Source organism: Bacteroides sp. CAG:189 (assembly GCF_000432295.1).
In the GTDB taxonomy this organism is placed as follows: Bacteria; Bacteroidota; Bacteroidia; order Bacteroidales; family Bacteroidaceae; genus Bacteroides; species Bacteroides salyersiae.
The window spans coordinates 57,672-115,342 of sequence record NZ_HF991121.1 but is presented as its reverse complement, the minus strand read 5'-3'; the positions used below and the strand labels follow the sequence as shown (position 1 = coordinate 115,342).

General features: G+C 42.6%; 39 protein-coding genes and 1 tRNA gene (2 of these 40 cut by a window edge). 26 read left to right on the top strand and 14 right to left on the bottom strand.

Annotated features, from left to right (window positions below):
• Positions 1–588 carry the 5' portion of a 5'/3'-nucleotidase SurE gene (gene surE, locus QVP90_RS17670; RefSeq protein WP_021937160.1) on the bottom strand. 180 nt of this gene lie to the left of the window's left edge, so only the first 588 of its 768 coding nucleotides appear in the window; its start codon is at positions 586–588; its stop codon lies beyond the left edge, outside the window.
• 312 nt (positions 589–900) lie between these two features.
• Here surE and QVP90_RS17665 point away from each other — a divergent pair, with 312 nt between their 5' ends.
• The 5 genes from QVP90_RS17665 (at position 901) to QVP90_RS17645 (ending at position 7,088) form a co-directional block, all read left to right on the top strand.
• Entirely contained in the window at positions 901–1,668 is a 768-nt protein-coding gene (locus QVP90_RS17665) for a ParA family protein (RefSeq protein WP_005925803.1), read from the top strand.
• A 10-nt stretch (positions 1,669–1,678) separates the two neighbouring features.
• Positions 1,679–2,569 (top strand): ParB/RepB/Spo0J family partition protein, encoded by an 891-nt coding sequence (locus QVP90_RS17660; RefSeq protein WP_005925806.1) that lies wholly within the window; start codon positions 1,679–1,681, stop codon positions 2,567–2,569.
• Positions 2,570–3,445, top strand: a complete 876-nt coding sequence (locus QVP90_RS17655; protein WP_007478734.1) for a DUF5683 domain-containing protein — start codon at positions 2,570–2,572, stop codon at positions 3,443–3,445.
• 29 nt (positions 3,446–3,474) lie between these two features.
• The gene (locus QVP90_RS17650) at positions 3,475–4,770 is read left to right on the top strand and encodes a lytic transglycosylase domain-containing protein (RefSeq protein ID WP_264380767.1); all 1,296 of its coding nucleotides are present in this window, start codon (positions 3,475–3,477) and stop codon (positions 4,768–4,770) included.
• A 68-nt stretch (positions 4,771–4,838) separates the two neighbouring features.
• Positions 4,839–7,088: a RelA/SpoT family protein gene (locus QVP90_RS17645; protein WP_021937158.1), complete on the top strand. Its 2,250-nt coding sequence runs from the start codon at positions 4,839–4,841 to the stop codon at positions 7,086–7,088.
• Positions 7,089–7,126: 38 nt separating this feature from the next.
• Here the strand turns inward: QVP90_RS17645 and QVP90_RS17640 are convergent, their stop codons facing one another.
• Complete coding sequence (locus tag QVP90_RS17640; RefSeq protein ID WP_005925825.1) at positions 7,127–7,471, bottom strand: MerR family transcriptional regulator; 345 nt, start codon at positions 7,469–7,471, stop codon at positions 7,127–7,129.
• A gap of 2 nt (positions 7,472–7,473) precedes the next feature.
• Positions 7,474–8,442, bottom strand: a complete 969-nt coding sequence (locus tag QVP90_RS17635; RefSeq protein ID WP_005925827.1) for a M23 family metallopeptidase — start codon at positions 8,440–8,442, stop codon at positions 7,474–7,476.
• A gap of 105 nt (positions 8,443–8,547) precedes the next feature.
• Between QVP90_RS17635 and alaS the strand changes: the two genes are divergently transcribed.
• From alaS to QVP90_RS17590, 9 genes are all read left to right on the top strand, one after another.
• Positions 8,548–11,166, top strand: coding sequence for an alanine--tRNA ligase (gene alaS / locus QVP90_RS17630; protein WP_021937157.1), 2,619 nt, complete (start codon positions 8,548–8,550; stop codon positions 11,164–11,166).
• Positions 11,167–11,367: 201 nt separating this feature from the next.
• On the top strand, positions 11,368–13,587 hold the full coding sequence (locus QVP90_RS17625) for a GH92 family glycosyl hydrolase (protein ID WP_021937156.1): 2,220 nt from the start codon (positions 11,368–11,370) through the stop codon (positions 13,585–13,587).
• A gap of 16 nt (positions 13,588–13,603) precedes the next feature.
• Positions 13,604–14,158: an RNA polymerase sigma-70 factor gene (locus QVP90_RS17620; RefSeq protein WP_005925836.1), complete on the top strand. Its 555-nt coding sequence runs from the start codon at positions 13,604–13,606 to the stop codon at positions 14,156–14,158.
• A 50-nt stretch (positions 14,159–14,208) separates the two neighbouring features.
• The gene (locus tag QVP90_RS17615; RefSeq protein ID WP_021937155.1) at positions 14,209–15,210 is read left to right on the top strand and encodes a FecR family protein; all 1,002 of its coding nucleotides are present in this window, start codon (positions 14,209–14,211) and stop codon (positions 15,208–15,210) included.
• 46 nt (positions 15,211–15,256) lie between these two features.
• Positions 15,257–17,536 carry a GH92 family glycosyl hydrolase gene (locus QVP90_RS17610; RefSeq protein ID WP_264380765.1) on the top strand — a complete coding sequence of 760 codons (2,280 nt, stop codon included), beginning with the start codon at positions 15,257–15,259 and terminating at the stop codon, positions 17,534–17,536.
• A 718-nt stretch (positions 17,537–18,254) separates the two neighbouring features.
• Complete coding sequence (locus tag QVP90_RS17605; protein WP_021937153.1) at positions 18,255–21,803, top strand: SusC/RagA family TonB-linked outer membrane protein; 3,549 nt, start codon at positions 18,255–18,257, stop codon at positions 21,801–21,803.
• 16 nt (positions 21,804–21,819) lie between these two features.
• Positions 21,820–23,700 carry a SusD/RagB family nutrient-binding outer membrane lipoprotein gene (locus QVP90_RS17600; protein ID WP_021937152.1) on the top strand — a complete coding sequence of 627 codons (1,881 nt, stop codon included), beginning with the start codon at positions 21,820–21,822 and terminating at the stop codon, positions 23,698–23,700.
• A 29-nt stretch (positions 23,701–23,729) separates the two neighbouring features.
• Positions 23,730–28,061, top strand: a complete 4,332-nt coding sequence (locus tag QVP90_RS17595; protein ID WP_021937151.1) for an endo-beta-N-acetylglucosaminidase — start codon at positions 23,730–23,732, stop codon at positions 28,059–28,061.
• A 199-nt stretch (positions 28,062–28,260) separates the two neighbouring features.
• Positions 28,261–30,279 carry a glycoside hydrolase family 97 protein gene (locus tag QVP90_RS17590; protein WP_021937150.1) on the top strand — a complete coding sequence of 673 codons (2,019 nt, stop codon included), beginning with the start codon at positions 28,261–28,263 and terminating at the stop codon, positions 30,277–30,279.
• A gap of 130 nt (positions 30,280–30,409) precedes the next feature.
• Here the strand turns inward: QVP90_RS17590 and QVP90_RS17585 are convergent, their stop codons facing one another.
• Positions 30,410–31,828, bottom strand: coding sequence for an ATP-dependent DNA helicase (locus QVP90_RS17585; RefSeq protein WP_021937149.1), 1,419 nt, complete (start codon positions 31,826–31,828; stop codon positions 30,410–30,412).
• A gap of 96 nt (positions 31,829–31,924) precedes the next feature.
• Between QVP90_RS17585 and QVP90_RS17580 the strand changes: the two genes are divergently transcribed.
• Genes QVP90_RS17580 through rsmD form a run of 3 tightly spaced genes read left to right on the top strand, consistent with a single transcriptional unit; the run spans position 31,925 to position 33,907 of the window.
• Positions 31,925–32,611: a hypothetical protein gene (locus tag QVP90_RS17580; RefSeq protein ID WP_021937148.1), complete on the top strand. Its 687-nt coding sequence runs from the start codon at positions 31,925–31,927 to the stop codon at positions 32,609–32,611.
• On the top strand, positions 32,592–33,383 hold the full coding sequence (locus tag QVP90_RS17575) for a DUF3822 family protein (RefSeq protein WP_021937147.1): 792 nt from the start codon (positions 32,592–32,594) through the stop codon (positions 33,381–33,383). The genes QVP90_RS17580 and QVP90_RS17575 overlap by 20 nt, the downstream gene beginning before the upstream one ends.
• A complete protein-coding gene (gene rsmD, locus QVP90_RS17570; RefSeq protein ID WP_021937146.1) occupies positions 33,374–33,907 on the top strand; it encodes a 16S rRNA (guanine(966)-N(2))-methyltransferase RsmD in 534 nt (177 codons plus the stop codon). The genes QVP90_RS17575 and rsmD overlap by 10 nt, the downstream gene beginning before the upstream one ends.
• Before the next feature lie 38 nt (positions 33,908–33,945).
• On the opposite strand, the gene cls is transcribed toward rsmD, so the two are convergent.
• The 3 genes from cls to QVP90_RS17555 all read right to left on the bottom strand — a co-directional run bounded on the left by cls (position 33,946) and on the right by QVP90_RS17555 (position 38,867).
• Complete coding sequence (cls, locus tag QVP90_RS17565) at positions 33,946–35,385, bottom strand: cardiolipin synthase (RefSeq protein WP_264381136.1); 1,440 nt, start codon at positions 35,383–35,385, stop codon at positions 33,946–33,948.
• A 186-nt stretch (positions 35,386–35,571) separates the two neighbouring features.
• A complete protein-coding gene (locus tag QVP90_RS17560) occupies positions 35,572–38,388 on the bottom strand; it encodes a TonB-dependent receptor (RefSeq protein ID WP_264380763.1) in 2,817 nt (938 codons plus the stop codon).
• A gap of 74 nt (positions 38,389–38,462) precedes the next feature.
• Positions 38,463–38,867 (bottom strand): hypothetical protein, encoded by a 405-nt coding sequence (locus QVP90_RS17555; protein ID WP_021937143.1) that lies wholly within the window; start codon positions 38,865–38,867, stop codon positions 38,463–38,465.
• Positions 38,868–38,948: 81 nt separating this feature from the next.
• Here QVP90_RS17555 and aroB point away from each other — a divergent pair, with 81 nt between their 5' ends.
• Positions 38,949–40,010 (top strand): 3-dehydroquinate synthase, encoded by a 1,062-nt coding sequence (gene aroB / locus QVP90_RS17550; RefSeq protein WP_021937142.1) that lies wholly within the window; start codon positions 38,949–38,951, stop codon positions 40,008–40,010.
• Between the two features lie 17 nt (positions 40,011–40,027).
• Here aroB and QVP90_RS17545 read toward each other — a convergent pair whose 3' ends face one another.
• Positions 40,028–42,742, bottom strand: a complete 2,715-nt coding sequence (locus QVP90_RS17545) for a sensor histidine kinase (RefSeq protein ID WP_021937141.1) — start codon at positions 42,740–42,742, stop codon at positions 40,028–40,030.
• A gap of 15 nt (positions 42,743–42,757) precedes the next feature.
• Positions 42,758–43,624 (bottom strand): helix-turn-helix domain-containing protein, encoded by an 867-nt coding sequence (locus QVP90_RS17540; protein ID WP_021937140.1) that lies wholly within the window; start codon positions 43,622–43,624, stop codon positions 42,758–42,760.
• Between the two features lie 345 nt (positions 43,625–43,969).
• Here QVP90_RS17540 and QVP90_RS17535 point away from each other — a divergent pair.
• Positions 43,970–44,043: transfer RNA gene (locus tag QVP90_RS17535), tRNA-Pro, on the top strand.
• A 116-nt stretch (positions 44,044–44,159) separates the two neighbouring features.
• Here QVP90_RS17535 and QVP90_RS17530 read toward each other — a convergent pair.
• The 3 genes from QVP90_RS17530 to QVP90_RS17520 are packed head-to-tail and all read right to left on the bottom strand — an operon-like array spanning position 44,160 to position 47,163.
• On the bottom strand, positions 44,160–44,633 hold the full coding sequence (locus tag QVP90_RS17530) for a DUF4625 domain-containing protein (protein ID WP_021937139.1): 474 nt from the start codon (positions 44,631–44,633) through the stop codon (positions 44,160–44,162).
• Complete coding sequence (locus QVP90_RS17525; protein ID WP_264381135.1) at positions 44,630–46,786, bottom strand: TonB-dependent receptor; 2,157 nt, start codon at positions 46,784–46,786, stop codon at positions 44,630–44,632. The genes QVP90_RS17530 and QVP90_RS17525 overlap by 4 nt, the downstream gene beginning before the upstream one ends.
• A gap of 47 nt (positions 46,787–46,833) precedes the next feature.
• Positions 46,834–47,163: a hypothetical protein gene (locus QVP90_RS17520; protein ID WP_025818967.1), complete on the bottom strand. Its 330-nt coding sequence runs from the start codon at positions 47,161–47,163 to the stop codon at positions 46,834–46,836.
• A gap of 207 nt (positions 47,164–47,370) precedes the next feature.
• Between QVP90_RS17520 and QVP90_RS17515 the strand changes: the two genes are divergently transcribed.
• From QVP90_RS17515 to QVP90_RS17485, 7 genes are all read left to right on the top strand, one after another.
• Positions 47,371–48,603 (top strand): 3-phosphoshikimate 1-carboxyvinyltransferase, encoded by a 1,233-nt coding sequence (locus QVP90_RS17515; protein WP_005925894.1) that lies wholly within the window; start codon positions 47,371–47,373, stop codon positions 48,601–48,603.
• A 102-nt stretch (positions 48,604–48,705) separates the two neighbouring features.
• Positions 48,706–49,128, top strand: coding sequence for a hypothetical protein (locus QVP90_RS17510; protein WP_005925897.1), 423 nt, complete (start codon positions 48,706–48,708; stop codon positions 49,126–49,128).
• 58 nt (positions 49,129–49,186) lie between these two features.
• A complete protein-coding gene (locus tag QVP90_RS17505; protein ID WP_005925900.1) occupies positions 49,187–49,978 on the top strand; it encodes a metal ABC transporter permease in 792 nt (263 codons plus the stop codon).
• Positions 49,979–50,028: 50 nt separating this feature from the next.
• Positions 50,029–53,085, top strand: coding sequence for a type IX secretion system periplasmic lipoprotein PorW/SprE (gene porW, locus QVP90_RS17500; protein WP_441293878.1), 3,057 nt, complete (start codon positions 50,029–50,031; stop codon positions 53,083–53,085).
• A gap of 76 nt (positions 53,086–53,161) precedes the next feature.
• On the top strand, positions 53,162–54,736 hold the full coding sequence (locus QVP90_RS17495; RefSeq protein ID WP_021937136.1) for a bifunctional response regulator/alkaline phosphatase family protein: 1,575 nt from the start codon (positions 53,162–53,164) through the stop codon (positions 54,734–54,736).
• Between the two features lie 141 nt (positions 54,737–54,877).
• Positions 54,878–55,291 (top strand): tRNA (adenosine(37)-N6)-threonylcarbamoyltransferase complex ATPase subunit type 1 TsaE, encoded by a 414-nt coding sequence (tsaE, locus tag QVP90_RS17490; protein ID WP_021937135.1) that lies wholly within the window; start codon positions 54,878–54,880, stop codon positions 55,289–55,291.
• Positions 55,292–55,297: 6 nt separating this feature from the next.
• Positions 55,298–55,525 carry an immunity 17 family protein gene (locus QVP90_RS17485; protein WP_005925912.1) on the top strand — a complete coding sequence of 76 codons (228 nt, stop codon included), beginning with the start codon at positions 55,298–55,300 and terminating at the stop codon, positions 55,523–55,525.
• Between the two features lie 426 nt (positions 55,526–55,951).
• Here QVP90_RS17485 and QVP90_RS17480 read toward each other — a convergent pair whose 3' ends face one another.
• Positions 55,952–57,262, bottom strand: a complete 1,311-nt coding sequence (locus QVP90_RS17480) for a DUF58 domain-containing protein (protein ID WP_021937134.1) — start codon at positions 57,260–57,262, stop codon at positions 55,952–55,954.
• A gap of 317 nt (positions 57,263–57,579) precedes the next feature.
• A protein-coding gene (locus QVP90_RS17475; protein ID WP_085930784.1) for an AAA family ATPase crosses the window boundary here: on the bottom strand, positions 57,580–57,671 show its 3' end. The gene runs 919 nt beyond the window's last position; only the last 92 of its 1,011 coding nucleotides appear in the window; the start codon falls outside the window, past its right edge; its stop codon occupies positions 57,580–57,582.

The following is a 57,671-nucleotide window of genomic DNA, read 5'->3' as shown; positions in this document are numbered from 1 at the left end:
AGGCTCCCATTCATTCGTCCATCTCCCCTTTGCCTGCTCGCAAATCTTAATACCTTTAAGTTCTGCCACATCGGGGAAATTCACATTAAGACAAGTTAACGGAGGCAACCCTTTTTCCAGTACCATAGCAGCTATCTGACGAATATATGGACCGGCAGGTTCAAAGTTTGCACCGGGATCATGACTGCAAAGAGAAAAGCCAATAGACGGAATACCATTCAGACATCCTTCGATAACTACTCCCATCGTACCGGAATAATGAACATTCGTAGCCGAATTATCGCCATGGTTAATGCCACCGACAACAAGATCCGGTTTTCGTTCGAGTACCGTGTTCCAAGCCAGTTTTATACAATCGGACGGTGTACCGGAACATTTATATACAGTCAATCCCACATCTTTACGAAGCAACTGATAATGTACCGGTTGCGTTACAGTAATCGCACATCCGCTTCCGGAACGGGGCGCATCAGGCGCCATTACTACAATTTCCCCCAATGGACGGAGAAATTTTATCAGTTCACTAATACCTTTTGCCATGATGCCGTCATCATTAGAGATGAGAATCAATGGCCGTCTATTTTCCATAATGACCTCCTTAGTCTATATAATTCAGCACAAAAGTAAGAAAAAGAACGTTTACCGCCAACTTAGCCCGATTCAATCTGACATCCGCTTCACGCGTTTACAAATCTTAATCTTCTGCAAGTGAGTAAAAAAGCACTCTGTTATTTAATATAAATATGTATATTTGCACGCTAAGAAGAGAATACCCAGCAGTTTCGTCATCCAGTTATTAACAAAACAGATGACTTATCAACAGTTTTTGCAAAGTTTCTCTTTTTTCGTAGGCGCTCTGAGTTATTATCACTTATTTCGCTGCCGATAAAATTAGATAATATGGGAAAAATAATTGCTTTGGCCAATCAAAAAGGCGGTGTAGGTAAAACAACAACAACGATTAACCTCGCAGCCTCGCTTGCTACTCTCGAAAAAAAAGTACTGGTGGTTGATGCAGACCCACAGGCTAATGCCTCTTCCGGCCTGGGAGTCGACATCAAACAGTCTGAATGTACTATCTACGAATGTATTATAGACAGAGCCAACGTAGAAGATGCTATCCATGACACTGAGATAGAATCACTGAAAGTCATCTCTTCACATATCAATCTGGTAGGAGCGGAAATAGAAATGCTGAATCTCAAAAATCGGGAGAAAATATTAAAAGAGGTACTGACTCCATTGAAAAAAGAATACGATTATATCTTAATAGACTGTTCTCCGTCGCTGGGTCTTATTACCATCAACGCATTAACAGCAGCCGACTCGGTAATTATCCCCGTACAGGCAGAATATTTTGCTCTTGAAGGAATCAGTAAGCTACTGAATACCATCAAAATCATCAAATCCAAGTTGAATCCGTCATTAGAGATCGAAGGTTTCCTGTTGACCATGTACGATTCACGACTACGCCAAGCCAACCAGATATATGACGAAGTAAAACGCCATTTTCAAGAATTGGTGTTTAAAACCGTTATTCAACGTAATGTGAAGCTAAGTGAAGCTCCCAGTTACGGCATACCGACTATTCTTTATGATGCCGAATCGACCGGAGCAAAAAATCATATGGCATTAGCTCAGGAAATTATCAACAGAAATAGTAAATAAACGAAGATATATGGCAACACAAAGAAGAAATGCATTAGGTCGCGGACTGGACGCTCTGCTTTCAATGGATGAAGTGAAAACCGAAGGGTCTTCGTCTATCAATGAAATAGAGCTTTCCAAAATCTCCGTTAATCCTAACCAACCACGCCGTGAGTTCGATGAAACAGCATTGCAGGAATTGGCAGATTCTATCTCCGAAATCGGCATTATCCAACCGATCACGTTGCGCAAACTTAACGATGACGCCTATCAGATTATAGCGGGAGAACGCCGATATCGTGCATCATTGAAAGCCGGATTGGAAACAATACCTGCCTACATCCGCACAGCCGATGATGAAAACGTAATGGAGATGGCATTAATCGAGAACATCCAGCGTGAAGACTTAAACGCAGTAGAAATTGCTCTTGCTTATCAACACCTGATAGAACAATACGAACTGACCCAAGAACGTCTCAGCGAACGTGTAGGAAAGAAACGTACTACAATTGCCAACTATCTGCGTTTGCTCAAATTACCCGCTCCCATACAAATGGCGCTACAAAACAAACAGATCGATATGGGGCATGCCCGCGCATTGATAACTTTGGGAGACCCTAAATTACAGGTGAAAATATTCGAAGAAATATTGGAACACGGCTATTCCGTACGTAAAGTGGAAGAAATCGTAAAATCACTCAGTGAAGGTGAAAGTATAAAAAGCGGTACCCGGAAAATTACACCGAAACGCTCTAAGCTACCGGAAGAATTCAATATGCTCAAACAGCATCTTTCCGGATTTTTCAATACCAAGGTACAACTGACCTGTTCAGAAAAAGGAAAAGGTAAGATCAGTATTCCTTTCAGTAATGAGGAAGAGCTGGAACGTATCATGGAAATCTTCGACACTTTAAAGAAGTAAATGACAAGGATATATAAGATATATAAACCATACTTAACCACCCTGCTTCTCTGTTTTTTACAGGTAGCAGGGATTGATGTGTATGCACAAGAGCCCATCAAAACTACAGTACAGGATTCCATCGGCATCCGCGAAGCTCCTAAAGCCCGTGCACGCCGTCATCGTGATACAAACCGACAGGAAACAGCCGATTCTCTTAAAACTGCCCGCCTGTCTCTTAACCAAGACAGTATCACAGTACTGAAAACAGATAGCATCCTTATGCAAGTAACAGCCCCTGTAGTAGCTGACAGCCTGGATAAAATCAACAAAAAGAATCTTGAACAGATAGAAACAACATTTACACCACCCCAACCGATAGACACTGTTCCTCCGAGTATCCCACAAACCGTATGGATGCCCAATCCTACCAAAGCGACTTGGCTGGCTGTTGTTTTCCCCGGCGGAGGACAAATTTATAATCGAAAATACTGGAAGCTTCCCATTATTTATGGTGGATTCGCCGGATGTGCCTACGCATTGAGCTGGAACGGAAAAATGTATAAAGATTATGCCAAGGCCTATCTGGACATCATGGACAATGACCCGAACACCAACAGCCATCTCGATATACGTGGTCTTAGCAATTATCCGGAAAACCAACAAAAAGAATTGTTACGCAAACGCAAGGATATGTTCCGCCGCTATCGGGACCTCAGTATATTTGCCTTTATCGGAGTGTATCTGATTTCCGTAATAGATGCCTATGTAGATGCCGAATTATCAAACTTTGACATCACTCCGGATCTGAGTATGCGTGTCGAACCAGCTATTATCAACGACCAATTCCACTCAAGAAATAAATCGGTGGGCGTGCAATGTAGCTTTAGATTTTAAAAATACAATTGAAGATGCAACAACTAAGAATGAAGAAACTAAAAAACTATTATTCCCTTATTCTCTTTTTCCTGTTGGTAAACACACAGGTTAAAGCACAAAGTGTAGATGTAATTATCAAAGAAAACGGAAATGAACGCCAAGAGAGTATCGACCTTCCGGTGAGCATGACATACCCGCTCGACAGCCTGCTTAATGACTGGAAAGCTAAAAACTATATTGATCTTGGCAAGGATTGCAGTACTTCTGAAATCAATCCTCTTTTCAGTGACTCCGTCTACATCGACCGCCTTTCACGCATCCCGGCTGTCATGGAAATGCCCTATAATGAAATCATACGCAAATTCATCGACATGTATGCCGGACGTTTACGTAATCAAGTTTCTTTTATGCTAAGTGCCTGTAACTTCTACATGCCTATTTTCGAAGAAGCACTCGATGCCTACAATCTGCCCCTGGAGCTCAGATACCTGCCCATTATAGAATCTGCACTGAATCCTTCAGCCGTATCCCGTGCAGGGGCTTCCGGGCTGTGGCAATTCATGCTTGCTACCGGAAAGATGTACGGACTGGAGTCGAACAGCCTTGTAGACGAACGTCGTGATCCGATCAAAGCCACTTGGGCGGCTGCACGTTATTTAAAAGAGTTATATGCCATTTATGGTGACTGGAACCTCGTTATTGCCGCTTACAATTGCGGTCCGGGTACCATAAATAAAGCCATACGCCGTGCAAACGGAAAAACAGATTATTGGGAGATTTACAACTTCCTGCCCAAAGAGACACGGGGTTATGTACCTGCATTTATTGCCGCTAATTATGTAATGACTTACTATTGTGACCATAACATCTGTCCGATGGAAACAAATATTCCGGCAAGTACAGACACAATACAAGTAAACAAAAAACTTCATTTTGAACAAATAGCTGATATTTGTGGAGTCAGTCTCGAACAAATCAAAAGTCTGAATCCTCAATATAAGAAAAATGTGATTCCCGGGGACAGTAAGCCCTACACACTCCGTCTGCCACAAAATTACATCAGTACATTCATCGACCAACAGGACACCATCTACGCACACCGTGCCGATGAATTATTTAAAAACAGAAAAACAATCGCTATCAGAGACAATACACCTCCAAGTGCGACAAGAGGAAAAGCGGTTGTCGGCAATGGGAAATTGGTTTATCACAAAATCAGCAGTGGTGAAACGTTGGGAAGTATTGCCGAAAAATACAAAGTCCGCGTAAAAGACATTCAAAATTGGAATGGGCTGCGAAATACCAAGATTACGGCAGGAAAACGATTGAAAATATACAAATAAATACATCTTTGCTTGCTCACTGTTGAAAATTGCCTATTTTTGCAGAAAGCAATGAAAAGATGACATTTATGGATAATAATATACCCCCAAAAGAAATAGCGGAAGAAGAAATGATCGACCAGGCATTTCAACAACTGCTACATGATTATCTTGCCACAAAGCATCGTAAACGTGTTGAAATTATAACCAAAGCGTTCAATTTTGCCAATCAAGCGCACAAAGGTATCAAACGACGTTCCGGTGAGCCTTATATCATGCACCCTATTGCTGTAGCTCAAATTGTGTGTAATGAAATAGGGTTAGGTTCCACATCCATTTGTGCAGCCCTGCTCCATGATGTTGTAGAAGATACCGATTATACGGTAGAAGACATTGAAAACATTTTTGGAACCAAGATCGCACAAATCGTAGACGGACTTACCAAGATATCCGGCGGTATCTTTGGCGACCGTGCATCGGCTCAGGCGGAAAATTTCAAAAAGTTGCTACTCACAATGTCGGATGATATCCGCGTGATCCTCATAAAGATTGCCGATCGTCTGCACAACATGCGCACATTGGGTTCAATGTTGCCTAATAAACAGTACAAAATTGCCGGAGAAACACTCTATATCTATGCTCCCCTTGCTAACCGTTTGGGATTGTATAAGATAAAAACAGAATTAGAAAACTTAAGTTTCAAATACGAACACCCCGAAGAATATCAAGAAATCGAAAAGAAGCTGGACGCCACTGCCGCCGAACGCGATAAGGTATTCAATAATTTCACAGCCCCGATCCGTGAACAGTTGGATAAAATGGGGTTAAAATATCGTATTATCGCCCGTGTAAAATCGATCTATTCTATCTGGAACAAGATGCAAACCAAGCATGTCCCGTTTGAAGAAATATACGACTTGCTTGCAGTACGTATCATATTCGAACCCCGAAATCCGGAAGAAGAACTGAACGACTGCTTTGACATCTATGTATCCATCTCCAAAATATACAAACCCCACCCCGACCGTCTGCGTGACTGGGTAAGCCACCCGAAAGCAAATGGCTATCAGGCATTGCACGTCACCTTAATGGGAAACAACGGGCAGTGGATTGAAGTACAGATTCGTAGCGAACGTATGAACGACGTTGCCGAACAAGGGTTTGCCGCTCATTGGAAATACAAAGAAGGCGGTGGAAGTGAAGATGAAGGAGAGTTAGAGAAATGGCTAAAAACGATTAAAGAGATCCTTGACGATCCACAACCGGATGCCATTGACTTTTTAGACACCATTAAGCTAAATTTATTCGCTTCCGAAATATTTGTGTTCACCCCCAAAGGAGAGCTTAAGACTATGCCTCAAAATTCTACGGCCTTAGATTTTGCTTTCTCATTGCACACAGATATCGGTAGCCATTGCATCGGGGCTAAAGTGAACCATAAACTGGTACCATTAAGCCATAAATTACAAAGTGGAGATCAGGTAGAAATCCTTACTTCCAAATCACAACGCGTACAACCTCAATGGGAAGTATTCGCTACTACAGCCCGCGCACGAGCCAAAATTGCAGCAATTCTTCGTAAAGAGCGAAAAATCAATCAAAAAGAGGGTGAAGAGCTTCTCAACGAATTTCTAAAAAAAGAAGAAGTACGTCCGGATGCAGTGGTCATCGAAAAATTATGCAAATTGCATAACATGAAGAATGAAGAGGATTTACTTGTAGCTATCGGCAATAAAACAATTATCTTGGGAGAGGCCGATAAGAACGAACTAAAAGAAAAACAAAGTAATAACTGGAAAAAATATCTCACTTTCTCTTTTGGTGGTGGCAACAAAGACAAACAACCGGAAGAAAAAGAGATTCCGGAAAAGGAGATCATCAATCCGAAGCAGATCTTAAAGTTAACGGAAGAAGCCCTACAGAAAAAGTATATCATGGCCGAATGTTGTCATCCGATTCCGGGTGACGATGTACTGGGATATATCGATGAGAATGATCAGGTTATCATCCACAAGCGCCAATGTCCGGTTGCTGCAAAATTAAAGAGCAGCTATGGCAACCGTATCATTGCTACGGCATGGGATACCCATAAAGCACTTTCTTTCCTGGTATATATCTATATTAAGGGTATAGACGGCATGGGCCTCTTAAACGAAATCACCCAAATTATCTCACGACAGCTCAATGTCAATATCCGAAAGTTGGATATAGAAACGAACGATGGCATTTTCGAGGGGAAAGTGCAGCTTTATGTACACGATGTAGATGACGTAAAAGCTATCTGTAACAATCTGCGCAAAATAAAAAATGTCAAATCCGTTACACGCGTAGAGAATTAAAGCAATGTATAATTGATAAAAAGAACCGGATTCAGCATTTATCGCTCATCCAGTTCTTTTTTTATAGATAACAATTCTTCTCTAATCTCTTTCAACCGATTAATGATTTCGAAATTACGGATCGTAGCCTCTTTATTATCTTTCAACTTCTGACGGGCACCGGGAAGGGTCATCCCTTTTTCTTTTACCAAATGATAAATCAAAGCAATGGTATCCACATCCTCCTTACGGTATTGCCGCACACCACGCCCATTGGTTTTAGGAGCAATCTGTGGAAACTCTTTCTCCCAAAAACGAAGCAAAGACTGATTGACATCAAACATCTCTGCTACTTCAGCTATCGAATAATATAGCTTATAATTTTTCTCTGTATGGATTGGCATCTTTAATCGAATACTTTACCGTGGTTAGCAGCTAATTGAACCATCTTATCATAATCTTCCGCACTCAAATCCATAAAGTAATAGTTCACGGGATTCATTACCTGCCCCTTGAAATGCACTTCATAATGCAAATGTGGTCCCGTACTCTTACCCGTACTACCCACTCCGGCAATCACTTCACCGCGCACAACCTTCTTTCCGAGCTTCGTACGATATTCCTTGAGGTGTGCATAACGCGTCCGGTATCCAAAACCATGATCTATCTCGACCGTATTCCCGTACCCTGTCTCCCATCCTACTTTTACAACCACTCCATCTCCGGTGGCATACACATCCGTGCCCGGATTGGCAGAAAAGTCCATGCCGGCATGAAATTTAGTAGTTCCGTAAATAGGGTCGATACGCGTTCCGTATCCCGAAGCTGTTTTCTTCAAATCCTTATTCGAAATCGGCTGAATGGCCGGAATACACCTAAGCATTTCATCCTGATTCTTACACATGGCAACAACATCATCAAACGATTTAGACTGAATATACAACTGCTTCGTGAGCAAGTCCAACTTCTGAGTCGTATTGATAACAAGTTTTGAATTTGCCAGATCGATCAGGTCTTCATAACGGTTCGTTCCACCATATCCGGCTCTCCGGATGGCAGGTGACACCGGATCAGCCTGCAAAATAACACGATAAAGATTATCATCACGCTGTTGCACATCCTGCAACACCCCCAAAGCATCATCCAACCGACGAGAAAGCACGTTGTATTGTGCCAGCAAACGGCTATTTTCCGTCCTCAGTTCTTTCTCGGACGGAGAGCCGAAGATGAATAACAATACAATAAAACTCCCTGCCCCCAGTCCCATACCGATAAAAAGACGGCGAAGAATACTCAACGCCCTCTGCCGGACAGTAGGATAAATTCGGTCATAAGTCTGTGTTCGCGGATTATAGATGTAATAAACTTTACGCATCTTAGGAAATATTTCGATGGTTGATGGGGCAAAAATAATAAAAACAAGCTATCTTTGCACTGTTTTTTTGAGAATATTAACCTCAACAATAGATATATAAAAAGTATGTTGACTGCAAAAGAGACAAGAGATTCGTTTAAGAATTTCTTTGAGTCGAAAGGACATCAGATTGTTCCATCGGCTCCGATGGTGATAAAAGACGATCCTACCCTGATGTTTACAAACGCAGGGATGAATCAGTTTAAAGATATTATTTTGGGTAATCACCCGGCGAAATACCACAGAGTGGCGGATTCACAGAAATGCCTTCGCGTAAGCGGAAAACATAATGACCTTGAAGAAGTGGGACATGACACGTACCACCATACCATGTTCGAAATGTTGGGCAACTGGTCTTTCGGTGATTACTTCAAGAAAGAGGCTATCAGTTGGGCATGGGAATATCTGGTAGACGTACTGAAGCTAAACCCGGAACACTTGTATGCCACCGTATTCGAAGGCAGCCCCGAAGAAGGATTGGAGCGCGACAATGAGGCAGCTTCTTATTGGGAACAATTCCTGCCGAAAGATCACATCATCAATGGAAACAAGCATGATAACTTCTGGGAAATGGGTGATACCGGTCCTTGCGGTCCTTGCTCAGAAATCCATATCGACCTGCGTCCGGCAGAAGAACGTGCAAAAGTTTCCGGTCGCGATCTCGTAAACCACGATCATCCGCAAGTAATCGAAATATGGAATCTCGTATTCATGCAATACAACCGCAAAGCGGATGGCAGTCTCGAATCGCTTCCTGCAAAAGTAATCGATACAGGTATGGGTTTCGAACGTCTGTGTATGGCATTACAAGGAAAAACCTCCAATTACGATACGGATGTATTCCAACCGATGATCAAGGCCATTGCCAAAATGGCGGGAGTTGAATACGGTAAAGACAAACAGCAGGATATTGCCATGCGCGTAATCGCCGACCACATTCGCACGATTGCTTTTTCCATCACAGACGGACAATTGCCATCGAATGCCAAAGCCGGATACGTTATCCGTCGCATCCTGCGTCGTGCCGTACGTTACGGTTATACCTTCCTGGGACAGAAACAGGCATTTATGTATAAGCTTCTTCCGGTACTGATTGATAATATGGGAGATGCTTATCCGGAATTGATTGCCCAGAAAGGATTAATCGAAAAGGTAATTAAAGAAGAAGAAGAAGCTTTTCTCCGTACATTGGAAACAGGAATTCGTCTGCTCGACAAGACAATGGCCGATACCAAAGCTGCCGGAAAGACAGAAATCAGTGGAAAAGACGCCTTCACTTTATATGATACCTTCGGTTTCCCGCTTGACCTTACGGAATTGATTCTTCGCGAAAACGACATGACCGTAAACATCGGAGAGTTTGACGCAGAAATGCAACAACAAAAACAACGTGCACGCAACGCTGCTGCAATAGAAACAGGAGACTGGATCATACTAAAAGAAGGAACCAGTGAATTTGTCGGTTATGACTATACAGAATACGAAGTATCTATTTTGCGTTACCGTCAGATAAAACAAAAAAATCAGACATTGTATCAAATCGTACTCGATCATACTCCTTTCTATGCCGAAAGCGGCGGCCAGGTAGGTGATACCGGTGTATTGGTCAGCGAATTCGAGACCATCGACGTAATTGATACCAAGAAAGAAAATAATCTGCCGATTCACATTACCAAGAAATTACCGGAACATCTGGATGCTCCGATGATGGCTTGTGTAGATACAGACAAACGTGCAGCTTGTGCGGCCAACCACTCTGCCACCCACTTACTGGACGAGGCCCTGCGTGAGGTTCTGGGCGAACATGTAGAACAAAAAGGATCACTGGTAACCCCGGATTCCCTGCGCTTCGACTTCTCCCACTTCCAGAAAGTGACAGACGAAGAAATCCGTAAAGTAGAGCATATGGTAAATGCCAAAATCCGCGCCAATATTCCCTTGAAAGAGTATCGCAATATTCCTATTGAAGAAGCTAAAGAGCTGGGTGCAATTGCCCTCTTCGGTGAAAAATACGGCGACCACGTACGCGTCATACAATTTGGCTCATCTGTGGAATTCTGCGGAGGTACCCATGTAGCTGCCACCGGAAGCATCGGCATGATAAAAATCATGTCTGAAAGTTCGGTTGCTGCCGGTGTACGCCGCATCGAAGCATTTACAGGGGTAAAAGTGGAAGAGATGTTGGACACTATCCAAGATACTCTGAGCGATCTCAAGGCACTTTTCAACAATGCACCCGATTTAGGCATTGCCATCCGTAAGTACATTGACGAAAACGCCGGACTGAAGAAACAGCTCGAAGACTTTATGAAAGAGAAAGAGGTAGCTCTCAAAGAACGCCTATTGAAAAATGTACAGGAAATCCACGGCATTAAAGTGGTTAAGTTCTGCGCTCCAATGCCAGCCGAAACCATAAAGAATATCGCTTTCCAACTGCGCGGGGAAATCACAGAAAACTTCTTCTTCGTTGCAGGAACCATCGACCACGCAAAACCGATGCTGACAGTTATGATCAGTGACAATCTGGTTGCAGGTGGATTAAAAGCCGGTGATCTGGTAAGAGAAGCTGCCAAACTGATTCAAGGCGGTGGCGGTGGCCAGCCTCATTTCGCAACAGCCGGAGGAAAGAATCCGGACGGGTTAAATGCCGCCATAGAAAAAGTATTGGAACTGGCCGGTATCTAAAATCAGATTTTTTCTTATAAAAGCAAAGGATTGATTCTCGTAAAAGGAGATTCAATCCTTTTTTTCTTTATAACCCGGCGAAAACAGACATAAACATAGAGAAATTGACATAAAGTTCAGCTTTTATATTACTTATTTACCTTATATTTTTTACATTTGTGGCTTGAAACTATGTTATCGCTAAACTCTAACCCCGAACATATGAAGACATTCACCTACGCACTTTTATTTTTTTTACTACTATTCACTGCCTGCACCGCTCCTCACGAAAAAGTATCTGTAGACTACACAACGTACGTAAACCCTTTCATAGGAACCGATTTTACAGGTAATACCTATCCCGGAGCACAAGCGCCATTCGGCATGGTCCAGCTTAGTCCGGACAATGGTCTCCCCGGCTGGGATCGAATATCAGGATACTTTTACCCGGACAGTACCATTGCCGGATTCAGCCATACCCATCTGTCGGGAACAGGTGCCGGCGACCTGTATGATATTTCTTTCATGCCCGTAACCCTGCCTTATAAAGAGGCGGAAGCACCGTTAGGCATCCACTCCCGTTTCTCCCATGACGACGAATCGGCAACAGCCGGTTACTACCAGGTACTGCTAAAAGACTATAATATAAATGTAGAACTTACTGCTACCGAACGCTGCGGTATTCAGCGTTACACTTTTCCGGAAGCACAGGCAGCCATCTTCCTGAATCTAAAAAAGGCGATGAACTGGGATTTCACCAACGACTCCCGCATCGAGATTGTAGATTCTGTCACCATACAAGGTTACCGATTCTCCGACGGATGGGCACGTGACCAGCATATTTATTTCCGGACCCGTTTCTCAAAACCTTTTACCTCTGTACAAATAGATACGACTGCCATCATCAAAGATGGCAAACACATAGGAACCGCCGCCATAGCCCGCTTTGATTTCAACACAAAGAAAGGTGAACAAATTATTGTCAGCACTGCCATTTCCGGAGTCAGCATGCAAGGAGCCGAAAGAAATTTATCGGCCGAAGTACCCGACAATGACTTTGATAAATATCGTAATGCGATTCGCGACAACTGGAACCGGCAACTTTCCAAAATAAAAGTGGAAAGCAGCAACAACGATGATAAAGTAAACTTTTATACCGCACTCTATCACAGCATGATTGCACCGACCATTTATAGCGATGTGGACGGTGCATATTACGGCCCTGACAAACAAATCCACCAGACAAACGGCTGGGTAAACTACAGTACCTTCTCACTATGGGATACTTTCCGTGCCGCCCATCCCCTTTTCACCTATACCGAACCGGAACGTGCCAACGATATGGTGAAATCCTTCCTTGCCTTTTATGAACAAAACGGCCGCCTTCCGGTGTGGAACTTCTACGGCAGTGAAACCGATATGATGATCGGTTACCATGCCGTTCCTGTAATCGTAGATGCCTACTTGAAAGGCATAGGCAATTTTGATCCGGAAAAAGCGCTTGAAGCCTGTGTCGCAACAGCTAATATAGATGATTATCGCGGCATCGGAATCTATAAAAAATCAGGATATGTACCTTACAATATCACAGATAGCTACAATGCCGAAAACTGGTCGCTGTCTAAAACACTGGAATATGCATATGACGATTATTGCATTGCCAAGATGGCTGAAAAGATAGGTAGGAAAGAGGTCGCCGAAGAATTTCACAAACGTTCTCAAAACTATAAAAACCTATACAATCCCGCTACTTCTTTCATGCAGCCACGAGATGACAAAGGGAACTTTATAAAAGATTTCCATCCGGATGAATATACCCCGCATATCTGTGAAAGCAACGGCTGGCAATATTTCTGGTCCGTGCAGCAAGACATCAACGGGCTCATGGCACTGACCGGCGGTAAAGAACGTTTCGCGGAGAAGCTGGACAGCATGTTCACTTATCACCCTTCTGCGGATGACGAACTTCCTATATTCAGCACCGGTATGATCGGTCAATACGCCCACGGAAATGAGCCCAGCCATCATGTAACCTACCTGTACAACACCGTAGACCAACCCTGGAAAACCCAGCAATATGCAGCCAAAGTCATGCATGAACTTTATCTAAATACTCCCGCCGGACTTTGTGGCAACGAAGATTGCGGTCAGATGTCCGCCTGGTATGTATTCAGCGCAATGGGATTTTATCCGGTAGATCCGGTCAGTGGAAAATATGAGATAGGTACCCCCCTGTTTCCTGAAATGAAAATGCAGTTATCGAATGGTAATGCATTTACTGTACTCGCTCCGGCCGTCAGCAGAGAGAATATTTACATTCAATCCGTAAAACTCGACGGTAAGCCTTATGACAAGAGCTACATCACCCATGAACAAATAATGGGAGGTGCCACTCTTGAATTTGAAATGGGCAGCACCCCCGGCCCGGTATGGTATAAGTAACCTAAAAAAACCGTGAATGAAGGAAGATTTTAATATCACCTACAAAGCTCTCTTTCGAAAGTACTATCCGAATCTGATCTTCTACGCCACCCGTCTAGTAGGTGAAGAAGAAGCAGAGGACGTGGTACAGGACGTATTTGTGGAGCTTTGGAAACGTAAAGATTCCATGGAAATCGGAGACCAGATACAGGCTTTCCTTTACCGGGCTGTGTATACACGTTCGCTCAACGTGTTGAAACACCGCAACATCGAAAGCGGCTACATGGCCATCGTAGAAGAAATCAACCAGAAACGTGTGGAATTCTATCAACCGGACAACAACGAAGTAATCCGGCGAATAGAAGACCGTGAATTAAAAAAAGAAATATATGATGCCATAAATGAGTTGCCCGACAAATGTAAGGAGGTGTTCAAATTAAGCTATCTGCACGATATGAAAAACCGGGAAATAGCAGATACAATGGGAGTTTCACTGCGCACAGTAGAAGCACATATGTACAAGGCACTGAAATACTTACGGAGCAGACTCGATCACTTAATTATCTTACTCACATTATTTTTTCTGAGATAAGTAAGTGTTTTTATTGATTGAGTTGTTTATTTATATAATATATAGAAGAAATGAATAATCTCAGCGAAGAAATAATAGCAAAGTTCCTCATGGGGAAGTGCACAGAGGAAGAACTCATCCAGGTAAATCTCTGGATAAAAGAATCAGATGAAAATGCCCGAAAGCTATTCCGGATGGAAGAAATATACCATCTCGGAAAAGAAAAACATACAGTATCTCCCAAAAGAATGGACCAGGCGGAAAGGAGTTTGTACAAACGTCTGGCCATAGAAGAAGCAAAGCAGAACAGGAGATTGACGATCCATCGCTGGATGAAATACGCAGCCATCATCACTGTCATTTTATTGACAGGTACCGGCATCACCTATTGGATAGGACAAAATGCCCTGATAAACAACAAGATGATCGCTGTTGCCTCAGAAGGCAATGTAGAAGAAATCGTATTGCCGGACGGCACTAAAGTATGGTTAAACCAGTCGGCTGTCCTCAAATACCCACGCGAATTCTCCGACAAAGAGAGAAACGTTTATCTGGAAGGTGAAGCCTATTTCGAAGTAACCAAAAATAAAGCAAAACCCTTTATCGTGCAGAGCGAAGCCATGCAGGTAAGGGTACTTGGAACCACCTTCAACTTCAAGAGCAGCAAAGCCTGCAAATCGGCAGAGGCCACTCTGATAGAAGGAGAGATTGAAGTCAAAGGCAATAATGAAGAAGGGATGATCATCCTTGCCCCGGGACAAAAAGCAGAGCTTAACAGAGAGAGCAAACGGCTGACCGTAAAGCAAGTGGACGCCCGAATGGATGCGGTGTGGCACAATAATCTGATACCTTTCGAGAAAGCGGATATCTATAGCATAGCAAAAACATTGGAACGCTTCTACAATGTAAAAATCATCTTATCTCCTGATATCACAATCAACAATACATATTCGGGAGTATTAAAAAGAAAAGACAGCATCAATTCTGTATTAAAATCTTTAAAGAATTCAATTCCCATCGATTATAAGATCGTAGGAAACAGTATATTTATATCCGACCAGACTAAGAAATAGTTTCATCGGTTTACCTTCTCCCCGGTAAACACTCAACTCATATATTATGAAAAAACTTCTTTTAATGATCTGTACGCTGAGTAGCGCACTTCTTATCCAGGCAAAAGACTGGACTCAATATGTCAATCCCCTGATGGGAACCCAGTCTTCCTACGAACTCTCCACCGGAAATACATATCCTGCTATTTCCCGCCCTTGGGGAATGAACTTCTGGACATCCCAAACCGGAAAAATGGGGGATGGCTGGCAGTATGTTTACACTGCAAACAAAATTCGCGGTTTCAAACAGACCCATCAGCCCAGCCCATGGATCAATGATTACGGGCAGTTTTCTATTATGCCTGTTGTTGGGAAGCCCGAATTCGATGAAGAAAAACGAGCCAGCTGGTTCGCCCACAAAGGAGAAGTAGCCCGCCCTCATTATTATAAAGTATACCTTGCCGAACACGATGTAGTAACCGAAATGACCCCAACCGAGCGTGCCGTTCTTTTCCGCTTTACCTTTCCGGAAAATGATCATTCGTACATCGTTATAGATGCCTTTGACAAAGGGTCATACGTCCGTATTTTACCGGAACAGAACAAAATCATCGGTTACACTACACGCAATAGCGGAGGAGTACCGGAGAATTTTAAAAACTACTTCGTTATCGAATTCGATAAACCGTTTACCTATAAAGCTACTTTTGCAGACAAGGCTCTGAAAGAAAATACGCTTGAACAAACAGCCGACCACACCGGTGCCGTTATCGGTTTCAAAACCCGTAAAGGAGAAATAGTGCATGCCCGTATCGCCTCTTCGTTCATCAGCCCCGACCAAGCCGTACAGAATCTGAAAGAACTCGGAAACGATGATTTCGACACCTTAGTCCAGAAAGGAAAAGATTCCTGGAACAACGTTTTAGGTAAAATAGAAGTAGAAGGCGGTAATCTCGATCAATATCGCACATTCTATTCGTGCCTCTATCGCTCTCTTCTTTTTCCACGCAAATTCTACGAACTGGATATAAACGGAAATCCTGTTCATTACAGCCCATACAACGGACAAGTGCTTCCCGGATACATGTACACCGACACCGGTTTCTGGGACACCTTCCGTTGCCTGTTTCCTTTTCTCAACTTAATGTATCCGTCGGTGAACCAAGAGATGCAGGAAGGTCTCATCAATACCTACAAGGAAAGCGGATTCTTCCCCGAATGGGCAAGCCCCGGACACAGAGGTTGCATGATTGGTAACAACTCGGCATCCGTACTGGTAGATGCCTACTTGAAAGGAGTGAAAGTGGACGATGTAAAAACACTGTACGAAGGGCTTATTCACGGAACAGAAAATGTACATCCGGAAGTTTCTTCTACCGGACGTCTCGGATATGAATATTACAATAAATTGGGTTACGTGCCCTATGATGTAAAAATCAACGAAAATGCTGCCCGTACATTAGAATACGCATACAACGACTGGTGTATCTACCAGCTTGCCAAAGCACTGAACCGCCCGAAAAAAGAGCAAAAGCTCTTTGCACAACGTGCCATGAATTATCGTAATATATTCGACAAGGAATCGAAATTGATGCGCGGACGCAATGAAGACGGTCAGTTTCAATCTCCTTTCTCCCCTTTAAAATGGGGAGATGCTTTCACAGAAGGCAATAGCTGGCACTATTCCTGGTCTGTATTCCATGATCCCCAGGGACTGATTGACCTTATGGGAGGTGAAGCCCCCTTCGTGCAGATGCTCGACTCCGTATTTGCCGTTCCACCTTTATTCGACGACAGCTATTACGGACAAGTAATTCATGAGATCCGCGAAATGACCGTAATGAATATGGGAAATTATGCACACGGCAATCAGCCCATTCAGCACATGATCTATCTGTACAATTATGCCGGACAACCCTGGAAAGCCCAATATTGGTTACGCCAAGTGATGGATCGCATGTATACTCCCGGCCCCGACGGTTATTGCGGTGATGAAGATAACGGTCAAACTTCTGCCTGGTATGTATTCTCTGCATTGGGATTCTACCCGGTATGTCCGGGAACCGATGAATATGTACTTGGAGCCCCTCTGTTCAAGAAAGCGACCCTACATCTGGAGAATGGTAATAATTTGGTAATAGATGCTCCTGACAATGACGAGAATACCATGTATATAAAATCGCTCCAGTTCAACGGAGATAATTATACCAAGAACTATCTGAAACACGGGGATCTGCTCAAAGGCGGAACCATAAAATGCCATATGAGCCGGACTCCTAATTTACAGAGAGGTATTCAGCCTTCTGATTTCCCCTATTCCTTTTCAACAGAAGAAAAGAAAAAATAATCGAATTTATTCCTTTTTTACTGATTGCATCCAGACCCCAACAGTAAATCCGTTTACTCACTCCCTTCACTTTTTCCAATGTCCGACAAAGGCATGGGATTGTGAAGGGAGTTGTTTATTATCTCCCCTCCCCCCTTTCAAACAGGAACATTGCATTTATAAACGAGGATATATATTTTGCAAGATCTCTAAAATGACAACCTATATAGGACTAACAACGGGAAAGCAAACTCATTGAGGTCTAAAAAATATGGCGCAAACTAACTTAGTATAACAAGAGAAGTTGTCAACTAAATCCCAGTACAATATAATAATTCGTTTCAATTTATTGGAAAGGAAAGTTTCTTCTACATGGAACTCCTTGTTTCATTAGGTTGGAACTCTTTGTTTCATCAGCTTGAAACTCTTTGTTTCATCCGTATGAAACTTTTTGTTTCATCCGTATGAAACTTTTTGTTTCTCGGTGTGGAACGAATGGTTTCTCCGGAGGAAACAAAGTTAATATAATGTTTCACCTCATAATCATCTATATAAAAACGCTTTTAAGGCAACAGAAAACTGTATTAACACACTCCTTGCACATATAAACAAAATTATTTTTAAAAAACTTCGTTTAGCAGTAAGTGTATTTTCAATTACTATTGTTTTATTATCAAAAGGGGAACGGAAATCTCCTCATGCGAATATATTACTAATGTATAACCACTAAATTTTGTTTATGGAAAGCAATCATTCTTTTCGAAGTACTAAACTACTTCGGGCTTTACTGATTCTTTTGCTTATGGCAATCCCAGTACAATGGGCATTCGCTCAATTGACGTTGAACACCTCTCGTACCACATTAGGAGCTATTATTAAGCAAATTCAGTCTCAATCCGAATATCAATTCTTTTATGACGATCAATTGTCTACGACTCCCGTTGAAGCCATAAAAGTAGAAAATGCATCAGTAGAAGATGTATTAAACCAAATCCTTAAAAATAAAAACATTTCATTTAAGGTAGAAGATAACATTATCTATCTGAAACCTCAAACACCTGTCCAAGATCAACAACCAAAGGTAGGACAACCACGTAAAATAAGCGGAACTATTGTCGATGAAAACGGTGAACCGTTGATTGGTGTAAATGTACTTGTAAAAGGAACGACCAATGGAGTAATCAGCGATTTCGACGGTAATTACACCTTAATGGTCGATGAAGAAAACCCTGTCCTCCAGTTTTCATACATAGGCTATACCCCGCAAGAAATAACCGTAAAAGAACAGGCTGTTATCAACCTGAAAATGACATCCGATACGCAAGTAATTGATGAAGTCGTAGTAACAGCATTGGGGATCAAACGTGAAAAAAAGATGCTCGGATATTCCGTTCAAGAAATAAAGAGCGACGCATTGAACACGACCGGAGATCCTTCCGTAACCAGTGCATTGCAAGGAAAAGTTGCCGGATTACAAATGAATACCTCCAGTACCGGTTTAGGTGGTTCTACTAAAATAACAATCCGTGGTAACTCTTCTTTAACAGACAACAACCAACCATTATGGATTGTAGACGGTGTACCTTTCACTGATAACCAGACGTCCGAAGCCTCCGCCTATGGAGGGTACGATCGTGGAGGTACGTCTTTCGACATCAACCCCGAAGACATTGAATCAATCTCCGTATTGAAAGGGCCGAATGCTGCCGCCCTATATGGATCACGTGCCGGTAATGGTGTAATTCTTGTTACAACCAAAAAAGGTAGTAAAAAAGACGGTTTCGGTGTAACCTACAATGGAAATTTCACTTGGAGCCAAATAACCGGAACATTGAAAATGCAGGATAGATACGGGCAAGGTAGTAGAGGTGAATTAGTATATAAGCCCCAAGAAGGAAGCCAAGCAGTGGCAAGACCTACTGTACCCAACGACAATGCACATAGAGATGAATGGGATGCATATAACGAATATATAGCCAATAGAACTTTAAGTGGCGAACTTGCTTACGGCCCCGAACTTGACGGTCGCATGGAGCGCACATGGAATGGTGAAGTAATACCTTATTCATATTATGGCAACAAATTGAAAGATTATTTCAATACAGGATTCTCACAATTTCATAGTGTAGCAGTGGGTAGTTCTACCGATAAATCACATTTCAGAGCATCTTTGGGGTTTAACGGCAATGATGGACTATTCAAAGATGAAACGCTTGACAAATTAACTGTTGACATTAATGCAGGAGCAACCTTAAATAAATATTTCTCTCTTGACGGAAAAATTTCACTGTCAAGAACAAAAGCAGAAAACCGGCCGCTCACCGGATTAAATGGTGAAGTAGCACAACTTCTACTTATACCGGGCAATATTCGCTTGGAAGATTTAGCCAATTACAGTACACCGGAACGTGCACACGTCAATTGGTTCGGTCCTAATCAGCAGTACTCCAATCCCTATTATGTACGCCATCGCTACCAAAACAGTGATGAACGCTGGCGCGCTTTCGGTTATTATGCCGCTCGTGTGAATTTTACCGATTGGTTGAAATTCTCCGCTAAGTACGCTTTTGACGGCTATCGTACTCGTATACAAACTTCCGATTTAAGTTTAGCCGATCAGGCAATAGCCGACAAAGGAGGTAGCTGGGAACAAAAAATAACAACTGACGAGATGAACCGTACAGAAGAATTTCATTTTGAACACAACATCGAATTTATGCTGATGGGAGATAATAGACTTAACGATGACTTTCGTTTTGTATATTCATTAGGCTCCAACATTATGTATCAGAATTATGAGTTACTATCAGTAAGTGTAAACAATTTGCTTGAGAAAAACAATTGGATATTAAATACGGGCGAACGTCTGAATAACGCTTCCAACGATGGCCATAAGCGCGCCATGTACTCCGCTTTCGGTTCTTTCCAGTTGGCGTTTCGTGAATACTTATCACTCGATTTGACAGCCCGTAATGACTGGTCATCAACATTGCCTTCACGAAATTGTTCTTTCTTTTATCCTTCAGCAAGTCTTAGTTTTGTAGTTACGGATTTTTTTAAATCTATCGAAAAGCCATTACCTCAATGGATGACTTTTGCTAAACTCCGCACATCTTTTGCACAAGTCGGTAAAGACCCTGATCCATATAACCTATATAATACTCGATTATACAATTATATTAATGGAATACGTGTACCGGTATCTAACACAATAAAGATGAATGATAATCTAAAACCGGAAACAAAAACTTCATACGAGGTAGGTTTAGATATGAAATTCTTGAATAATCGTCTGGGATTTGATTTCACTTACTATTATACAGGAACCAAGAACCAGTCTATGTTAGTCGCCGCCTCTTCACCTTGGAGTAAACAGTGGGTCAATGCCGGAAAAATTACCAACAAAGGTTTCGAATTGATGCTTTATGGAACACCGGTACAAACAAAAGACTTTACATTCGATCTGTCTCTCAATTTAGCCAAGAACATATCCCGCGTTGACGAATTAGCCGATGGCGTTAACTACATTTATTTTGATGGTGATAGCAATATGCCGGTTAAAGTAGGTGCAGTTGTAGGAGGCAGATTAGGCGACATATATGCTAATAATATAATGAAACGCGACTCCAAAGGGAATCTCGTAGTCGACAATTCAGGTTTACCAATGCCCGAAACAGGTAATGGTAATCTGGAACAGTACTTACTCGATCATCCTATCGGTAATATCGAACCAGACTTATTGATGTCGGTAACTCCTTCATTCACATATAAAGGATTTTCTTTAGCAGCCATGTTCGACATGAAATTCGGCGGTGATTTGGTAAGCGTATCCGAAGGAATGGCAACAGCCGTAGGAACTTCGGCACGTACAGAGTATCGCGGGGAATATACAGAAATAAATGGAGTTAAGGACTATTACATTGTAGTACCCGGGGTGAAGCAAGACGGAAGTGCCAACGACATTCCCGTTAGTGCGCAGACATATTACTCGACAATAGGTCTTTATAAATCACAAAAGGGTTATGCTGAAGAGTTCGTATATGACGCTTCCTATATCAAATTGAAAGAACTTTCTATCGGCTATTCTTTCCCAAAAAGAATGTTGAAACGTACTCCATTCTCTACGCTCAAACTGTCATTTGTGGGTCGCAATTTATGCTATCTTTTAAAGCATACTCCGGGAAACCCCGACGGCGGTTATGACACCTCGATGTTTTCACAAGCCCTTGACTTTGCAGCCGTACCATATACCCGTACCCTCGGATTTTCAATTAATATCGGATTCTAATAAACCATAAGACACAATGAAAATAATTATTAAATCTAAGAAATTAATAAGTGCGATACTGTTACCAGTATCGTTGCTGACTATACATTCGTGTTATGACTTTGATGCCTTACGCGAAGACCCTTATGCACTGATTGATCATTCAAATTCAACTGGTACCGATACTGAAACTGAAGATGATACAAAGTATGCAGATATTAATCTGTCTTTTAAAGTTTCAAAAGAAGATTCCGTAGCTTACCGTACCGATCTGGCCGGAGCAGCAAGCACATTCCGCAGTTTTCTTTACGATGGATACTATAATGATTATCAGATTACAACAAATTTGAGCCATGACATATATGCCGGATATGTTGCTAATAATCAACCCAAACATGCTAAAAAATCACCGGATTACGGATATGCCGATGGTTGGTCTGCAACCCGTTGGCGTCACTTTTATGATGACCGCAGTTCTGAATATCGTACATTGTTACGTGCATTTAAATTCAATAATAATCCGGACCAATATAGGAACTATTTCTATATTACACGTATATACTATACGTTTCTTGCGCTTGCCAATACCGACACTTACGGTGCAATGCCATTAAAAGAATATGTATCAGCACGTGTTCCTGAGACCAATAATGTTGCTTATGACACACAAGCAGATGTGTACGACATAATGTTCCGCATACTTGAGCAAGCCGTTGACAGTATTCGTCCGGAGGAAACCGAACAATGGTCACCTACCACCGATGACATATGTTATTTTGGCGATGTCAACAAATGGTTACGTTTTGCCAACACGTTACGTCTACGAATGGCATTACGCATTTCCAACATCGATCCTGAACGTGCAAAGCAGGAAGGTGAAGCTGCATTAAACAACCCATATGGATTAATGACAAGTAACGATGACAACATGCAGACGGTTCCGCGCTATGCACCTACGGCTATGGGGGGTATCGATGCCGGCGGTGATGAAAATGCACTTGCTATGTGTAGTGTGGCCTATGGTGGAGAGAGTGTGATGTCATGGGATTTGGAACAGTTTTATCGTAATCTTAGCTCATCAGGCATGGAATATCAAATAAAAACCGGACGTAATGGTTCTATTACAAAAATCATCGATCCACGTTGTCTCGTATGCTGGTATCGGGCCAATATGACAAGTTCTACAATAGCTGTCGGAGAAGAAAGTCTCCGTGAAGATTTTGTTGGTTGCAAACGCGGTGCACAAGAACCCGATATCTCTATGTCGGTACTTAATTACAGCATAACCCGTACACAGCCCAAAAGTATTGATGGTAAAGGGCTGAATCCGTTATTCTGGTTTAACTATGCCCGCCCTACGGTATGGCTCGGCTATTCAGAATCTCTGTTCCTAAAAGCCGAGGCTGCATTACGTGGTTGGAGAGGCGCTGATTTAACAATGAGTACAGAAGATTATTTTCTTGCCGGCATCCGTGCTTCTATGGACTATTATCAAATAGCCTCTTCTACTACTGAAAGTTACATCAATGGCTTGGCTATTTATGAAGAGGGTAATCCATTCTCAGGCAGTGATAAGGAAGCGGCGCTCGAAGCTATCATCACTCAGAAGTGGATGGCTGTCTTCCCAAATGGCAGCGAAGGATGGGCAGAGTTCCGTCGGACAGATTACCCTGCACTTGCCAATCAACTTGCCAATGAATCGGGAGGTGATGTCCCTGCAGGAAAGAATATCAAGCGTCTGCTTTACCCCAATAGTGAAAACAACAACCGGTATTTTGCCGAACACAGTGAACTGCAAAAAGCTAATACACAAGGAACTCGTCTTTGGTGGGATGTTGCAGACACAAACGATAATGAAGGCAAACGTTTGAAACCGAATAACTTCCGCAATAATACATTCAAGAGATCAATAAAATAATTATTTATTAACTTTAATACTAATCGATTATGAACATTAAAAAATTATTTAGTGTTATTACATTCTCTCTATGCTTAGGAGGAGTGATGCAAGCACAACAACCTTATACAGGTTGTTGGCATCCTGAAGACATCAAGAATTGGACTCCCGAGAGTGATCCGTCTGCAAAATTCAACCGCAGTCAAATCCCCTTAGCTAATCGCTTTACCGAACCCACACTGATGAAAGCCAATCAATATCAGTACTATGAAGGGGAAATATGCGATGCTACGATTCTTTTCAATATGTGTAGCCAAAGTCCTTCACAAGGTGCTAATAATTTTACAGGTTACTGCCCTTCATATTACCAATACAAAGACAAGGTAGTTTACTGGTCTGGAGCTGCTGATGAAGGAATCATCTGCCCTCCACCGGCATACTCAATCGATGCCTGTCACCTTAATGGAGTAAAAATTCTCGGTCAAATTTTTCTTCCACCTAAAGCATTCGGAGGTAAGGATATTTGGCCAAAACAATTACTTACACAAGAGAACGGTACTTACCCTTATGCCATAAAACTCTTTGAAATAGCCAAATACTTTGGATTCGACGGTTGGTTCATCAATAATGAAACCTATGGTGCCTCATCCGATCTTGATTGGTGCCATTTTATACGGGCATTCAATGAAGCAGCCGATGCCGAAGGGTATACCTGGTTTGAATGCCAATTTTACGATGCAGGGCTAAATGTAAACTCTACAGTTTTGGCATCACATAAAAACACATCACAATTTCTTGAATATCAAACCGTTACAGATAAAAGAGAAAAATACGCCGGCATGTTGGGATGTAGCATAGAGGAAACTTTTTCAAGAGTTTACGCAGGAGCTCAAATGGTAGGAGCCGGATTACAAGGTGCACAAGAATATTTAAATGGAGCATTCCCTACAACAGGACATGTTGGCTCTATCGCCTTGTTTTGTCCGGAAGAACGTATTTGGAAAGATAACGTGAGTAAACTTCTCGGCACATCTGATAATTGCGGAGAGAAAGCTTACGCAGCTCAGGAGCAGACATTCCGTAACGAAGAAATCATGTGGGTTAATAACATTGGTGATCCTTCTAACCTAACTAACTTCGATACATGGCGCGGATTTTCCGGTGCTATCCTCGAACGTTCCAATATCCAGTCAATGCCTTTCGAATCATCAATGAGTGTAGGTCTCGGCAAACACCGTTTCATCGAAGGAGAGAAGATAGCTACTCAAGACTGGAATAATACCGGTGTTCAATCCATTCTCCCCACATGGCGCTGGTGGATTGAAAATCGCGGCGACCTTGCCGTTAGTGTTAATTGGGATGATGCCTATATGTTAGGCTCAAGTTACAAGATTACAGGTACACTCTCGGCAGGCGACCACTTGATGCGTCTTTACAAGACTATGGTTCCCGTTACAAATGGAGGTACACTTCGCGTTGTATACAAAGCTAATGGCGGTTCAGTTGAACCGGTTGTCGCTACTCAAAGTTCAGTAACCGAAGGACAGGTGACACTCACCAATCCCACAACTACAACAAAAAATGGCTGGACTGTGGCTGATTACAATCTATCATCACTCAAAGGCAAAACAATTTACATGATTGCACTTAATCTCAAAGCAAGTGCTACCGTAAACGATTACAAAGCCTTACTTGGCCAAATCGCCCTTTATCCTACTTCCTATTCACCTGATGTTGTGACTATCAACAACCTGAAAGTCACCAATTCGCTTGGTATGACCAAGGGTAATATTCGTGTAACTTGGGACTATACTTATAATAATGACTTCGAACATTTTGACGTTTATATGACCAACTCCAAAGGTACAAAACTCGTAGGGCAAACACGTGGTGAAGGTTTTTATATTCCAGAAGTTCAAAAAAGCAACAACGAGACATCGGTAAAAGTCAAAGTTGTCCCTGTAATGAAAAGAAATATCCAAGGTAGCGGTGCAGAAGTAACGGCAGCATTTGCTGTCCCGACCAATGGTATTTTACTGAAATCTGATACCACGTATGTGAAAGTTGGTGACAACGTAACCATCACCGCAACAAGTATGGTCTCCAATCCTTCATGGAATTGGACACTTCCTTCGTCACTCGAACTTGTGTCAGGACAAGGTACAAATCAGATCGTAGTAAAAGGAAAATCAATAGGTCAGCAAACTGTCAACGTAACTGATGGTACCAACACAATATCAAATCACAATGTATTTGCCGTTCTTTCAGCTAATGATATTCAAGACATCTATAATGTAGCTCTTAATAAAACAATCCATAGTTATAGCCGCGCTTATGAAACCAATTTACCTTCCTATCTGATCGATGGCATTACAAATCCTTCCGGTTCAGGTGAATATTGGTTTACCCGTGGTACTGATTTCTGGACTGTGATCGATCTCGAAAACGTGTATGACATCTATGGCTTCCGTATCTACGATAGCAAGTCGAGAAAAGGTTTCGACGGTGATAATATTCTGAATTATCGAATTGATCTGTCAATGGATGGAACAACGTGGACGACTTATGTAGATGAACAAGATCGAAGCGAAGACATAAAGGCAGACTATATTTCACCGGCCCGTGCACGCTACGTACGTCTCAATCCCTATTCAGACGTAGCAACCAAACTAACACTTTGGGAATTTGAGGTATATGGTGCTCCGACTACAAAACTCAATGTTGAAGTTCCCGTGAACTTAACTATCGCTGCAGGAACCACCGAAACCATCGAAGTTACTTATGCTCTCAATGGAGAAAATCGTGATGAAAATTTTAACTGTATAGCTACTGCCGGCAATTCAGTAATTTCAATTGGTGAAATTACCGAAGATGCTACCAAGTGCGTGTTTAAAATTCCTGTTACAGCTATCGCATCAATAGGGACATCAACAATCACTGTCCGCGTCAATAATGGTGAAGACTATCGTCAAAAGACCATCAATGTAACTGTTGACAATGCTGAACAAGAGAGTGTACTTGCCGGAATGAGTGCGGAAATTCGTTACTACTCAACGGACTACTCTGAAAGTGCACAACATACCACCTATACTGTTAACACGCTAACCGACGGTGACACATCAAGCGATGTATTAACCGTACTTGGTGATAATGAATTTTCGACCCATACCGATGATGTTTGGGCAGTATTTGAAGCTCCTGAGACATGGGATCTTACCAAAGTAAAAATTTATCTTCCCAACAACAATCAAGGAGAAAATGCTAATGGCAAGCAAGGTGCCGTGAATAACGAAATTTCAATCCGTGTTAGTGATACAGGCACAAGTTGGACTACTATCAAGACTTTCAGTAATCTTACAGATGAATCGCAACTACAATACATCCTCCCAGAATCGATTACCACAAAATATTTGGCAGTTGTCTGCAATGTCAATGTCTATTTTTGGGCTTCGTTAGCCGAAGTTGAAGCTTTCATAGCTTCTTCATCACAACTCGAAGAGGTTTTCATGCCGCTCGAAATCTCCGAAGGCTTCAACGCTGATATAATTGCTGAACGTACCCCTGTTGAAGGCTGTCTCTACGCGAATCAAGCCGTTCACTCCAATTGCGTTTACTATACGAAGGACGTATCAGATGCAGGTTACATTTCTGATGACTCACGTATAGTCAATGTTTCTAATTATGAATATAAATTAGGTGCCTATGATGCAAACAATAGTATGTATGCATCCCAAAAAGACACCGAGTATACAATGACGTTTGCCGAGCAAGTTTCTACTTCTGAACTTCGTTTTCTTTATGCCAGCGCTGGAGCTAACGTAACAATGCGAATCAACTACACCGATGGTACCAGTGAAGAGACTACCGTAGAAAATGCAAAAACGACGACTCTTAGTAATAAGTATGAGTACGCTAAAATACTAAGTAGAATATTTATCAAAGCCAATGGAACTATTATTCCAATAGGACTGATTGTAGAAAACACCAGTGGTCTTGCAGAGATGAAGATCGCTTCCGACATTAATAAGAAAGTTGAATCAGTGACTGTTATTCCCGCAAGTAAAACCAACCACTTTTATTTGGCAGCTGTCTATAAAAGCTACAAAGCTACCGGCGTCGAAGATAATATAGCTGAGACTCCGGCCAATGACAATACTGCATTAATAGTTTATCCTAACCCTGTACGGCAAGGAGAAATGATCAAAGTCCTTACTACAGGGACTGCCGAAGTTTCTTTCGTATCACTCACAGGTAAAGTAATACAGCAAGTTTCAGCAGTTAATGAAGTAGCAGAAATTCCTGTTAATGTACCAGCAGGCGTTTATATTGTGGTTGTCAAAGACGAAAGCGGAGTAAAAACCGCCAAAGTTATAGTAAAATAATACAATCATAAGTACTAAATTTAGAATGGCTGGTTCATATTGAATCGGCCATTCTTTTATAGAATTCTGTAAAAAGAGAATAACAATATCACTCATATCCCCCAAGTAAAATAGTCAACCAATTAATATATTTATTCATAATCATCGATCGAAAAAGAATATTTCATTATTTTTGACCCATATAACCAATACAAGCGACATGAAAAAAGAAATACTCCTCTCCATCATACTAATTTTATTAGCAAATAGTTGTTGTACCCGTCCCCGGCCTACAGAAATCAACTCTCCCGATAATACGATCAAGCTTGCTTTCTGCCTGAATGACAGCAATCAAATGACTTACCATATCACTGTTAATGATACTCCATTTATTGCTCCCTCCATTCTCGGTTTCGAAGCCAGAGACGGAATCAACCTATCAGAAGATTTCCACATTACCGGAACGGATTTCGACTCCAAAGATGAAATATGGACACAACCGTGGGGAGAAAATAAATCAATACGCAATCATTATAATGAAATGGCTGTACACCTGACAGACACCAAAGAGACTCTGCTAACCCTTCGTTTCAGAGTATTCAATGATGGTATAGGATTTCGCTACGAATACCAGGTGCCCAATGCGGACAGCCTGTTTATCACGGATGAACTGACCTCCTTCAATATTGCACAAGACGGAACATCCTGGTCAATCCCGGCCAGCTTCGACACCTATGAACTACTATACCGCACACAGCCCATAAGCCAAATAGACAATGCCAACACGCCCATGACATTCAAAACAGGAAATATATATGCCAGTATACACGAAGCGGCACTGACCGACTTCCCCGAAATGACCTTGAAAAATACAGGCAACTGTCTGCTGAAATCAGAACTGGCTCCCTGGCCGGACGGTGTAAAAGCCCGAATCACAGGTGGAACTTTCCAAACTCCCTGGCGGACCATACAAATTGCCCCGAAAGCCGTCGGGCTGATTAATTCGGGATTAATCCTAAACTTGAATGAACCGTGCGTATTGGAGACAACCGACTGGATACGTCCGATGAAATACGTAGGTATCTGGTGGGGCATGCATTTGGGAGTGGAAAGCTGGGTAATCAATGACCGCCACGGCGCAACAACAGAAAATGCCAAAAGATACATCGACTTTGCCGCCGCCAACCACATTGAAGCGGTGATGTTTGAAGGCTGGAATGAAGGATGGGAAAATTGGGGAGGCACACAAAACTTCGATTACACCCGGCCATATGCCGATTTCGACCTGCAAGAAATAGCCCGTTATGCCCGGGAAAAGGGAATAGAGATAATCGGTCATCACGAAACAGGCGGTAATATTCCGAATTACGAGAATCAATTGGACAAAGCCTACCAATGGTATGCAGATTTAGGCATACATTCGGTAAAAACCGGCTATGCCGGAGGACTCCCTGCCGGGCACAATCATCATGGGCAATATAACGTGCGCCACTATCGGAACGTAGTGAAAACAGCTGCCAAATATCACACTACCCTCGATGTGCATGAACCGATCAAGGATACCGGTATCCGCCGTACCTATCCGAATATGATGACGCGTGAAGGTGCACGGGGAATGGAGTGGAACGCCTGGAGTACGGGAAATCCGCCCTCCCATCACGAACTGCTGCCATTCACCAGATTACTGAGCGGTCCGATGGATTATACACCGGGAATCTTCGACATCCTGTATGAACGGGCCAAGCACTCACCTTTCCGGAAAAAGTGGAATAGCATGGATAGCAAGGACTGCCGCGTCAATACAACATTAGCCAAGCAGATTGCCAATTGGGTAGTAATCTACTCCCCACTCCAAATGGCTGCGGACATGATAGAAAATTATGAAGGACATCCTGCTTTTCAATTCTTCCGTGATTTCGACGCCGACTGTGACTGGTCGGAAGCTTTGGCTGGAGAACCCGGTGAGTTTGTAGTAATCGTCCGTAAAGCAAAGGACAAATATTTCTTGGGAGCCACAACTAACGAAGAAGCACGTACAACAGATATCAAACTGGATTTTCTTGAAAAAGGAAAGACGTATAAAGCAACAGTCTATGCCGACGGAGCGAATGCCGATTGGGAAACCAATCCTACTTCATACGAAATCTTAGAGAAAACGGTGACAACCGATGATACTCTTTCTATCCGCATGGCAAAAGGCGGAGGACAAGCCATTACTTTCATACCGCTTGAAAAATAGTTAAGGAAAAGGGAGATACTGCACACTCGTAAAAGTATCTCCCTTTTCTGTACTTACCATCGCATTCTATATTTGCCACCACCAATCAACAGCACCGCTTCTATCGACAACAGACCACATAAAATCACCACTATATCCACTGCTCCTTCGGATAATTGACCAAATACAACGTTCGAGTAGCACGGGTGAAAGCCGTATATAGCCAACGAAAATAATCGGGTGTCAGATACTCATCCGTCATATATCCCTGATCAAGAAAAACATTTTGCCACTGCCCGCCCTGAGCTTTATGACAGGTGACAGCATACGCATATTTCACCTGTAAAGCATTGTAATGCGGGTCAGCTTTCATCTTTTTCATACGATCCCTCTTAACAGGAATATCCGCATAATCCTCTAACACGCTATAAAACAAACGGTCGTTTTCCGTTTTCGGCAAAGCCGGAGCATCCGAATGAAGTGTATCCAGCAATAAATTGGCCTCCAACTCAAAATCTTCATGGTCGGGAAATGTCAATACGACCTCTGCAAAGCGAAACTCATACAGCTCGCGCGTACGACGAACCCGACGCACCACAGCAATCTCTCCATTTGCAATAAAATCCATTTCCTTGCTTTTTTCCGTCCAATAATAATTATTCTTTGCCACCATCAACATATCACCGATATTCAGTTCGTCTTCCCGATAGAGAATTTGCGCCCTTATACCTTTATTATATATATTGGCCCGTTTATTGGAACGGCAAACCACAATTGTCTCATCCATGCCGTCCCGCTCATAACAGGCAGTAAGTGTATCGATCAGTTCCTCCCCCGGTACTACCTTTATATCGGCAAATCCGGAAATCCGAATCTTGGGAAGAGAATAACATTCATCTTCCGCAATCAATTCACGAAGACGGGTCGCATTCCATAAAATACCGGAATCCTGTACCTGTCGCACTACCTGTGTCAGATCGACCTCCCGCACTTCCAAACCGTATCCTTTCAAAGCGTCCGTAAAAAGCGCCGGACTCAACTCCTCACCCACCGGCGGAAGCTGAGCCGTATCGCCCATCAATAATAAACGGCATCCCGTACCGGAATAGACAAACTGTATCAAATCATCCAACAACCGTCCTGTACCGAACATTGCCCCGGACAACCCTTCATTGGAAATCATGGAAGCCTCATCTACTATAAATAAAGTATGTGTAGCAAGATTGTCATTTATAGAAAAATTACCGGTCTCATTCGAAAAAGACTGTTGCCGGTATATCTTTTTATGGATAGTAAATGCCGGATGTCCTGCGTAAGCCGAAAACACCTTCGCCGCCCGCCCCGTAGGAGCCAGTAGAACAGACCTTTGCTGCAATTTGTCCATTGTCTTAACCAATGCACCCACCAATGACGTTTTACCGGTTCCGGCATACCCACGCAGCACAAACACTGCGTCATTGCTTTGCGAAAGCAAGAACTCCGAAAGAGATTTTACAGCTATTTCTTGCTCAAAAGTTGGTTGATAAGGAAAATTTTCCTTAATTTGCCTTTCTAAATAGTTATTTATCATTTTTGTACGAGAAAAAAGTTCTCGGAACCATCGAATTTAGATTTATTTATTTTAATTTTGCGATGCGAATATAACAACTAAAAAAACATATTTATCATGAAAACAGTATTTAATATCGTATTAGGTCTGTGTGCGCTTGCTTTGATCTACATCTGCTACAACAGCATCATGGGGCCTATCAATTTTGAAGAAGCTAAAAAGCAGAGAGATCAAGCTGTTATTGCCCGCCTGATTGACATCCGTAAAGCACAGATGGAATTTCGTAATCTTAACAAAGGTCAATATACGGCAAGCTTTGATACTTTGATTGATTTTGTTAAAAATAAAAAGCTTCCTTTCTTATATAAAGTAGGTGAGTTGACAGACAAGCAGCTGGACGAAGGTATGACTGAGAAAAAAGCAATGAATATCATCAATAAAGCTAAGAAAACCGGTAATTACAGCGAAGTTAATAAACTTGGACTGGAAAACTTTAAACGTGATACAATGTGGGTAGCTGTATTGGACACAATCTATCCAAAAGGTTTTAATCCGGATTCTATGAGATACATTCCTTTCGGAGGCGGTGCTCAGTTTGAAATGGCTATCAAAAACGATACAGCTAAATCGGGTGCTCCTATTTTCATGTTCGAAGTAAAAGCTCCATACGATACTTATCTGGGTGGCCTTGACAAACAGGAAATTGCTAACTTGAAAGACCTTCAGACTAAATTGGGTAAATACTGTGGTTTGATGGTAGGTTCTATTGAAAGTCCTAATAACGGTGCAGGAAACTGGGAATAATAAAATCGACTTTAGTAAATCGGAACAATATACATTATCCATCCGTCTCAGTACGGATGGATTTTCTTTTTCTATCTACAATCCGATTCACGAAAGTTCGCTCTCTTTTTTTGAAAAAGAGACCAATGCTTCATTGTCCTTAACGGCAAATCTGAAACAGTTTTTCCGTGAAACCGAATTTCTCACTTTACCTTATAGAAGGGTAAATATCCTCATGGCAGACAAACGCTTTACGCATGTTCCTACCGTTTTTTTCGAAGAAGAACAAGCCGGAATATTGTTTTATCACAACCATTCCCCAAAGGAAAATGAAATAGTATTGCACAATGTTTTGTCAAGAAGCAACGTGACTGTCATATTCGGAATGGACAGAAGCGCTTATCTGTTTCTCAAGGAGCAATATCCCGAAGCCCGGTTCTATTCGCAAGCCAGTCCGTTAAACGAATACTTTTCAACTAAAAGCCGATTAGGCAATAGCAAAAAGATGTACGTATCCCTGCGTAAGAATGCAATGGATTTGTTTTGCTATGAACGCGGACATTTGTTATTGGCCAATTCTTTTGAATGTGAACAAACCGCCGACCGTATCTACTATCTGCTTTATATATGGAAGCAACTCGGCTTCGATCAGGAACGGGACGAACTTCATCTCACAGGTATTCTGGCCGACAAAGAAAATCTGGTTACAGAATTACGTAAATTCATCCTTCAGGTATTTATTATGAATCCGGAGACTAATATTGACATACAAGCCCTATTAACATGCGAGTGATCAGCGGAATATACAAAAGAAGAAGATTTGACGTACCCCGTACGTTCAAAGCGCGCCCCACCACAGATTTCGCCAAAGAGAATCTGTTCAATGTATTATCTAATTATATCGACTTTGAAGAAGGCGTCACTGCCCTTGATCTGTTTGCCGGAACAGGCAGCATCAGCATTGAACTGATATCCCGTGGATGCGACAGAGTGATCAGCATAGAAAAAGACCGGGAACATCACGCCTTTATCTGTAAAATAATGAAAGAGGTACAAACAGAAAAGTGCCTGCCTGTACGTGGAGACGTATTCAAATTTATTAACGGCGGACGCGAACAGTTCGACTTCATTTTTGCCGACCCCCCCTATGAGTTAAAAGAACTCGAAACCCTTCCGGAGCTGATATTCAAAAACAACCTTTTGAAAGAAGACGGACTTTTCGTATTGGAACATGGTAAACAAAATAACTTTGAAGATCATCCGCATTTCGTAGAAAGAAGGGTGTATGGAAGCGTCAACTTCTCATTCTTCAAGTAGAATCACGTCAACAGGCTGTTTGGTCCACTGCCTATTCTTTACAGCAAAGGTGCCAGCAGCCTTACCACTGATTCCATTGCTTTCTGAAGCCAAGGACGTTTTATCCAGTTTTTAAGGAACACTTGTGTACATTCCCTCTGATCGAGCATAAATATCTCTTTCATCTGTAAAGCAGTCACCATATCATACATAAAAGCATTTACCTCAAAATTATGTTCAAAGCTGCGGAAATCCACATTGGTAGATCCGACTGTAGAAAGCATATCGTCCGAAACCATCAGCTTGGAGTGTAAAAAGCCTTTCTTATAAAAATAAACCTTCACACCCGCCCGAAGCACGTCTGCCAAGTAAGAACGGGAGCCCAAATGAGTAATCCGGTTGTCGGCGCGTTCCGGCAACATCAGACGGACATCCACTCCGGACAATGCCGCAGCCTGCATCGCCGCCAATACCTGCTCTGTCGGCAAAAAATAGGGAGTCTGTATATAAAAATACCTTTGGGCACCGGAGATAGCCATCGTCAACCCCTGCATAATTTCTTTCCAAGGACCTATCGGCTCGCCCGTCACAATCTGCACCAATGAATCACCATACGAATCGATCTTCGGGAAATAACGTGAAGAGGTGATCAACGTACGATCTACAAAATACCAGTCAAGCAAAAAAGCACTTTGCAAACCGTGTACGGCTTTTCCCTGAAGCATTATATGTGTATCACGCCAGATTCCCCAAGAAAATCCCCGCATATAACGTTCGGCCAGATTCATACCGCCTACAAATCCCACAAGCCCGTCGATAACGACAATCTTACGGTGATTCCGATAATTCACTTTACTCGTAAACAACGGGAAACGTACTTTCAAGAAGCTACGCACCTCAATACCGGCTCCCCTCATATCTTCAAAGAAAGCACTCGGCACGTGCCAACATCCCACATCGTCGTAGATAACCCGCACTTCAACTCCGGCACGCGCTTTCCCGATCAAAACATCACGCACTAACCGTCCTACGGCATCATCCTCGAAAATATAGAATTCCATATGAATATGCTTTTCCGCCTTTTGCAGTTCCCTCAGAAGAGCTTGCAACATAGAATATCCGGAGGTGTAGGTGTCTACCCTGTTCCCTTCAAACGGCAAAGCCTGATTGGTATGCTGAAACAACTTAATGAGCCGCTCATAGGCTTCCGGCAGGACAGAAGAACCCTGAGCCAGATATTCCGCCATTGGCTTCTTCAATAGCCGTCCATAACTTTTTTTCCCAATGATCCGTTCACGACGCTGGCTACGTCCGAAAAAGAAATAAAACACCAGTCCTACGATAGGGAGAAACATCAATACCAGAATCCAAGCCATCGTCTTCACCGGGTTACGATTATCGAGAATCACAACGACAATCGTACCGATAATGGCTCCGAAATAAATGATATCGAAAGCTACTGTTGCTATTTGACTAAATATGATATTCCAATCAATCATAATAGCAAATGTAGATAAAAGGATCGGCATATCAAAGCATCTTTTTCATTAATGCTTATATATAAAAAACATCCGAATGTATTGCAAACACAAAATCAATTTTAATACAACGGAAAAACGATAAGAAAAAAGGTTCACAACTATAATTTATAAGTCATGAACCTCTTTTCTTTTTATGCGTAAAGTTTAGAAACGTAGTCTTCCGCCACCGTGACCGCCGCCGGGACCTCTACCACCGCCGGGGCCCATACCCGGACCGCGACGTCCGGGAGCTTTCCCCCCTAACGTATTGAAACGATATACAAAGTGCACCATGAAATAACTGCCCAATGTATTATATTCCGTGTCGCTCATCTGCGTTTCACTGATAGAACGACTCAGGTTGGTCTGCTGCTTGAGGATATCATAGATCTTGAAGCGAAGAGTCGCTGCATTGTTTTTAAGGAAATTCTTGGATATCTGTGCATTCCAAATAAGCTCATTATCATTGAAGCCACCTGTATACCCACTTTTAAAACGACAATTTATATCAGTCGAGAGATACATCTGCCAAGGAAGATTAACATTCGTATTACCACCCACGTAATAATCGAAAGTCTCACGATTACTATTCTCCTGTTTGCTGTTGCGTACCAGATTATAATTTACCGATCCATTGAGAGACACATCAAAAGCATCGCAACGATAATTACCTGTCAGACGTTCGCCCACAGCAAAATTATGAGTCGTACTTAACTCCTGGTTACTCTTATCCTTGCCAACCGTAGTATAACTCACAGCATCGCTATAACGGACATTAGCATTGGAAGACATCGTAAATTTCTTATTCTTAAACGGAGTATTGAACGAGAAATATCCACGGGCATTCCAATTGCCATTCACATTTTCTTTCCTGTACGTACGTGCACCTGTCTGCGGATCATAAGTCATCTTATTGGCAACAGAATTCAACGTATTCGAATAATACAAATTTAATGAATAGCTACGCATACTTTCAGGAGTGAACTTATTGTAATACAGAGAGAAAGTATTATTGAACGAAGGTTTCAAATTGGGATTACCATATCTCAAACTCATCGGATCGGTAATATCGATTACTTCCTGCAAATCTTCAATGTTCGGAGTACTGCTACGTCCACGATAACGGAACATTAATACATGCTGTTTATTAAACATATAGCGGAACATAACAGACGGCGCCCAATTCAACACATTTTGCTGAGGTAAATGACGATCGGAATTAGGGCCGATTGTCGTTTCACTCAACGAAGATTGCGGGGTTAAGCTTACCCCCGCACTATACATCATTTTAGGATGGATACCCCGGATTGAAAGATCGGCTGTATGCGTATCATAGAAGTTTTCCACTTTCGTACTCAGCTCATTATCATACCCCCGCTCAAAATATTCCGGATATGGATACTTATTTATACTATCATAAACCAAAGACTGGGCCAATTGTTTCCGGTGCGCAAACTCATAACGCAACTGAACGAAATGGTTCTTAAATACCGGCTCTGTATAAGAAGCCGACACGCTCCAATTCCGGCTGTCGCTCGTCCGGTTCGTATAGCGTGCTATATCCGAAATACTGTCTAACTCAAAAAACTCTGTACTGGATTCCGAATAACTGTCCGTCTCACCGTCACTATATCCGAAACGTGCTCCCACATGTATGTTACGTCCTTTATTGTTCAAGCGGCGAAACATCATCAGATTTCCATTAAGCGAATAATTATTACTGTTGGAAGAAGAGGAAGATATCTTGGCATTTACCGGGTCGTGGGTATTATTCCAGGTATCCGATCCGGAAGCATTTTCCGAGTTTGTTTTCGAATAACTGCCACTGGGGCGGAAAATAATCGTAGTAAGCGTATCCGGCCGCCACTCCAAACGAAAATCCACACGCAAGTCGTGCCGTTTACGACGTGACGTATTTTCACTGGCACCAAACGAAGACTGTTCTCCCAAAAATGTTTCCGTTGAACTCTTCCTACGGGCATCATTATCAGAATAACCATATTGAACGTTACCTCCCACTTGTACCTTTTTCGTGTCTTTTGCAAAGTTAACACCTAAAGAACGCGTCGTAGTGATACCCGAACCGGCATTACCTCCACTAAGCCCCTGACCGGCATCGCCAAATTCAGAGAATCCCTTATTATTTGTATTATTAGCAGCACCAATAATCGAAATACTGGCATCATCCTTAAACCGGCTGACCATCGCACCTGCTTCATAACGTTCATCACTACCGTAACCGGCAATAAGATTTCCAATCCATCCTTTCTTCATCCCCTTCTTTACAGTAAGGTCGAGCACGGCTTCTTCTTCACCATCATCAATGCCTGTAATACGGGCCATATCACTCTTCTTATCATAGGCTTTTACCTTTTCAACCATATTAGCCGGTAAATTCTTCATTGAGACACTGGGATCATCAGAGAAAAACTCCTTACCATCCACCATGATCTTTTTTATCTCCTTACCATTCAGAGTGATCTTCCCGTCTTTATCCACTTCTGCTCCGGGTATCTTTTTTACCAATTCCTCCAACATGGCCCCTTCGGCCACCCGATAAGCAGAAGCATTATACTCTGTAGTGTCCGCCTTTACCGTTACAGGAGGTGCCTCAGCCGTAATGACCGCTTCACTCAACATCACAGCATCGGACTGCAATGCAATGGTACCCATATTTTTTGCAGGAGCTTTTTCCGACAACTGGAGAGGAATATTCTGAGTAATAAACCCGATATAGGAAATCTTCAACACATACTTTCCGGCTTTCACCTTAGGCAGCGTAAATGCACCTTGTTTCTGTGTAGTGATACCGGCTGCCTGGGTGCTGTCCGGCAATGCTAACAATTGAACCGTTGCCATCTCGACAGGTTCCTTCGTGTCTTCTTCAACCACGCGTCCGGAGACGGTGATCACTTTGTTTTGTGCAAATGCAGAGAGGGTACATAGTAACAACAGTACCATCCAGATCGATAATTTTTTCATTAGTCTATGCGTTTGTAGTAGTGACAATTGTTTTTTTGACACTTGTCAACGCAAAAGGTTTAATGAGGTTACAATTATCTTTTAAATATTTTATCCACCATCGCCTTTTTCATCCCGAATTCAAGACAAAGGACGTTAATAACAAGGAAAGTCAAAAAGGAAGAGGTATCCACCGTCACCAAATCTCCCGTAGCCACCCGATAGAGCATTCCGCCAAAGACAAACAGCACAGTGAGAAAAATGGCATTACGCGTGGCCAGATTACGTATCTGTTCGGTCTCCCGGCTCTCATTCTTTGAGAGAGCAAAAAGGATCATAAGCGCGCCTACAATCATCAGAAGTTTGGTACATTCTTTATAAAACAGTAAATTGGTATCGGTTACCTTTCCCATCATCACAAGAATAAAAGGAAGAAAAAGAGCCACGATCAGAATTACATATCCCAAAGGGCGACAGTATACAGGTAGTAATGCTTTCATTGATTTGATGTTTTAATGAGACAAAAGTAAGCAAAAAAAAGTTTTTTATATACTTTTGTAGCGTAAAAAGCAAATCGAATTATGAGCAAGCAAGAAGTTATCCTGTGCGAGAGCCTGGAAGTCAGTCTTGGCCGTGCCATTGAAAAATGCCCGCACGACCGTCTGTTTATCCTGACCGATGAACATACCCATCGCCTGTGTATGCCTCAGATGAGGGAAGTTTCTTTTCTGAAAGACGCCATCGAAATAACCATCGGGGCAGGCGATGTACACAAAACATTGGAAACACTGGCTTCCGTATGGCAGGTTTTAAGCGATAAAGGCGCAAGCCGCCATTCGTTTCTGGTAAATCTGGGCGGAGGTATGGTGACGGATTTGGGAGGTTTTGCAGCCGCGACTTTCAAAAGAGGTTTCGCTTATATCAATGTTCCCACTACTTTGCTCGCCATGGTAGATGCATCAGTAGGAGGAAAAACCGGAATTAATTTCAACGGTCTGAAAAACGAAGTCGGTGTATTTGCCCCGGCGGACAGTGTATTGATTGAAACAGAATTTCTACGCAGTCTGGATGCCCAAAACTTCTTCTCGGGATATGCCGAGATGCTGAAACACGGGCTCATCAGCAATGTAGCTCATTGGGCGGAACTTCTTAATTTCAATACCGGTCTCATTGATTATAAGTATCTGAAAAAACTGGTAGGAGAATCAGTGCAAGTAAAGGAAAATATCGTAGAGCAAGACCCCTTCGAACACGGCATCCGTAAAGCTCTGAATCTGGGACATACCGTAGGGCATGCATTCGAGAGCCTGGCACTGGCAGAAAACCGTCCGGTACTTCACGGGTACGCAGTGGCATGGGGAATTGTTTGCGAACTATACCTATCGCATCTCAAAACAGGCTTCCCTAAAGAGAAGATGCGGCAGACAATACAATTTATAAAAGAGAATTACGGCAGTTTTACATTTGATTGCAAGCAATATGAACAACTTTATGCTCTGATGCAGCATGATAAAAAGAATACTGCCGGAGTAATCAACTTCACCTTGCTGAAAGAAATCGGAGATATCAGTATCAATCAAACAGCCGACAAAGATCAGATTTTCGGAATGTTTGATTTCTATCGGGAATGTATGGGAATATAAAGAGGATAGAATCCTCTTTATATTCCTTTTATTTCCTGATAAGGTATTGTAAACCAAAACACAGATCCCTTGCCTTTATTCGATTCAACACCGATTTCCCCATTCATATACCGGACAATCGTATCACAAATCGATAATCCCAGACCAATGCCTTGAACAAAACTGTTCAACTTCACAAAACGTCCGAATATCTTCTGCCGATACTCTTCCGGGACACCACATCCGGTGTCGGCAACATAGAAGCGGAGCATGCCGTCATTCAATCGGGAGAAGCCAAAATGAATGCTTCCTTCGGAGGTAAATTTAATAGCATTGGACAGCAGGTTATTCATTACCTGCATCAACCTGTTCCGGTCTGCATTTACATAGCATTCCATATGCAAATCATCAAACTGTAACACCAGCTTTTTCTCTTCCGCTTTCAGACGAAACATTCTTTCCAATTCCTGCATCAGATCATCCAGATAAACATTCGAATTCACAAATTCCAATGTCCCCGCTTCAATTTTCGAGAGATCAATAATATCATTAATCAATTGGAGCAATAATTGATTATTATGTTCGATGATATGTAAATATTCCTTGCGTTCCTTTTCACTTTTGGCAGAATCGAGTACACTGGAAAAACCGACAATGGCATTTAACGGTGTACGTATTTCATGACTCATATTGGCTATAAATGCAGATTTAAGCCGGTTAGCCTCTTCTGCTTTTTCCTTGGCGGCAATAAGTTCTTCCTCCATCTTTTTCCTGTCGGTTATAATCAGTGCAGAACCGATAAGGGTCAATGGCTTGCCCGCATCATCCGTTTCGTCAACTGCTGCCCAAACCTCCAGCCAGTCATAATCCGTATAGGGGACAGTAAGTGCACGAAGTTTTTCGTTCACTTTCTGCTTTTTCCCGTCTCTCAAATCCCGAAAAGCCTCTTTTATCCGTTTTAAATCGTCTTTGTGAATTCCCTTCACTATTTCCGATACAGGCATGGCAAAAGAGTCTTCTTTCATTTCCGATGTGGCACCATTCCTAAGTTCTCTATTACCATCAAACCAAATACAGTTCTCTACCAGATTCCATCTCCAAGGGGTAATATTTGCAATACCGAGTGCCATAGACAATTTATGATTAATGGTCCGTAATGACTGACGAGTATGAATAAGCTCGGTAGTATCCACACAGAACACATTAATCACCTCCGGAGTATCGGAGTTCATAACAAGAACGTCATAATCGTGCCCGTTTCTGGCATGCATAGGAAAAGACACTGTTTTACGTTCCCGCCCTGCTACGTCCATATACTTCTTTAAACAGGCGAAAACTTCGGAACTATTCAGTACACTTCCCCGTTTACCTAAGGCCTCTTCTTTCTTGCCAAAATGTTTTTCGAAGCTGGGATTAACATCTATAATCAAATAATCATTTACCTTGTCATCCTCTCCTCTTATCAGCCGGCATCTCAGATAAACAAGAGGCATATCATTAAACAGATCATTATAATTGCTCATTAAATAGATCTGTTTTGCCTGTATCCTACGGATATTACTCAAGAAATGGATGCGAACCAACAAAAGAATCATTCCGAAAACAATACATAGCAAAACAGCACCCAAAATATACTTGTACTGCTCTATGAAATTTGCAGGCTTATCATAAAAATAGGTATTCGACGGACAAAGACCAGGCTCCAACCCGGTTCTAAGCAATTCTTCATAATTAAAAACAGGACCGGCATTCACTTTTGTAGTCAGTATCTCAGAAGCTTTGCTTCCATTCAGAATTTTAATACTGACATCCGCTATTGCCTTACTTATATCTTTCGACAATGAAAAATAGCCACCTACCAATCCCGTTTTCCCATTCATATCGCCCAATGTGAATACAGGCTGCATGCCATACTGATTCAACAGTTTATAAGTACGTGCAGACAATAATGACGTATTGGAAGAAGGAATATCAAGCACTTCCCATGCTGCATACAATACCCCTGTATTTTTATCAGTCCGTTTAAGATAGCTCACTATTTCCTCCATGCTCTTTTGCCCCTCTGTAAAAAAACGTAATCGCAAATCGGGAAAATACTTCACCACCGCTTCTGCTACCTCCTGCCTGCACTGAGCACTAAACCATCGACGATCCGAGATGAATACCAACTCACTCATATCGGGAATCTGCCCATACATCAAATCGATTGTCTCCTTTATATAATAGGGAGCATATACTAAAACCACATTGTGCCCGTTTATGATACTTCGCAATGGTATCTGTTCTCCACGTGGAATAGCCATTTTTTGGTAATAAACGCTGGTGGGCCCCACATAATTGTTTTCTGTAAACAGAATTACCGGAGTGTCTTTCCATCGCCTTTCCAACTCTTCATGAATCAACATCCAAGTATTCCCGCCCATTATAATAACGAGTGCCGGAATTTTATTTTCATATTTGGTAAACAGATTCATTCGCACTGTATCCATCTGCATTTCGTCATACACCTGTGCCAAATTCAGGTTCTCTGGTGAAATTGCCATACCTTTGTATTCTACCGGCAAACTATGAATCAACTCACTGATAATATGATTACACAGTGGCGAAAGGTCTGAGTTTGCATTAACAATAAGAATTCCTCCGTCTTTCAGTTGCAGGTTTGTAGCAAACAAAGGACATAAGAAAACCTGCAACAATATAATTCCGCATACTGTCCTCCACCTACGTTTCCAAATCTTTTCTGCTTGTTTCATTTGTTTTATTCATTTTTATTTCTGCATTCTATACTCCAAGAGCGACATACCGGTATGTTTCCTGAAGAAACGTCCTAATGAAGACTGATTGGCAAAATTTGTCTTAATAGCAATTTGCTGGATATTCATAGTAGAGTTCTTCAGCAACGCCTTAATTTCCAAAACAATATATTCAGTTATCCAATCTTTAGCCGTTTTACCGCTTACTTCCTTGATTATCATAGACAGATATTTGGAAGTAATAAACAATTTATCGGCATAAAAAGCTACCTCTCTGTTTTCTTTGTAGTGCTCCATTATCAGTTTAAAAAACTGATCGGCTAATTCTTCTTTACGTGCATCCGGCTTATGCCCTCCCATCAACAGAGAATCATTAAGATAAGTATTATACAGATCAAGATAGAAGAATCTCAGCAAATGAATCAAAGCTTCTCTCCGGTAAGGCCCCTGTCCCTGCCTTATCCGGTTCGAAATCAGATCAAAATACATATTGAACCCAGCCACTTCACGTTCATTCAAGGAAAACCAGAAATGACTCCTCATATAAAAAAAATAATGAGGAGAAAAACGATGTACCCCGCTCAAAACATCCTCATAAAAAGAGGATGAAAGAATAAAAGTAAGCGTTATAAAGTCATCACTAAAATTCGTAAACGACACAAGCTGTCCCGGGAAAAAGACAGCTAATTCATTTTCACATAACAGATGTTCATTATCATATATGTTAATATTCGCATTGCCTTTTAAACAGAAAACGATCAGCCCCGTCTGGATATAAGAAGGATAAGTTGTCAAAGGAAGATACTTCAAATTTCTGCAGATTTTGAATTCATCGCCAAGGACACTGATTTCTAACGATCCTTTTATTTTACTATTTGGCATTCACTAATTTATCTTTAAAATATTTATGCAAAAATATAATATAGCTGATTATCGGGTACAAATACAAGAATTCCGGTATTACATTACAGAAAAAAAGCACATACTATTTACATTCTTTCATAAACAAATACGAAACATTTAAAGTTTTATCCTATAATATATAATAACCTTTTTCTTTATAATCTAATGAAATCAGAATGAAAAACACTTCAAAAATAATACTTTTACAGCAGAAATTATGGATCAATCATTCACTCATTATCAAATCAAAACATTTTTAGGAAGAAATTATTCATGCGTTTCTTGGCTATTTAAAAATAAAGTACTACTTTTGCATCCGCAATTCGGGATGTAGCTCAGCCCGGTAGAGTACGCGTCTGGGGGGCGTGTGGTCGCAAGTTCGAATCTTGTCATCCCGACTACCGAAAATCAGCCATTTACAATCAAGTAAGTGGCTGATTTATTTTTTAGTGGAACACATTTGGGATCAGGCTCAGTTTGAAAAGTCCGGCCCGATACAAACGCCTGTTCCTACTCATTTTTCATGTACATGTAAAGATGCCGTCGTACTAAGCACAATATTACGGGCAATATAACTTTCATTACCTGCGACATCCGTACAATACACCATCAAATGATAATTCCCGGGAGTTGCATCTGCAGGAATTACAATATCGTGATGATGTATGTGTGCAGTTTTTTGACCGGAAACATCATATGAACGGTTGAATGAAAAAGCCGTTCCACCTCTTTCTACCCTGGTTCTTCCATGCGAATGGTGATCGAAATTATTATGAATATCTATTTTGTAAGACTTCAGCATGACATCATCCGAAAGATCCATCTCAAAATGCACACCTTCTTCCGAGCCGATCAGTAAAGCTTGCCCTTCAGCCGGTTCATGTAGTTCAATCACTGGTTTAATGGTATCACTATCATTATTGTCACAAGAAAAAAATGTAGCTGCGGAAATCGCCAGTATGGCTATGAAATATTTTTTTGTTTTCATTTTAATAATCGTTTAATAGGTATTTTAATTAATAACTGAAAGTTCCGTCCCGGTTCTGGTATCTCCATCTTCCGGTAGAAACTGAGATGATTGTAATGTCGGGTATCGAATATATTCCGGGCTGTCAGTGTTATTTCAACTTTTGTTCCTCCAACCGGAAGATTTACTGTTCCACCAAGATGGAACAAATCAGTTCCCGGAGTGCGATCTTCATTACGATCTACCCGATTTTGAGAGGCAATGGCTTGCCACTCTGCATAAACGGCAAATTGATTCTTCCTCCATGTCAACACATTACGCATGGAAGCAGGAGGTGAAAAACTCAGTGGAATATGCTCGTCACAATTATAAGTATAGATATATTCGCCGGAGAAACGATAATTGAACCGATGAAAAAAATCGACACTGAACGCTGCTTCCAAACCGACGAACACAGCTTCTGCTTCCGCATACCGGTAAATTTGTCCGGCATGAGGTAACACAGACCATTCTCCGGTAGAGTGCAGAAAAATATAATTGCTAAACCAACTGACATACGGAGAAATAGAAGCAGACACGCCCCGACGTTCAAAAAGATAGGAAGTATCCAATTGCCATCCTTGCTCGGAAGCCAACAAAGCATCACCCTGTTCATGACGGAAAGTCCCATGATGTACTCCATTGGAAGCTAATTCATTGGCACCGGGCAAACGGAAGCTACGACCGATATTTATTTTCAACAGATGCACCGGAACCGGATTCCATACCATTCCTAATGACAGAGAATAATCACCAAACCGCTTGTTTACTTTATGACTGTTCCAACGATAAGACTCCACCTGTTCCTCGTCATAACCCTGTCCTATTAAATAAGTCGCCAGATAATTGTCTTCATGAGACGAAATATGAACCGCACCGTAGTCATAGCGTATCCCTCCCGAAACAGAAAAAGAATTGTTGGGACGATAAGTGGTAAGCCAGAGCAAGCCGGTAGAAAAACGATGATATTCCGGTAACAGAAAGGCATAACCGGAGATCGCATTTCGTTGATGTTGAACATCCCAACCGACCGTATGCTCCCAAAAAGAAAAACCGAACAAGCGTAACCTGACCGAAGTGCTAAAAGTATTCAGTTCAAAAGCCAGCTCTTTATCAGGATCTTGTTCGGGCGGTGATTGTGTCCCATAATGTGTATGAAACAGGCTCCATTCTTCCCGGTGATTATTCTGAAAGCCCAAATCCGCTGACAGAAGTACCTTTTCCCAAACATACTGCTGATGGGTAGTAAACTTCACATGATTCACTTTACTGAAGGGTAATTCTATATTACGATTATCCCCGTCATCCTGTAACCGTGATATATCGGGAATCCCATGTGCCCCCGGAAAAAAACCGTTCTTCTGAAACACATTACTCACCATATAATCCGACTTATATCCACCCCGATGATACCGGGTAAAGAAACTGACATTCCGTTCAAATCCGGCCGTATTCTTCATCCTCTGCCCATATAACGGCATTTTCTGAGTCAAATAAACCACCGTATCCGCCGGTACCCGATAATCCCCGAAATGCTGTTCGGAATAACGGATTTTGGCAAACCATACATTTTTTTTAAAGCCCAGCATAAGAGAACCGCCCACCGTACCATTCACTGTTTTTCCCAAAAGCGCCGCTTCCGCGAAAAACTGATCGGCAACAGGCAAGGCAGCCTGTTGAATATCAATTACCCCTCCCATAGCATCACTTCCATAAAGCAAGGAAGAAGGCCCTTTCAACACACTGACGGTCTCTACATTAAAAGCATCCAATTCCAATCCATGATCTGCTCCCCATTGTTGCCCTTCCTGTTTCACTCCGTTCTCCGATACAACAATCCGGTTGAATCCCATTCCCCGGATCATCGGTTTCGAAGCACCGACTCCGATATCCATTGCCTGCACACCTGGAATATTAGCCATAGCTTGCATCAAGTTACCGGTAAAGTTTTTCCGCAAAAAGTCCTTGTTTGCCACATCAACCGTAAGTGCCGTCTTTTTCATCTGATATTGCCGGTACGATTCCGTAACAACCACTTCAGATAAAGACACACTTTGTATTGAATCGGACTTTTGCGCATGGACGCATAGGGTAAAGAATACACCTAACACGCCCGAAATAAATCCGATACGCATCATTTACAATTTATTGTTTATAATACTGTGAAAGAAATAAGAAGTAATTATGCTACCGGAGGTCCGCGCAGATAATGGGAATAAGAAAGCGCATATGCTATCTTTTCCGGGTAAGTAACCCGCTCATAAGGGACGAGCGGCAATATCAGTATAAAATCGGATGAATCGGCTTCCGTAAAAAGAGAAAGAGAGTATTTACAGACAGCACAATCATCACAAGCATTATGCGAATGGTGGGAATGATGAGTATCCGGACAAGAAGCAGACACGGCATTTTCCGCTTCGTGATGGTGAAATGCTTTCACCACGAAGAAAGGCATGAATGTTGCAAGCAACAACCATGAAATGCAGACTCTTTTTCTAATGCTTCTTCTCACCGGGTCTTTATTTACATCATAAAGGGAATGGCACAAAGATATATATCCGGGGCTATATATGCAACTATGCTACCTGTATTTTCATAAAATATCCATTAATTTACCAATAGATAGGTATATTAAGATATCTGTTACTCCGATAATCGAATTATGCGAAAATAAATCCTTATTTTTGCAGGTACATTAATTATTATCGTATCAAAAGCCATGCGTTATAAACTATCAGTTCCTTCCGCCGTGAAGGCTACCATACAATTACCCGCTTCTAAAAGCATCAGTAACCGTGCACTTATTCTCAATGCGCTTGCCCAAGGCACTACTCCGCCATGCAACCTGTCCGATTGTGACGACACGCTCGTCATGATTAAAGCATTGGATGGAAACAACGAAACCATAGATATCATGGCAGCAGGAACTGCCATGCGTTTTCTGACCGCTTATCTGAGTACGACTCCCGGAACCCATATTCTCACCGGAACAGAACGGATGCAGCAGCGTCCTATACAAATACTGGTCAATGCCTTACGTGAATTAGGGGCACAAATCGACTATGTGAATAAAGAGGGATATCCCCCCTTACGTATTCATGGAAAAGAACTGACGGGAAATGAAATCACCTTGAAAGGGAATGTCAGTTCGCAATACATCTCTGCACTACTGATGATCGGACCCGTTCTGAAAAACGGACTTCGCCTGCATCTTAGCGGAGAGATTATTTCCCGCCCTTACATCAACTTGACATTACAGCTGATGAAAGACTTCGGCGGACAGGCTTCCTGGCTTTCGGAAAGCAGTATCGAAGTGTCTCCGAAACCTTATATACCGGTATCATTTATGGTAGAAAGTGACTGGAGTGCCGCTTCCTACTGGTATCAAATAGCCGCTCTGTCAGAGAAAGCGGAAATCGAACTTATCGGCTTGTTTCCCAATAGTTATCAGGGAGACAGCCGTGGTGCAGAGATCTTTGCGCGCCTGGGTGTAGAAACCGAATTCATCCACGAAGGAGTTCTCCTGAAGAAAAACGGAACACTCCCGGAACGGTTAGACGAAAACTTCATAGATATCCCCGACTTGGCACAAACATTCGCAGTGACCTGTTGTCTTTTAGGCATCCCCTTCCGCTTCACCGGCCTGCAAAGTCTGAAAATAAAAGAGACAGACCGTATTGCTGCATTGGAAAACGAGTTGTATAAACTCGGCTATATCCTTTGCGACGAACAAGACAGTATACTCTGTTGGGAAGGTGAGCGTTGCGAACCGGAAGCCGAGCCGGTGATAAATACCTACGAAGACCACCGTATGGCAATGGCTTTTGCACCGGCAGCCGTCCGTTTCCCGAAGATGCGCATTGCAGATCCGCAAGTGGTGACCAAATCCTATCCGTCTTACTGGGAGAACTTGAAACAAGCAGGATTCAAAATCAGTATAGAACAACCCTGACAGTTCCAACACCACAAAGGCCAGATAATAATCTGTGTTAATCTATATAACCTGTGGTGAATAAATGAGTACCTTTGTCTCCAATTTAAGGATTTCGAGAATATGTGGATATTATTAATAAGCCTGTTATTGCTTGCCATCGTGGCAATGATTGCCGGATACATCCGCAACAGAAGGCTGCAAAAAAAGATAGATGCCGGAGAGTTGGAAAGCTTTCCCGAAGTGAAAGAAGTAGACGCAGAATGTTGCGGACAGCACGAAGTCTGTGAAAAAGACAGCCTGTTGGCTGCTGTAAGTAAAAAGATAGAATATTACGATGACGAGGAACTGGACCGATTCATCGGCCGGGCACCGGAAGCATATACAGGTGACGAAATAGAAATGTTCCGTGACGTATTTTATACCATGCAGGAGACTGACGTAGCCGGATGGGTGCGGAGTCTGCAATTACGCGGTATCAATCTGCCCGATGATATAAAAGACGAAGTTTTTCTCATTATAGGAGAACGGAGAATACATCCCTGAGATTATAATAAGTAACTCCCTTTCTCCGTTATTAATAATTAGTAAGTTAAGCATCTGGATGGATCTGTTACAATATACCTTTTTTCAACATGCCTTGTTAGGTAGCCTGCTGGCCAGTATAGCCTGCGGAATTATCGGCACTTATATAGTGACGCGCCGGCTGGTATTCATCAGCGGAGGAATTACACATGCCTCCTTCGGCGGCATCGGCTTGGGATTGTTTGCAGGAATATCCCCTATCCTTTCGGCGGCCATATTCTCGGTATTATCGGCTTTCGGAGTAGAATGGCTGAGTAAACGGAAAGACATGCGCGAAGACTCTGCCATTGCCGTATTCTGGACATTAGGGATGGCATTGGGCATCATGTTCAGTTTCCTCGCGCCGGGATTCGCACCGGACTTGTCTGCCTATCTGTTTGGCAATATACTTACCATCACCACAGGAGATTTGCTGATGCTCGGTATACTTGCGACATTACTTATCCTATTCTTTTGCCTGTTCATCCATCCGATTATTTATGTGGCATTCGATCGTGAGTTCGCCCGTTCGCAAGGAATCCCCGTAGCAGCATTCGAATATCTTCTAATGATGTTTATTGCCTTAACCATTGTCTCCTGTCTTCGTATGGTAGGCATCGTGTTGGCCATCTCGTTGCTTACCATCCCGCAAATGACGGCAAACCTGTTCACTTACAGCTTCAAACGCATCATCTGGTTATCCATCGGTATCGGATTTTTAGGATGCTTAGGCGGCTTGTTCGTATCCTACCATTGGAAAGTACCCTCCGGGGCTTCTATCATATTCGTATCCATCTTAATCTATGCCGTATGCAAAGTAATAAAAAGATGAGAGGTAATGTGCCAATGTGCCAATGTGCCAATGTGCCAATTAGCTGCGCTGTGAAAAAAGTTAGCAAAGTAATTGGCGCACGGGTACATAAATTCATTGGCACATTGACTCATTTCCGCATTGGCACATTGGCACATTGGCGCATTGGCACATTATTAATCATCCTATTACTTACGGGATGCTCGACTAAAAAGAATACGAAAGGAAGCCGTTTCTATCATGCGATGACTACCCGCTACAATGTATACTTTAACGGGAATGAAGCCTATAAATCGGGATGTAAAGCTATCGAAAAGGGGAATAAGGATAACTACATGGAGATGTTGCCGCTCTATCCTATCGGTAATAAATCGACGGTCGGTACCGGAAGCGGTGATTTTGAACGTGCCATCGAAAAATCGCAAAAGGCCATCGCCGTGCACTCCATCAAGCGAAAACCTCCCCGGAAGCCGGGAAAACGCTATACACCCGAATACAAACAATGGCTGGCACGCCGTGAATTCAATCCGTTCCTGCACAATGCCTGGATGCTGATGGGAAAAGCACAATTCCAGAAAGGAGACTTTCCGGAAGCAGCCGCTACCTTCTCATACATCGCACGACTCTACGCCGGACAGCCCAAAATCACGGCAAATGCCCGTATTTGGCTTGCCCAATGCTACACACAGATGGGGTGGTATTATGATGCGGAAGATGTTTTGCAAAAAGTGAACAATGACAGCCTTCCGGCTACACTGGCTCCGGCATATTCCAGAACATATGGACACTACTTGCTGGGAAGCCAACGTTACCGGGAAGCCATTCCCCACCTACTTACTACCATAAAAAACGAAAAGAACAAACGGCAAAAATCCCGCGAGTATTTTCTTTTGGGACAACTATACCAATTGTTACAAGACCCGGCTAAAGCATATCAGGCCTATGGAAAGGTTATCAAACTCAGCCCTCCCTATGAGATGGAATTGAACGCGCGTATCCGCCAGACGGAATGTTTTTCATATGGAGAACTAAGTAATCCCGCACAAGTAAAGAAGGCCACAGACAAATTGTACCGGATGACACGCAGTGATAAAAACAAGGAGTACCTCGATCAGATTCATTATGCATTAGGAAACATCTATCTTTCGGCCAAAGACACTGCCCAAGCTATCAAAGAATACCATCTGGGAGTAGAAAAGAGTACACGTGGAGGGGTGGAAAAGGGAATACTGCAACTCACCTTAGGCAATCTTTGCTGGCAAATGGGACGCTATGCCGAAGCACAAACGGCCTATGCTGATGCCACCGGATTGCTGGACAAGACACATCCGGAATATGAAGAGGTCACAAGACGTTCTGAGGTATTGGATGAGTTGGTACCTTTCGCTACTGCGGTAGAATTGCAAGACAGTCTGCAACATCTGGCCTCATTGGATAGCGCTGCCCGTATGGTGGTAATCGATACATTGATAGCACGGGTTATTCAGAAGGAAGAGGAAGAAAAAAGATTGGCAAAAGAGGCCGAACGGGATGCCATGCGTGAAGCTGTTGCTGCCGAAAATGCTGCCAATGCTCCGCAAAGACCGACTACCACACAACCGACTGTCCCTACCGGAGACAATTCCTGGTATTTCTATAATTCACAATTGGTGACACAGGGTAAAGCAGATTTCCAACGTCTGTGGGGACGCCGCAAATTGGAGGATAACTGGCGAAGACGAAATAAAACCGTGGTTTCTCTGGATGACTTCGACCCTGTCAATTACGATGAACCGACAGCAGAAGGAGACTCGATCGGCAATGGAGGTACTCAAGACGAAAACATATCCGGTGACGGCGAGAGCCTGCAACCTGCTGCTCCGGGTTCGGAACTGGCTGCCGACACAACGACCATCGACGAAAAGAATCCGTTGTTCTACCTGCAACAAATTCCATTGACGGAAGAAGCGATGGCGGCTTCCAACGAAATATTGTCGGATGGATTGTTTAACATGGGAATGATATACAAAGATAAACTGGAAGATTTCCCACGTGCAGAACATTCGTTCGGACGGTTAATCCATGATTTTCCCGACTTCGCCCAATTGGATGAAGCATACTATAACCTGTTCCTGATGTTGGGACGAATGGAACGCATGGCGGATGCCAATCTTTACAAACAGCAGTTGATCGAGCGTTTCCCGGACAGCAAATATGCCAAGACACTCTCTGATCCGGACTTTGCCTACAACGCCGTTTATGGAAAGCACTTGGAAGACTCGCTCTATGCCGACACGTACAAAAAGTATCAGGCAGGGGAGTATAACCGGGTAGTGACGAATGCGGAGTTATCCGCAAAGAAATATCCGATGGGGCAACACCGCCCGAAATTCATGTTCCTGCATGCCGTAAGCGCCCTGCAAAGAGGAGACCAGAAACAATTCCTCAGCGAACTGAAAGAGCTGGTACAGCAATATCCGGAAAACGAAATTACCGATCTTGCCGCACATATCCTGAAAGGAGTACAGGAAGGCCGTCTTCTGTCGGAAGGCAGTGTTTCTTTCGGAAGTATATGGTCACGCAGAAATGCCGACATTGCTTCAGACAGCACACGGACAGCCGGAATGGACAGCATTCCGGAATTCAGCGCGGAACGTAACACACCATTCGTGTTCGTCCTTGCGTACGAAGAAGGAAAGGTAAACGAGAATCAGCTTCTTTATGAAGTGGCCCGTTACAACTTCTCCTCATTCATGGTAAAGAACTTCGACCTCGCCTTCTCCCACGACCGGGGTATCGGCCGGTTAGTCATCAGTTCCTTCGCCAATTATGACGAAGCGCAATATTACCAACGCCAGCTCTACGCTGATCCGCATATGAACGAAAGGCTCAGCGGAATGAGAGCGATCCTTATTTCTCAAGCCAATTATGAACTATTGAACCAGTTCTATAGTTTTGATGATTATGACACCTTCTATCAACGCACTTTCAATCCGTTACCGGCCGGTACAGACGAAGACCTGCCGATAGACGGCAGCACGTTGGATGAACCGTTGCAGAACCTGCCACCGGTAGACGAGAACGCCACTGAAGACGAAGATGAAGGCGAAGAGATAGACGATACCGGCGGCTCTTTCTATGTATACTAAAGCGTATCCCTCACGGGTATCGCCATGAAAGCGCAACCAAATAGTAAATAGTAAACTGTAAATAGTAGATATCAAGATGAAGAAAGACCGATTACTTTGGGTAGATGACGAGATAGACCTTCTCCGCCCGCATATTCTTTTCCTCGAGTCGAAAGGCTACGAGGTTCATACTGTAAGTAACGGACAAGACGCTCTTGACCGTTGCCGTGAAACGGACTATGACCTTATCTTCCTTGACGAGAATATGCCCGGTATCAGCGGGCTCGAGACATTGGCACAGATAAAGGACATCTCTCCTACCGTGCCTGTTATCATGATTACCAAGAGTGAGGAAGAGGATATTATGGATATGGCAATCGGCAGTAAAATAGCCGATTATCTGATTAAGCCTGTCAATCCCAACCAGATACTCTTATCTTTAAAGAAAAACCTGCACCGCCGCGACATTGTGTCGGAAGTGGCGCAAACAGCTTATCAACAGAATTTCGGTAAAATAGGCATGCAGATCAATGACTCCCTGACTGCCGACGACTGGATAGAGCTCTATCGCCGTCTCGTCTATTGGGAACTGGAGTTGGAAGCAAGCGACAGCCCCATGAGCGAAATGCTGTCCATGCAAAAGACAGAGGCCAATACCGCCTTTGCCAAATTCATCAAGAGAAACTACCTTGACTGGATGAAAACAATGGATCCCACACGCAAAGGGAATATTCCGCAGGAGGCCCCAATGATGAGTCCGGACTTGATGAAACGCAGTATTTTTCCTTTACTCGACCAAGGGGAGAAAGTCTGTTTCCTTGTGCTCGACAACTTCCGTTATGACCAATGGCGTGTTGTAGCCAGCGAGTTGTCGGAACTTTTCACTTTCGAAGAACAACTCTATTTCAGTATTTTGCCTACGGCCACGCAATATGCACGTAATTCGATATTTTCCGGACTCATGCCCGATCAGATAGCGCGTATGTTTCCTGATTTGTGGGTGGACGAGGACGAAGAAGAAAGCAAGAATTTGAATGAAGCTCCACTGATACAGACCTGCTTCGACAGGTATCGCCGTCAGCATACTTTTTCGTATCATAAAATAAACGATGCATCTGCCGGTGAACGCCTTGTCGCCCAGCTTCCGCAACTGATGCAAAATGATCTGAACGTGGTAGTTTTCAACTTTATCGATATGCTGAGCCATACCCGCACGGAAAGTAAGATGATCCGCGAACTCGCTTCTACGGAAGCTGCTTATCGTAGCCTTACCCTGTCATGGTTTCGCCATTCACCGGTACGCGACTTGCTGAAAGAACTTGCAGCCCGAAAAGTACGGGTAGTGGTTACCACCGATCACGGCAGTATCCGCGTAGACAATCCTATCAGAGTACAAGCCAACAACGGAGAAATCAACACAAACCTGCGCTACAAACTATCGCGCAATATGTCGTACAACCCGAAACAAGTATTCGAAATAAGCCGCCCGGCAGATGCCCTGTTACCATCGCCCAATGTAAGCACGAAGTACATCTTCGCCAGTGGACGCGACTTCCTGGCCTATCCTAACAACTTCAATTATTATGTATCTTACTATACTAACACTTTCCAACATGGAGGTATCTCGATGGAAGAAATGATCATTCCGCTTATCACGATGAAGGGAAAATGAGGTGATTCGAGATGGGAGAAGGGAGATTTGAGATGGGAAAATGGAGATGGGAGAATTTAGGGGGATGTGTTTAGAGAAAAGGGAAGAAAAACATGATGTAATTAATAGTAAACAGTAAATTGTCCAATAGGAAATAAAATTATGGAAATTAAAATTCAATCATTAGACCAGATACACGAAGCTGCACGGGAGTTTATCTCTGCTATGGGTGACAATATGGTCTTTGCCCTTTACGGAAAAATGGGAGCCGGGAAGACTACCTTTGTAAAGGCACTTTGTGAAGAGTTAGGGGTTTCGGATGTTATCACTTCTCCTACGTTCGCTATCGTTAACGAATACCGCTCCGATGAGGGAGGTGAATTGATTTACCACTTCGATTTTTACCGGATCAAAAAGCTCAGCGAAGTATACGATATGGGATATGAAGACTATTTCTATAGTGGTGCTCTCTGTTTCATAGAATGGCCGGAACTGGTGGAAGAACTCCTTCCGGGTAATGCCGTAAAGGTAACCATTGAAGAATTGGAAGACGGAAGCCGGAAAATCACTCTTTAGTAAACGATGACACCGCACTACTTTATTCTGGGTCTGTTCGCCCTTGCCGGAACCATCTCCCTCCTTGCTTCATTATTAAATTGGGGATGGTTCTTCACTGCACACAATGCACAAGCTGTTGTCAGACGAATAGGTCGTACCCGTGCCCGAATTGTTTACGGTATATTGGGATTGTTATTGATTGGGATGGCCTTCTTTTTCCTCCATTCTCTTGGAATTACGATTAGAATGTAGTATATTTGCCAATGTAATCATAAAGTAGATTCAGTTAAACTGTACATAAAGGAGGAGATCGCAAGATTTCCTCCTTTCTTTTATATATACCCGTGAAAGGGGTTCCAAACAGGATATTTAGTATACTTTAGAACAGTGTTTGCCGGAAATATGCCGGCATGTTACGGTTCGTCACACGGCATGTTACGGTTCGTTTCATTACTTGTTACAACGCTTTGCATTATCGGTTGCAGTAGAAAAGGTACTTTTTGCCGGATGACGTTCTTCTTAGTTAAGAATAAGTAAATCTGCTCTTGACAAAAACAGGAGACAATGACAAACCGGCATCGATTACAATCCGGAAAATGATAACATATCAATCACTTATCACTAACCATTAACCACTTATCACTAATCGCTTGTCACCTATCGTTTAACCGCTAACCATCATATCAACTGTCTCGACTTCATCTCCAAATATTTATTGATAACATCGACAGACAAATTATCGGGAGTAGTCAGGACGGAATAGATGCCGTGCTGTTTTAGCGTATTTACGATAAGCCGTTTCTCATACGCAAACTTCTCGGCAATGACATGACGATAATACCCCTCAGTGTCCGCAGGTTTGCCGGCAACATATTCTTTCAGATCGGCATCTTCAAAGAACACCACCAATAAGCGATGCTGGCGAGACAGTTGTTGCAGATAAGGCAGTTGCCGATTCATACTGTTGAGGTTACTGAAATTGGTATAGAGTATTAACAAACTGCGTTTCCCTATATGTTTGGCCAAGTGCACGCACAGGGCGGAGAAGTCGGTTTCCCCGAAAGTGGTCTCCTGCGCATAAAGACTTTCGAGCAAAGTCTGCATCTGCCCCGTCTGCTTGGAAGCAGGGACAAAGGTATCGAAATGTTCGTTAAAAGTCACCAGCCCCGCTTTATCATCTTTACGTATAGCCACATACGAAAGAACAAGTGAGGCATTGATGGCATAATCCAACAAGGTCATTCCTTTAAAAGCCTGCTGCATGATACGCCCTTTGTCTATCACATTATATATCTGCTGCGAACGTTCGTCCTGATATACATTGACCATTAGCTGATGCCGCCGTGCACTGGCTTTCCAGTTGATCGTACGATAATCATCTCCTTTCACATAATCCTTTATCTGTTCGAACTCCGTCTGATGACCCACTTTCCGGATTTTCTTTATACCTAATTCCGTGAGGTTATCACTCATAGCAAGCAACTCGTAACGGTGTAACATCAAGTAAGAGGGATATACTTTTATCTTTTGTGGCCCGGCATCTGTAAAACGACGTTCAATCAGTCCGATACGCGTAGTAACAAACACACGGATGTATCCGAAACCATACGTCCCCCGCCGGGTGGGATGCAAATGATAGGTAATCGTTTTCCCTTCACCGCTTCCGAGAGACAAATTAAAACAGATATCACGCTGCTGGAATATAACAGGCACCTCATCGATAACCGACAACCGGACAGGGAAAGCATAGCTGCTTTCCACGCGCAAATGTACCTCGTTATCATCTCCATTCGAGAAACGGGAAGAACATTGCCGGAAACTCCTGATCCCCTTCGTGCGATAGAGAAGAAGAAAATCCATCGCAACCGCAAAAATTAAAACAGCCAATGCGATCTGCCCCAACAGGAACAGAGTACCCAACATATACCCGCCGCAAAGCAGCAGGATAATGACAAGGATAAACAGATAAAAACGCCGGGACAAATACATGAATTTATTTACGATTTGACGATTTACGATTTACGATTGAAATAACTCTTTTTTATACTTGAGTCCACTTTAAAAAGTCTTTTTCGTCAGAAATTAACGCCCTACAGACACTTCTGAATGGGGGTAAAAGTGCTAAAATGCACTTTTTAAAGTAGACTCATTCTTTATTATTTAACTCATTCTCTATTGTTTATAAGCTTCTTGTTCGATGAAGTTTTTGCTCCATCAGTTTCCGTTTCAAGACTTTTAGTCGATATTCAATGGCAACTTTTCCTTCTCCCATCTCCCTTCTCCCTTCTCCCATCTCAACTCTCCCCTCATTTCGGTACCTCTACTTTGTCGATGAGCCGTTGCGTCACCTTTACCGGAGAATAGCCTTCCATTTCTGCTTCTGCTGTGAGAATAAGGC

Bases quoted from the DNA above. Each gene is read 5' to 3' on its own strand.
- QVP90_RS17665 (WP_005925803.1), top strand. From the start codon at position 901: ATGGGAAAAATAATTGCTTTGGCCAATCAAAAAGGCGGTGTAGGTAAA.
- QVP90_RS17660 (WP_005925806.1), top strand. From the start codon at position 1,679: ATGGCAACACAAAGAAGAAATGCATTAGGTCGCGGACTGGACGCTCTG.
- QVP90_RS17655 (WP_007478734.1), top strand. From the start codon at position 2,570: ATGACAAGGATATATAAGATATATAAACCATACTTAACCACCCTGCTT.
- QVP90_RS17650 (WP_264380767.1), top strand. From the start codon at position 3,475: ATGAAGAAACTAAAAAACTATTATTCCCTTATTCTCTTTTTCCTGTTG.
- QVP90_RS17645 (WP_021937158.1), top strand. From the start codon at position 4,839: ATGGATAATAATATACCCCCAAAAGAAATAGCGGAAGAAGAAATGATC.
- QVP90_RS17640 (WP_005925825.1), bottom strand. From the start codon at position 7,471: ATGCCAATCCATACAGAGAAAAATTATAAGCTATATTATTCGATAGCT.
- QVP90_RS17635 (WP_005925827.1), bottom strand. From the start codon at position 8,442: ATGCGTAAAGTTTATTACATCTATAATCCGCGAACACAGACTTATGAC.
- alaS (WP_021937157.1), top strand. From the start codon at position 8,548: ATGTTGACTGCAAAAGAGACAAGAGATTCGTTTAAGAATTTCTTTGAG.
- QVP90_RS17625 (WP_021937156.1), top strand. From the start codon at position 11,368: ATGAAGACATTCACCTACGCACTTTTATTTTTTTTACTACTATTCACT.
- QVP90_RS17620 (WP_005925836.1), top strand. From the start codon at position 13,604: ATGAAGGAAGATTTTAATATCACCTACAAAGCTCTCTTTCGAAAGTAC.
- QVP90_RS17615 (WP_021937155.1), top strand. From the start codon at position 14,209: ATGAATAATCTCAGCGAAGAAATAATAGCAAAGTTCCTCATGGGGAAG.
- QVP90_RS17610 (WP_264380765.1), top strand. From the start codon at position 15,257: ATGAAAAAACTTCTTTTAATGATCTGTACGCTGAGTAGCGCACTTCTT.
- QVP90_RS17605 (WP_021937153.1), top strand. From the start codon at position 18,255: ATGGAAAGCAATCATTCTTTTCGAAGTACTAAACTACTTCGGGCTTTA.
- QVP90_RS17600 (WP_021937152.1), top strand. From the start codon at position 21,820: ATGAAAATAATTATTAAATCTAAGAAATTAATAAGTGCGATACTGTTA.
- QVP90_RS17595 (WP_021937151.1), top strand. From the start codon at position 23,730: ATGAACATTAAAAAATTATTTAGTGTTATTACATTCTCTCTATGCTTA.
- QVP90_RS17590 (WP_021937150.1), top strand. From the start codon at position 28,261: ATGAAAAAAGAAATACTCCTCTCCATCATACTAATTTTATTAGCAAAT.
- QVP90_RS17585 (WP_021937149.1), bottom strand. From the start codon at position 31,828: ATGATAAATAACTATTTAGAAAGGCAAATTAAGGAAAATTTTCCTTAT.
- QVP90_RS17580 (WP_021937148.1), top strand. From the start codon at position 31,925: ATGAAAACAGTATTTAATATCGTATTAGGTCTGTGTGCGCTTGCTTTG.
- rsmD (WP_021937146.1), top strand. From the start codon at position 33,374: ATGCGAGTGATCAGCGGAATATACAAAAGAAGAAGATTTGACGTACCC.
- cls (WP_264381136.1), bottom strand. From the start codon at position 35,385: ATGATTGATTGGAATATCATATTTAGTCAAATAGCAACAGTAGCTTTC.
- QVP90_RS17560 (WP_264380763.1), bottom strand. From the start codon at position 38,388: ATGAAAAAATTATCGATCTGGATGGTACTGTTGTTACTATGTACCCTC.
- QVP90_RS17555 (WP_021937143.1), bottom strand. From the start codon at position 38,867: ATGAAAGCATTACTACCTGTATACTGTCGCCCTTTGGGATATGTAATT.
- aroB (WP_021937142.1), top strand. From the start codon at position 38,949: ATGAGCAAGCAAGAAGTTATCCTGTGCGAGAGCCTGGAAGTCAGTCTT.
- QVP90_RS17545 (WP_021937141.1), bottom strand. From the start codon at position 42,742: ATGAAACAAGCAGAAAAGATTTGGAAACGTAGGTGGAGGACAGTATGC.
- QVP90_RS17540 (WP_021937140.1), bottom strand. From the start codon at position 43,624: ATGCCAAATAGTAAAATAAAAGGATCGTTAGAAATCAGTGTCCTTGGC.
- QVP90_RS17530 (WP_021937139.1), bottom strand. From the start codon at position 44,633: ATGAAAACAAAAAAATATTTCATAGCCATACTGGCGATTTCCGCAGCT.
- QVP90_RS17525 (WP_264381135.1), bottom strand. From the start codon at position 46,786: ATGCGTATCGGATTTATTTCGGGCGTGTTAGGTGTATTCTTTACCCTA.
- QVP90_RS17515 (WP_005925894.1), top strand. From the start codon at position 47,371: ATGCGTTATAAACTATCAGTTCCTTCCGCCGTGAAGGCTACCATACAA.
- QVP90_RS17510 (WP_005925897.1), top strand. From the start codon at position 48,706: ATGTGGATATTATTAATAAGCCTGTTATTGCTTGCCATCGTGGCAATG.
- QVP90_RS17505 (WP_005925900.1), top strand. From the start codon at position 49,187: ATGGATCTGTTACAATATACCTTTTTTCAACATGCCTTGTTAGGTAGC.
- QVP90_RS17495 (WP_021937136.1), top strand. From the start codon at position 53,162: ATGAAGAAAGACCGATTACTTTGGGTAGATGACGAGATAGACCTTCTC.
- tsaE (WP_021937135.1), top strand. From the start codon at position 54,878: ATGGAAATTAAAATTCAATCATTAGACCAGATACACGAAGCTGCACGG.
- QVP90_RS17485 (WP_005925912.1), top strand. From the start codon at position 55,298: ATGACACCGCACTACTTTATTCTGGGTCTGTTCGCCCTTGCCGGAACC.
- QVP90_RS17480 (WP_021937134.1), bottom strand. From the start codon at position 57,262: ATGTATTTGTCCCGGCGTTTTTATCTGTTTATCCTTGTCATTATCCTG.